54 protein-coding genes and 1 riboswitch (2 of these 55 running past the window's edge) are annotated in these 56,028 nt (G+C 67.3%); of the genes, 30 read left to right on the top strand and 24 right to left on the bottom strand.

The genetic code is table 11. From position 1 onward, the window contains the following. Positions 1 to 1,112 carry the 3' portion of a hypothetical protein gene (locus tag ACFQQD_RS05965; RefSeq protein WP_378087234.1) on the top strand. It extends 13 nt beyond the left edge of the window, so only the last 1,112 of its 1,125 coding nucleotides appear in the window; its start codon lies off the left edge, out of view; its stop codon occupies positions 1,110 to 1,112. A 37-nt stretch (positions 1,113 to 1,149) separates the two neighbouring features. Further along, positions 1,150 to 1,416, top strand: coding sequence for a hypothetical protein (locus ACFQQD_RS05970; protein WP_378087236.1), 267 nt, complete (start codon positions 1,150 to 1,152; stop codon positions 1,414 to 1,416). A 75-nt stretch (positions 1,417 to 1,491) separates the two neighbouring features. Here the strand turns inward: ACFQQD_RS05970 and ACFQQD_RS05975 are convergent, their stop codons facing one another. From ACFQQD_RS05975 to ACFQQD_RS05990, 4 genes are read right to left on the bottom strand one after another with little or no spacing between them, the layout of a single operon-like run. After that, positions 1,492 to 2,619 (bottom strand): ABC transporter substrate-binding protein, encoded by a 1,128-nt coding sequence (locus tag ACFQQD_RS05975; protein WP_378087238.1) that lies wholly within the window; start codon positions 2,617 to 2,619, stop codon positions 1,492 to 1,494. Positions 2,620 to 2,631: 12 nt separating this feature from the next. Beyond that, complete coding sequence (locus ACFQQD_RS05980; RefSeq protein WP_378087240.1) at positions 2,632 to 3,492, bottom strand: IclR family transcriptional regulator; 861 nt, start codon at positions 3,490 to 3,492, stop codon at positions 2,632 to 2,634. Then, positions 3,489 to 4,286, bottom strand: a complete 798-nt coding sequence (locus ACFQQD_RS05985) for an ABC transporter permease (RefSeq protein WP_378087242.1) — start codon at positions 4,284 to 4,286, stop codon at positions 3,489 to 3,491. Before ACFQQD_RS05985 ends, ACFQQD_RS05980 begins: the two co-directional genes overlap by 4 nt. Next, positions 4,283 to 5,170, bottom strand: a complete 888-nt coding sequence (locus ACFQQD_RS05990) for an ABC transporter ATP-binding protein (protein ID WP_378087244.1) — start codon at positions 5,168 to 5,170, stop codon at positions 4,283 to 4,285. Before ACFQQD_RS05990 ends, ACFQQD_RS05985 begins: the two co-directional genes overlap by 4 nt. Positions 5,171 to 5,358: 188 nt before the next feature. Between ACFQQD_RS05990 and ACFQQD_RS05995 the strand changes: the two genes are divergently transcribed. From ACFQQD_RS05995 to map, 5 genes are all read left to right on the top strand, one after another. Further along, entirely contained in the window at positions 5,359 to 5,886 is a 528-nt protein-coding gene (locus ACFQQD_RS05995; RefSeq protein WP_378087246.1) for a MaoC family dehydratase, read from the top strand. Next, the gene (locus ACFQQD_RS06000) at positions 5,883 to 6,815 is read left to right on the top strand and encodes an SDR family NAD(P)-dependent oxidoreductase (RefSeq protein ID WP_378087248.1); all 933 of its coding nucleotides are present in this window, start codon (positions 5,883 to 5,885) and stop codon (positions 6,813 to 6,815) included. Before ACFQQD_RS05995 ends, ACFQQD_RS06000 begins: the two co-directional genes overlap by 4 nt. Continuing rightward, positions 6,812 to 8,473: an AMP-binding protein gene (locus tag ACFQQD_RS06005; RefSeq protein ID WP_378087251.1), complete on the top strand. Its 1,662-nt coding sequence runs from the start codon at positions 6,812 to 6,814 to the stop codon at positions 8,471 to 8,473. The genes ACFQQD_RS06000 and ACFQQD_RS06005 overlap by 4 nt, the downstream gene beginning before the upstream one ends. Beyond that, on the top strand, positions 8,470 to 9,768 hold the full coding sequence (locus ACFQQD_RS06010) for an acyl-CoA dehydrogenase family protein (protein ID WP_378087253.1): 1,299 nt from the start codon (positions 8,470 to 8,472) through the stop codon (positions 9,766 to 9,768). The genes ACFQQD_RS06005 and ACFQQD_RS06010 overlap by 4 nt, the downstream gene beginning before the upstream one ends. Positions 9,769 to 9,859: 91 nt before the next feature. Then, complete coding sequence (gene map, locus ACFQQD_RS06015; protein ID WP_378087255.1) at positions 9,860 to 10,630, top strand: type I methionyl aminopeptidase; 771 nt, start codon at positions 9,860 to 9,862, stop codon at positions 10,628 to 10,630. Between the two features lie 8 nt (positions 10,631 to 10,638). Here map and ACFQQD_RS06020 read toward each other — a convergent pair whose 3' ends face one another. Together ACFQQD_RS06020 and ACFQQD_RS06025 are read right to left on the bottom strand one after the other, a co-directional pair. Further along, positions 10,639 to 11,412: an ABC transporter permease gene (locus ACFQQD_RS06020; RefSeq protein WP_378087257.1), complete on the bottom strand. Its 774-nt coding sequence runs from the start codon at positions 11,410 to 11,412 to the stop codon at positions 10,639 to 10,641. 5 nt (positions 11,413 to 11,417) lie between these two features. Then, entirely contained in the window at positions 11,418 to 12,263 is an 846-nt protein-coding gene (locus ACFQQD_RS06025) for an ABC transporter permease (RefSeq protein WP_378087259.1), read from the bottom strand. A 434-nt stretch (positions 12,264 to 12,697) separates the two neighbouring features. Between ACFQQD_RS06025 and ACFQQD_RS06030 the strand changes: the two genes are divergently transcribed. From ACFQQD_RS06030 to ACFQQD_RS06040, 3 genes are read left to right on the top strand one after another with little or no spacing between them, the layout of a single operon-like run. Continuing rightward, positions 12,698 to 14,071, top strand: coding sequence for an FAD-dependent oxidoreductase (locus ACFQQD_RS06030; RefSeq protein WP_378087261.1), 1,374 nt, complete (start codon positions 12,698 to 12,700; stop codon positions 14,069 to 14,071). A 58-nt stretch (positions 14,072 to 14,129) separates the two neighbouring features. Further along, positions 14,130 to 15,254 (top strand): NDMA-dependent alcohol dehydrogenase, encoded by a 1,125-nt coding sequence (locus ACFQQD_RS06035; RefSeq protein WP_378087263.1) that lies wholly within the window; start codon positions 14,130 to 14,132, stop codon positions 15,252 to 15,254. Further along, a complete protein-coding gene (locus ACFQQD_RS06040) occupies positions 15,254 to 16,708 on the top strand; it encodes an aldehyde dehydrogenase family protein (protein WP_378087265.1) in 1,455 nt (484 codons plus the stop codon). Before ACFQQD_RS06035 ends, ACFQQD_RS06040 begins: the two co-directional genes overlap by 1 nt. Before the next feature lie 8 nt (positions 16,709 to 16,716). On the opposite strand, the gene ACFQQD_RS06045 is transcribed toward ACFQQD_RS06040, so the two are convergent. Beyond that, a complete protein-coding gene (locus ACFQQD_RS06045) occupies positions 16,717 to 17,526 on the bottom strand; it encodes an IclR family transcriptional regulator C-terminal domain-containing protein (protein WP_378087267.1) in 810 nt (269 codons plus the stop codon). Positions 17,527 to 17,854: 328 nt separating this feature from the next. Between ACFQQD_RS06045 and ACFQQD_RS06050 the strand changes: the two genes are divergently transcribed. Next, the gene (locus ACFQQD_RS06050; protein ID WP_378087269.1) at positions 17,855 to 18,853 is read left to right on the top strand and encodes an ABC transporter substrate-binding protein; all 999 of its coding nucleotides are present in this window, start codon (positions 17,855 to 17,857) and stop codon (positions 18,851 to 18,853) included. After that, positions 18,850 to 20,691 (top strand): dihydroxy-acid dehydratase, encoded by a 1,842-nt coding sequence (locus ACFQQD_RS06055; RefSeq protein WP_378087272.1) that lies wholly within the window; start codon positions 18,850 to 18,852, stop codon positions 20,689 to 20,691. The genes ACFQQD_RS06050 and ACFQQD_RS06055 overlap by 4 nt, the downstream gene beginning before the upstream one ends. On the opposite strand, the gene ACFQQD_RS06060 is transcribed toward ACFQQD_RS06055, so the two are convergent. Then, positions 20,688 to 22,040, bottom strand: a complete 1,353-nt coding sequence (locus ACFQQD_RS06060; RefSeq protein ID WP_378087274.1) for an MFS transporter — start codon at positions 22,038 to 22,040, stop codon at positions 20,688 to 20,690. The genes ACFQQD_RS06055 and ACFQQD_RS06060 overlap by 4 nt on opposite strands. 125 nt (positions 22,041 to 22,165) lie before the next feature. On the opposite strand from ACFQQD_RS06060, the gene ACFQQD_RS06065 reads away from it, so the two are divergent. The 3 genes from ACFQQD_RS06065 to ACFQQD_RS06075 are packed head-to-tail and all read left to right on the top strand — an operon-like array spanning position 22,166 to position 24,488. Continuing rightward, on the top strand, positions 22,166 to 23,116 hold the full coding sequence (locus tag ACFQQD_RS06065; RefSeq protein WP_378087276.1) for a DUF6282 family protein: 951 nt from the start codon (positions 22,166 to 22,168) through the stop codon (positions 23,114 to 23,116). A gap of 29 nt (positions 23,117 to 23,145) precedes the next feature. Further along, positions 23,146 to 23,886 carry a PIG-L deacetylase family protein gene (locus tag ACFQQD_RS06070; protein ID WP_378087278.1) on the top strand — a complete coding sequence of 247 codons (741 nt, stop codon included), beginning with the start codon at positions 23,146 to 23,148 and terminating at the stop codon, positions 23,884 to 23,886. Further along, positions 23,883 to 24,488: an RraA family protein gene (locus ACFQQD_RS06075; RefSeq protein WP_378087280.1), complete on the top strand. Its 606-nt coding sequence runs from the start codon at positions 23,883 to 23,885 to the stop codon at positions 24,486 to 24,488. Before ACFQQD_RS06070 ends, ACFQQD_RS06075 begins: the two co-directional genes overlap by 4 nt. Before the next feature lie 103 nt (positions 24,489 to 24,591). Here the strand turns inward: ACFQQD_RS06075 and ACFQQD_RS06080 are convergent, their stop codons facing one another. Next, positions 24,592 to 25,656: a VOC family protein gene (locus tag ACFQQD_RS06080; protein WP_378087282.1), complete on the bottom strand. Its 1,065-nt coding sequence runs from the start codon at positions 25,654 to 25,656 to the stop codon at positions 24,592 to 24,594. A gap of 164 nt (positions 25,657 to 25,820) precedes the next feature. Between ACFQQD_RS06080 and ACFQQD_RS06085 the strand changes: the two genes are divergently transcribed. From ACFQQD_RS06085 to ACFQQD_RS06125, 9 genes are all read left to right on the top strand, one after another. Beyond that, entirely contained in the window at positions 25,821 to 26,822 is a 1,002-nt protein-coding gene (locus ACFQQD_RS06085) for an ABC transporter substrate-binding protein (RefSeq protein WP_378087284.1), read from the top strand. A 186-nt stretch (positions 26,823 to 27,008) separates the two neighbouring features. After that, positions 27,009 to 27,683, top strand: coding sequence for a queuosine precursor transporter (locus ACFQQD_RS06090; RefSeq protein ID WP_378087286.1), 675 nt, complete (start codon positions 27,009 to 27,011; stop codon positions 27,681 to 27,683). Between the two features lie 167 nt (positions 27,684 to 27,850). Then, a riboswitch (SAM riboswitch) is annotated at positions 27,851 to 27,965 on the top strand. A gap of 101 nt (positions 27,966 to 28,066) precedes the next feature. After that, positions 28,067 to 29,308 carry an acyl-CoA dehydrogenase family protein gene (locus ACFQQD_RS06095; RefSeq protein ID WP_378087288.1) on the top strand — a complete coding sequence of 414 codons (1,242 nt, stop codon included), beginning with the start codon at positions 28,067 to 28,069 and terminating at the stop codon, positions 29,306 to 29,308. 143 nt (positions 29,309 to 29,451) lie between these two features. Continuing rightward, positions 29,452 to 30,840: an LLM class flavin-dependent oxidoreductase gene (locus ACFQQD_RS06100; protein ID WP_378087290.1), complete on the top strand. Its 1,389-nt coding sequence runs from the start codon at positions 29,452 to 29,454 to the stop codon at positions 30,838 to 30,840. Positions 30,841 to 30,868: 28 nt separating this feature from the next. Further along, positions 30,869 to 32,611 carry an ABC transporter substrate-binding protein gene (locus tag ACFQQD_RS06105; RefSeq protein WP_378087292.1) on the top strand — a complete coding sequence of 581 codons (1,743 nt, stop codon included), beginning with the start codon at positions 30,869 to 30,871 and terminating at the stop codon, positions 32,609 to 32,611. Positions 32,612 to 32,614: 3 nt separating this feature from the next. Then, positions 32,615 to 33,574 carry an ABC transporter permease gene (locus ACFQQD_RS06110; protein ID WP_378087294.1) on the top strand — a complete coding sequence of 320 codons (960 nt, stop codon included), beginning with the start codon at positions 32,615 to 32,617 and terminating at the stop codon, positions 33,572 to 33,574. Next, positions 33,571 to 34,569, top strand: coding sequence for an ABC transporter permease (locus ACFQQD_RS06115; RefSeq protein WP_378087297.1), 999 nt, complete (start codon positions 33,571 to 33,573; stop codon positions 34,567 to 34,569). The genes ACFQQD_RS06110 and ACFQQD_RS06115 overlap by 4 nt, the downstream gene beginning before the upstream one ends. Beyond that, positions 34,566 to 36,320 (top strand): dipeptide ABC transporter ATP-binding protein, encoded by a 1,755-nt coding sequence (locus ACFQQD_RS06120; protein ID WP_378087299.1) that lies wholly within the window; start codon positions 34,566 to 34,568, stop codon positions 36,318 to 36,320. The genes ACFQQD_RS06115 and ACFQQD_RS06120 overlap by 4 nt, the downstream gene beginning before the upstream one ends. Positions 36,321 to 36,402: 82 nt before the next feature. Beyond that, a complete protein-coding gene (locus tag ACFQQD_RS06125; RefSeq protein ID WP_378087301.1) occupies positions 36,403 to 37,356 on the top strand; it encodes an SRPBCC domain-containing protein in 954 nt (317 codons plus the stop codon). On the opposite strand, the gene tgt is transcribed toward ACFQQD_RS06125, so the two are convergent. From tgt to ACFQQD_RS06140, 3 genes are read right to left on the bottom strand one after another with little or no spacing between them, the layout of a single operon-like run. Further along, on the bottom strand, positions 37,353 to 38,678 hold the full coding sequence (gene tgt, locus ACFQQD_RS06130; protein WP_378087303.1) for a tRNA guanosine(34) transglycosylase Tgt: 1,326 nt from the start codon (positions 38,676 to 38,678) through the stop codon (positions 37,353 to 37,355). The two genes, ACFQQD_RS06125 and tgt, sit on opposite strands and share 4 nt — an antisense overlap. Further along, positions 38,675 to 39,130, bottom strand: coding sequence for a type II toxin-antitoxin system VapC family toxin (locus ACFQQD_RS06135; RefSeq protein ID WP_378087305.1), 456 nt, complete (start codon positions 39,128 to 39,130; stop codon positions 38,675 to 38,677). Before ACFQQD_RS06135 ends, tgt begins: the two co-directional genes overlap by 4 nt. Further along, positions 39,111 to 39,341, bottom strand: a complete 231-nt coding sequence (locus tag ACFQQD_RS06140; protein ID WP_378087307.1) for a hypothetical protein — start codon at positions 39,339 to 39,341, stop codon at positions 39,111 to 39,113. The genes ACFQQD_RS06135 and ACFQQD_RS06140 overlap by 20 nt, the downstream gene beginning before the upstream one ends. A gap of 171 nt (positions 39,342 to 39,512) precedes the next feature. On the opposite strand from ACFQQD_RS06140, the gene ACFQQD_RS06145 reads away from it, so the two are divergent. Further along, positions 39,513 to 40,001, top strand: a complete 489-nt coding sequence (locus tag ACFQQD_RS06145; RefSeq protein WP_378087309.1) for a lipopolysaccharide assembly LapA domain-containing protein — start codon at positions 39,513 to 39,515, stop codon at positions 39,999 to 40,001. A 34-nt stretch (positions 40,002 to 40,035) separates the two neighbouring features. Here the strand turns inward: ACFQQD_RS06145 and ACFQQD_RS06150 are convergent, their stop codons facing one another. Both ACFQQD_RS06150 and ACFQQD_RS06155 read right to left on the bottom strand, forming a co-directional pair. After that, positions 40,036 to 40,935 carry a DUF6707 family protein gene (locus tag ACFQQD_RS06150; protein ID WP_378087540.1) on the bottom strand — a complete coding sequence of 300 codons (900 nt, stop codon included), beginning with the start codon at positions 40,933 to 40,935 and terminating at the stop codon, positions 40,036 to 40,038. A gap of 6 nt (positions 40,936 to 40,941) precedes the next feature. Continuing rightward, the gene (locus ACFQQD_RS06155) at positions 40,942 to 41,481 is read right to left on the bottom strand and encodes an NUDIX hydrolase family protein (protein ID WP_378087311.1); all 540 of its coding nucleotides are present in this window, start codon (positions 41,479 to 41,481) and stop codon (positions 40,942 to 40,944) included. A 209-nt stretch (positions 41,482 to 41,690) separates the two neighbouring features. Between ACFQQD_RS06155 and ACFQQD_RS06160 the strand changes: the two genes are divergently transcribed. Next, positions 41,691 to 42,104 carry a hypothetical protein gene (locus ACFQQD_RS06160; protein ID WP_378087313.1) on the top strand — a complete coding sequence of 138 codons (414 nt, stop codon included), beginning with the start codon at positions 41,691 to 41,693 and terminating at the stop codon, positions 42,102 to 42,104. Between the two features lie 40 nt (positions 42,105 to 42,144). On the opposite strand, the gene ACFQQD_RS06165 is transcribed toward ACFQQD_RS06160, so the two are convergent. Beyond that, positions 42,145 to 43,341, bottom strand: a complete 1,197-nt coding sequence (locus ACFQQD_RS06165) for an NADH:flavin oxidoreductase/NADH oxidase (protein ID WP_378087315.1) — start codon at positions 43,339 to 43,341, stop codon at positions 42,145 to 42,147. A 125-nt stretch (positions 43,342 to 43,466) separates the two neighbouring features. Between ACFQQD_RS06165 and ACFQQD_RS06170 the strand changes: the two genes are divergently transcribed. Further along, positions 43,467 to 43,775, top strand: a complete 309-nt coding sequence (locus ACFQQD_RS06170; protein ID WP_378087317.1) for a hypothetical protein — start codon at positions 43,467 to 43,469, stop codon at positions 43,773 to 43,775. After that, positions 43,775 to 44,482, top strand: a complete 708-nt coding sequence (locus ACFQQD_RS06175; RefSeq protein ID WP_378087319.1) for a Type 1 glutamine amidotransferase-like domain-containing protein — start codon at positions 43,775 to 43,777, stop codon at positions 44,480 to 44,482. The genes ACFQQD_RS06170 and ACFQQD_RS06175 overlap by 1 nt, the downstream gene beginning before the upstream one ends. A 16-nt stretch (positions 44,483 to 44,498) precedes the next feature. On the opposite strand, the gene ACFQQD_RS06180 is transcribed toward ACFQQD_RS06175, so the two are convergent. Then, a complete protein-coding gene (locus ACFQQD_RS06180; RefSeq protein WP_378087321.1) occupies positions 44,499 to 44,969 on the bottom strand; it encodes a DUF2000 domain-containing protein in 471 nt (156 codons plus the stop codon). Between the two features lie 109 nt (positions 44,970 to 45,078). Between ACFQQD_RS06180 and ACFQQD_RS06185 the strand changes: the two genes are divergently transcribed. Next, positions 45,079 to 45,555 carry an Lrp/AsnC family transcriptional regulator gene (locus ACFQQD_RS06185; RefSeq protein ID WP_378087323.1) on the top strand — a complete coding sequence of 159 codons (477 nt, stop codon included), beginning with the start codon at positions 45,079 to 45,081 and terminating at the stop codon, positions 45,553 to 45,555. A gap of 16 nt (positions 45,556 to 45,571) precedes the next feature. Here the strand turns inward: ACFQQD_RS06185 and ACFQQD_RS06190 are convergent, their stop codons facing one another. Beyond that, on the bottom strand, positions 45,572 to 46,552 hold the full coding sequence (locus ACFQQD_RS06190) for a helix-turn-helix transcriptional regulator (protein ID WP_378087325.1): 981 nt from the start codon (positions 46,550 to 46,552) through the stop codon (positions 45,572 to 45,574). Between the two features lie 93 nt (positions 46,553 to 46,645). Between ACFQQD_RS06190 and ACFQQD_RS06195 the strand changes: the two genes are divergently transcribed. Next, positions 46,646 to 47,011 (top strand): VOC family protein, encoded by a 366-nt coding sequence (locus ACFQQD_RS06195; protein WP_378087327.1) that lies wholly within the window; start codon positions 46,646 to 46,648, stop codon positions 47,009 to 47,011. Here ACFQQD_RS06195 and ACFQQD_RS06200 read toward each other — a convergent pair. From ACFQQD_RS06200 to ACFQQD_RS06230, 7 genes are all read right to left on the bottom strand, one after another. Then, positions 47,008 to 48,789: a hypothetical protein gene (locus ACFQQD_RS06200; protein ID WP_378087329.1), complete on the bottom strand. Its 1,782-nt coding sequence runs from the start codon at positions 48,787 to 48,789 to the stop codon at positions 47,008 to 47,010. The two genes, ACFQQD_RS06195 and ACFQQD_RS06200, sit on opposite strands and share 4 nt — an antisense overlap. 2 nt (positions 48,790 to 48,791) lie before the next feature. Further along, complete coding sequence (locus ACFQQD_RS06205; RefSeq protein ID WP_378087331.1) at positions 48,792 to 49,451, bottom strand: DedA family protein; 660 nt, start codon at positions 49,449 to 49,451, stop codon at positions 48,792 to 48,794. Continuing rightward, positions 49,448 to 50,458 carry a pseudouridine synthase gene (locus ACFQQD_RS06210; RefSeq protein WP_378087333.1) on the bottom strand — a complete coding sequence of 337 codons (1,011 nt, stop codon included), beginning with the start codon at positions 50,456 to 50,458 and terminating at the stop codon, positions 49,448 to 49,450. The genes ACFQQD_RS06205 and ACFQQD_RS06210 overlap by 4 nt, the downstream gene beginning before the upstream one ends. Before the next feature lie 74 nt (positions 50,459 to 50,532). Next, positions 50,533 to 51,723, bottom strand: coding sequence for a glucose-1-phosphate adenylyltransferase family protein (locus ACFQQD_RS06215; protein ID WP_378087335.1), 1,191 nt, complete (start codon positions 51,721 to 51,723; stop codon positions 50,533 to 50,535). Positions 51,724 to 51,777: 54 nt separating this feature from the next. Then, entirely contained in the window at positions 51,778 to 52,728 is a 951-nt protein-coding gene (locus tag ACFQQD_RS06220; RefSeq protein WP_378087337.1) for a DNA-formamidopyrimidine glycosylase family protein, read from the bottom strand. Further along, entirely contained in the window at positions 52,715 to 53,191 is a 477-nt protein-coding gene (locus tag ACFQQD_RS06225) for a VOC family protein (RefSeq protein ID WP_378087339.1), read from the bottom strand. Before ACFQQD_RS06225 ends, ACFQQD_RS06220 begins: the two co-directional genes overlap by 14 nt. Beyond that, positions 53,188 to 56,028 carry the 3' portion of a DEAD/DEAH box helicase gene (locus ACFQQD_RS06230; RefSeq protein ID WP_378087341.1) on the bottom strand. The gene runs 2,226 nt beyond the window's last position, so the window shows 2,841 of its 5,067 coding nt (coding positions 2,227–5,067); the start codon falls outside the window, past its right edge; its stop codon occupies positions 53,188 to 53,190. Before ACFQQD_RS06230 ends, ACFQQD_RS06225 begins: the two co-directional genes overlap by 4 nt.

Below are 56,028 nucleotides of genomic sequence, written 5' to 3' on the forward strand. Positions count from 1 at the left end.
CAGTGGAACACACCGTTTCAACACCGGGTCTGGAAGCCGATGCCCGGGCCATTCGCGACGTCCTGGAGCGCTACCAGGAGAACGGGTGGACCGACGGTCTGCCCGTGGTTCCCGTCAGCGAGTCCATCGTCGAGGAATTCCTGGCCACGACGCCCTTGGACCCGGAGACGATGCTGTTCGAGGTGCCTCACCTCAACCGCAGTCTGACCGTGCGCTTCGCGGCCATCAACGCCGCCCTGGCCGGATGCAAGCCGGAGTACTTCCCCGTGGTCGTGGCGGCGTGGAAGGGCATCGCTCAAGAGCCGAATCCGCGCAAGGGCATTTGGCAGTCGACCACGGGCACCGCGCCGTTCACGGTGGTCAACGGTCCGGTCCGGGAGCGACTGGAGATCAACTCCCGGGGCAACATCTTCGGCTCGGGTCACCGGGCCAATGCCACCATCGGCCGGGCCATTCGGCTGGCGCTGATCAACGTCTTCGGGCTGCGTCCGCATCAGTTGGACCAGGCGACGCAGGCCACGCCGGCCAAGTACACCGCGGTGATCGGCGAGAACCAGGAGCAGAGCCCCTGGCCTTCGCTGCACACCGAGTACGGCTTCGCCGAGACCGACGACGTGGTGACGTCCTTCGTGATTCGCTCGGTGATGCACATCGAGGCCCGTCACACCCAGGTGGCCGAGCAACTGGCCCTGGATTTCACGGACTCGATCAACCGCACCGGCGCGTTCATCCACGAATACACCAATGCGCTGCTGGTCCTCAGTCCCGAGCATGCCGAGGTGTTCGCCGGGGCCGGCTGGGACAAGGACCAATTGCGGCAGTTCATCTTCGCCCATGCGGTCCGCACGCGTGCCGAGTTGGCCGAGGTGGGCAAGGACGCCATTTCGCATCACGCTCGGTGGCGCCTGTCCTCGGATCACCCCGATGCGATTGCGGACACAGCGCAGGGTTCGGACACCCCAGACCGGGTCCCGGCACTGGCGTCGCCGGAGTCGATCCAGGTGGTGGTGGCCGGCGCCAACAACGCCGGTGTCTCCGCCATTGCCGAGGTGTTCGGCCTGAACCCCCGGCTGCGTCCCTCGTCCTACAGCCCCGTGGAATACCGCGGCTGACCCGTCAGCAACAGAAGACCAGAGAAAGAAGCACACCATGTCCGCCCACACGAAATCTGCGGAACCGGATGCCGCCGTCGTCGATGCCGCCTTGGCCGACTTCACCGGGATGATGGCCCAGGACGGTTACCAGGCGAGCTGGAAGCCGGAGTCCGCTGACCAGATCGCGGTCTCCATCGAAGCTGGCCCGGAGGCGTGCGCCGACTGCCTGTCCCCGACGCCCATCATGGAGGCCATCCTCCAGAAGGCCCTGTCGGAGACTCCCTATTCGGTCGGAAAGGTCAGCCTCCCCAGCGGCCACTGAGGCCACCTCAGCGATCCACGACAACGGGGCCCTGTCCAGATGGACAGGGCCCCGTTGTCGTGGATCAGCGTCGTTCTAGGACGGAATCAGCTCGTTGTTCATCCAGGACTCCGGGGAATCGACGGCGTCGATCCGGCCGTACTCGACGAGTTCTTCGATGCCGGCCACCCAGATCTCCTCGTCCGTGACCAGGGGCTCCGTTTCCTCGTCGTTGACGAATTTCTCCACCTGGACGTCCATGGCCGAGCGGGCCACCGAGTCATTGTCCAGGCTGGCGAACGAGTTGGACTCGCGCAGGGCCTCGATGGTCTTGGAGCGGTCCTCGTCCTCCACGATGAAGTTGATGGCGTCCTTCAGCGCCCCCAGGAAGGCCGTGAGCTGCTCCGAGGAGTTCTCGATGTGCTCTTCGGTGGTCACGAAGTATTGGCGGTCCGAGATCACGGGGGACAGGTCGCCCATCACTACGGCCTCGGCCTCGTCTTCCATGTCCAGGAGCAGGAAGCTCTGGTCCGGGCTGGAGATGTAGCCGTCGATCTGGCCGCGCTTGATCATCTCCCAGGAGGCGGGGTTGTCGGTGACCACCTGAAGGTTGACCTGCTCGGGATCCACCCCGGCGGTCTCCAGGGTCAGCAGCAGGTTGTTCTCCGTGCTGCCGCCCTCGGAAGGGATGCCGATGGTCATGCCGACCATGTCCTCGGGCGTGTTGATGGGCCTGTCCGGGGAGTAGTTGATCCGCTGGGACGGTCCACGGGCGATGGTGCCGATGTTGACCAGATTCTGGCCCTGGGCCCGGGCGGCCGCGAGGTCAACGGTGTTGCACCGGGCCACCAGTCCCGAGCCGGCGATCATCGCCTGCAGGGAGGGGGAGGTGCCTCGAGCGACCTCGACGCCGAGATTGATCCCGTTCTCCTCGTCATGCCCGGCGTCCATGGCCAGCATCTCCGCGGAGAAGGAGAGGGTCTCGAAGGGCAGGAAGCTGATGTAGGTGACGTCGCCGAGGGAACCGTCCGAGCTTCCGCCACCGGCACCGGCGTCGGTCCCGCACGAGGCCAGTGCCCCGCTGCCGGCCACGGCCACGACGCCGGCGCCGAAGCCACGGAAGAGGGACCGCCTGCTGAGGTGGAGTCCGGCCAGTCGGGAGCCGGGCTGCTGTGCGCCCGGAAGGCCGGGCGGTGTGCTGAGTCGGTTGGGGGACCGGTTCATGGTGATGCTCCTTCAGTGAGGTGGGTGCAGGGACACGTGCTGTTCCATGGCCGTGCGTTGAATGGACCGGGCCGTGCTGCGCACCAGCAGTCCATACGGGGTGTTCGAGGTTCCTTCGGGCACGACGATCGAGATCGCGGCCAATGGCTGACCGAAGCGGTCCAGAATCGGAGCGCCGATGCCGACCCGGGGATAGGTCCGGTTGTTGTTGACGGAGTATCCGTTGGTGCGCGTCTGGGCCAGGGCGTTCCGGACGGCATGAGCGGCGTCGGCACCGGTGGCGTGGCGCGCTTCCAGGTGGGCCAGGTACCGCTCCTGAAAACCCGGGTTGAGGAAAGCCAGGACGGCCATGCCGAGCGCGACGACGTGATACGGGTCCCGCTGGCCGATGCGGGGCCGCTCGTTGCCGGGTCCGCGCGGCCGCAGGCTCTCGACGGTGGTGATGCGGTGGCCGTCGGGGATGCCCAGATGAATGGGGAAGCCCGTGGTGGAGTAGAGGTCCTGCATGAACGGCAGGGCGATGCGCTGCAGACCATGGGTCTTCGGCGCCAGCAGCCCGAAGTTCCAGAGGTCCACACCGATGCACAGCCGGTCTTCGTCGTCGCGGTCCAGCATGCCCAGATCCAACAGCTCGCTGACCATGCGATGGGTGGTGGTCAACGGCAGGCCCGTCCGGCGACTGAGCTCTGACAGCGTCAGGTGGTCGTGGTCGTGGTCGAAGGCGGACAGCAACCGATGCAGGCGGCCGAGGACCGACCGGCGCGGTCCGCTGCGGGCCGTGCTGATATCTCTCGGTCGACCCAGTCGGTCCTGTCGACCCTGATCGCGTCCGGAGTCGTCGGCCGCCGTCTCGTCCATCCTGACCGCTGTCACGCCACGGTCCCCTGCTGCGAGTAGACGGATTCGTGCCACGGGATGAGGAAGCGTTTAAGCGCGAAGACCGCTCCATAGAGCAGCAGGCCCAGGACCGCCAGCAGCACCACCACCCCGAACAGCCCGGGAGCGTCGAGTTGGTTCAGCGTCCGCACCACCATGTAGCCGAGACCCTCGTTGCCGCCCAGGTACTCACCGACGATGGCGCCGATCACGGCGAAGACGATGCCGGTCTCCATGCCGGCGAGCAAATAGGGCATGACGCTGCGGAAGTCCAGGTTGGTGAACCGCTGCCGGTTTCCGGCGTTCAGGGCGGTCATCACATCGCGGTGACCGGGGTCGATCGACTTCACGCCCAGCAGCACGTTGAGCATGATCGGGAAGAAGGCGAGCATGGCCGCGATGATGACCTTCGAGCTCATGCCGAAGCCGAACCAGATGACGAACAGCGGAACGAACGCCACCTTCGGGACGACTTGCAACAGCACGATGATCGGCCGGACCGTCATCTCCAGCCAGGCGATCTTGCCCAGCAGCACGCCGACGATCACCCCGAAGAGGACCGCCAGCAGGAAGCCGAAGATGATCTCCGTGGCCGTGATGCCGGCGTGACTCCACACCTCGGGGTCCTGGATGAGTTCTCCCAGGCGTTCCGCGATCATCGACGGCGGGGGCAAGATCAGCGTCGACACCTCGAGGGCCCGGACGGAGATCTCCCAGACGACGCACAGGAGGATGACGAGCAGGGGCGCTCCGACCCAGGGCAGCAGCTTGCCCCAACGTGATGAACTCATGATTCCTCGCTTTCCAGTGCGTGGCGAAGGGTCCGCACGGTTGTGCCGAAGGCTTCGGTGGCTTGAACGTCGAGGGGCCGTGGGCGCTCCAGGCCGACGTCCACCGTGGATTGGATGCGGCCAGGCCGGGGGGTGAGCTGGATGACGCGGTCACCGATGAAGACGGCTTCGGAGATGTCGTGGGTGACGAAGACGACGGTGGCCTGGGTGGCCATGGTGATCCGCTGCAGTTCCATATTCATCTTTTCGCGGGTCATCGCGTCCAGTGCGCCGAACGGCTCGTCCATCAGCAGCAGCTCCGGATCCCGGCTGAGGGCGCGGGCGATGGCCACGCGCTGGCGCATGCCACCGGAGAGTTCGCGGGGATAGGACTTCAAGAAGTCGCCCAGCCCCACCAGATCGGCCAGTTCTGTGGCACGACGGCGGCGCTCGGCCTTGCCCATGCCGCGCAGCTTCAACGGCAGGGCGATGTTGTCCGCGATGTCGAACCAGGGAAAGAGGTGCGGTTCCTGGAAGACGACTCCCAGCTGTTCCAGCACGCCGCTCTCGACCTGGTTGCCCTTCCACAGCGGCTTGCCGGACACGAAGACGTTGCCGTCCGACGGTGGGAGCAGCCCGGCCATGATCCTCAGCAGGGTGGACTTGCCGCAACCGGAACGTCCGATCAGCGACACCGTCTCGCCCTCAGTGATGTCCAGGTCGATATCCTTCAGCGCTTCGGTGCGCTTGGACTTCGTCGCGAAGATCTTGGAAACGGACTGGATGGAGATCTTGGCGGTCTGCCGCGCGGGCGGCGGGTTCTCCGGCGTGGAGACGTCGGTCTGGACGCCGGCCTGGCTGGTCTGCACCACGGGTGATCCTCCTGACGAGGTGATGTACGTCACGGTGACGCTATCGGGGGGTTCCGAGGGGGAGAACGGCCTCTTCCGCTAAACGGAAGGGGGCGGACACGGGTCGGATGGGGGCACTATGTTTCAGGAAGCCTGATATCTCGTCGGTCTCCGGGGGCTCCCAGGACGGCGTCGAGTACAGAGTTCTCGGAATCTGCCTGCCACCTCTGAAGGAGCCGGATATGACCACCCCTTCGCCCTCGTCCACGCCCTCTTCGCCCTCGCCCACCCCGTCAGCCTCGTCAGACTCAACTGCCGGACCCCTGACCGTGACGGTGGACGAACTGCCACAACTGCAGGGCACCACCATGGGCCCCTCGGAATGGCGGACGATCACCCAGGAAGACATCGACGTCTTCGCAGACCTCACGGGGGATCACAACCCCATCCACGTGGACGAGGAGGTCGCCGCCGCCTCTGTCTACGGCACCCGCATCGCCCACGGGCTGCTCTCCCTGAGCATCGTGGTGCCGCACCTGTCCCAGTTGTGGAAGGTGACCGGCGTCGGGATGGGCATCAACTACGGGCTGAACCGCGTACGGTTTCCCGCGCCTACCCCGGCCGGGGGTCGGGTGCGCGCCAGTGCCGAGGTCCTCGAGGTCACGGAGCTCGACGGCGGCTGGCAAGTGGTCCTGAAGGTCACCTACGAGGTGGAGGGCGGCACCAAACCGGTCTGTGTGGCCGAGTTCGTCCTGAGGTACTACCGGTGAGCGCCGCGCGGGGAACGGACTCGGTCCGTCTGGACGGCAAGGTCGCCATCGTCACCGGCGCGGGCCGCGGTCTGGGTCGGGCGTACGCCATCGCCATGGCCGAGGCCGGAGCCGCCGTCGTGGTCAACGATCTCGACGGCGAGACGGCCGAGTCCACGGCCGAAGAGATCCGTACGGCTGGGGGTCGGGCCGCCACCGTGGTGGCCGCCGTCGGCACCTCGAAGACGGCGCAGGAACTCGTGGACACCGCGGTGAACGAGTTCGGGCGCCTCGACGTTCTGGTCGCCAACGCCGGGGCTCTCCGCGACCGCGTGCTCTGGAAGATGAGCGACGAGGACTTCGACCTGGTGATCTCCTCCCATCTGCGCGGCGCCTTCACCTGTGGACGCGCGGCCGCCGTCACCATGCGCGAGCAGAAGGAGGGTGGCCGCATCATCCTCATCGGCTCCCCGGCCGGGCAGTTCGGCAGCTTCGGCCAGACCAACTACTCCGCCGCCAAGGCCGGGTTGGTGGCCATGAGCCGGACCTGGTCCCTGGAGTTGGCTCGGGCCGAAATCGCCGTGAACACAGTGATTCCCACGGCCCTGTCTCCCATGACGGCCACCATTCCCGCCTACGCGAAGGTCTATGAGGACTATCTGCGCGGCGAGCCGATCCCCGTCGAGTATCGGCGCGACCACGCCCTCGGTACTCCCGAAGACGTGGCCCCACTGGTCGTCTGGCTGGCCTCTGACGCCGCAGCCGACGTCACCGGACAGGCCCTGGGCCTGGGCGGAGACCGGCTGACCGTGTACTCGCACCCGGATGTGTTGCACACCCAGAATCACGACGGCGGCTGGTCGCCGGCCCTCATCGACGAGGCGTGGCACTCAGGGCTGGACGCCCATGCCCAGCGGTCGGGTCCCCGGGGTTCGGAGCAGGACTCGTGAGCGGCCAGCACAGCCTGGTGTGGAAGGGGCTCGCCGAGTCGATCCCGGATCGCACCGCGCTGCGTGCCGCCGATGGCCGGACCTGGACGTTCGGCCAGTTCGCGCGCGAGGCGGCCGGACTGGCGGAGAGCCTCGGGCAGCAGGGCGTCCGGCCGGGGGACCGGGTGGCGATCCTGTTGCACAATCGCCCCGAGTTCCTCATCACCTTCTACGCGTGCCTGGCCACGGGGATGATCCCCGTCCCGCTCAACTATCGACTCCGCGGTCCGGAAGTGGCCGAGTTGCTCGACGATGCCCAGGCGGCGGCCCTGGTGGCGCCGACCTCACTCGCAGCAGTGGTGGAGGCAGCGCTCGCCGCCTCCACCGAACAGCCCGGGGTGATCTGGGTGCCCGACGGTGCCGAGGCAGAGCCGGAGGCAGAATCGGCAGGAGGGCCGGAGGCGGAGGCGGAGTCAGATTCTCTTGCCGGGCAGGCTTGGAGCGATGCCATCGCTCCGGAAGGGCAGTTGCCGCAGGCCCCGCCCGCCGACGCGGAGATGTGGATCTACACCGGCGGCACCACCGGTCGGCCTCGGGCGGCTCGATGGGTGGCCTCGGAGATGTTCGAGGTCCAGTTGTTCAGCACCTACACCCTCCTCGGACTGACACCGCCGAAGGACGTGTCCGAGGCCGTATCGATCGCCACGGACCCTGGGACGCCGCGCGTGATGACCCTGCCGCTGGCCCCGTTCATGCACGGCACGGCCCTGACCGTGTCCCTGAGCACGTTGGTGCTGGGCGGAACCGTGCTGACCACCGATTCCCCGCGACTGGATCCGGAGGCCTCCGTGCGGATGGCCGTGGAGTTCGGCGCCACCAGGATCGTGGTCGCCGGTGACGCCGTCTCTCTGCCCGTGCTCGATGCCGCCGACCGGCTCGGCGTGCGGCTCGATCAGGTGGACTCGGTCTTCAGTTCCGGAATGCGGTTCAGTCCGGAGACCAAGCGCCGCTTTCACGGCCACGGCCGGATGACCATTGTGGACCTGTTGGCGACCACCGAAGGTGGCGGCTTCGCCGTCACTCAGACCACCGGAGCCGAGGATCTGCCGGGCCGACCGCGGCTGATGCCGACCGCCGTCGTGCTGGATGAGAACCAGGAGGAGATCCAGGACGAGGTTGGGGCCATGGGCATCCTGGCCTCACACGGCGCGCTGCCCCGTGGCTATCACGGTGACGAGCGGAAGACCGCCGAGACGTTCCCTATCATCCGTGGAAAACGCCACGTGGTGCCCGGGGACTGGGTGCGTGTGCTCGAGGACCGCCATATCGAGTTCCTCGGTCGGGGCAGCTCCGTGGTCAACACCGGTGGGGAGAAGGTCTACCCCCAGGAGGTCGAAGAGGCCCTGATGAGCCACCCCTCGGTCCAGGACGCCGTGGTCGTGGGCATCCCGGATCCGCGTTTCGGCGAGACCGTCGCGGCGGTGGTCGCCACCTCGGATGCGACGACGACCGGAGAGCTGCTGGACCACGTCAGTTCCCTGCTGGCCGGGTACAAGAAGCCGCGGCACTTGATGGTCCGCTCCGCCCTGGAACGCAGTCCGCAGGGCAAGCTGAACCTGAAGCAGCTGCGGGAGGAGCTCATCCAGGATCGTCGCGAGCAGGAGGGTGTGAGCCGATGAGCACCGAGGCGCCTGCCGGCGGTCGGGACGACAGGCAGGACGACAGTCAGGACGGTCCTCGGGACGGCGCGCAGCGGGAGAACCGCCGAACGACGCTGTCCTATCCGGGGGATCTGCTCGGCTTCGTCGATGATCTGACCGAGCTGGAACGGGCCAAGCTGCTCACCCTGAGGGCGCACCTGGACGAGCACGTGCGTCCGCTGCTGCCTGACTACTGGGAGCGAGCCGAGCACCTGGCCCACATTCGCGAGCCGTTGGCGTCCCTGCGGCTCGAGGACGACCCCGCGCTGCTGCAGGACGACGGCAGGATCGGCGCCCTGTATCGCGGTTTCCGCACCATCGAGATGTGCCGGGCCGATCTGTCGGTGTCCATGACCTACGGCGGTCAGGTCGGCATGTTCCGCACGCTGGTGCTTGAAGGCGCCAGCGCGGAGCAGATCGCGCGGTGGGACCGGGACATCCTCGAGTTCCGGATGACCGGCTGCTTCGCCCTCACGGAACCGGACCACGGTTCCGACATCGCCGGCGGCCTGTCCACCACGGCCCGTCGGCAGGGCGATGGCTGGGTGCTCAACGGCGCCAAGCGCTGGATCGGCAATGCCACCATTTCCGATCACCTGGTGGTGGTGGCCCGTGAGGAGAACGACGGCGGCCCGTCCGGAAGCGGCCGGGACGGTCGGCGCGGTCGGGTGCTGGCCTTCGTGGTTCCCGCGTCGGCGGACGGCGTTCAACGTTCGGTGATCGAACACAAGGCGGCCCTGCGCAGCGTCCACAACGCCGACATCCTCCTGGAGAATGTGGTCGTCCCGGAGGAACTGCGTTTGCCTCGCATCGAATCGTTCGCGGACATCAATCGCGCGTTTCGCACCCTGCGCCCGGAGATCGCCTGGAGCTCTGCCGGAATGCAGCTGGCCACCTACGAGTCCGCGCTGGACTACGCCCAGCAGCGTGAACAGTTCGGCCGGCCGATTGCCTCGTTCCAACTGGTGCAGGACAAACTGGTGCGCATCGTCGAGAACATCGCTCAGACCCTGGCCTTGGCCGTGCGGACGACCACGCACCCGGTCGGCGACGACGTCAACCCCAGCCTGATCAAGCTCATCGCCGGCAACCGACTGCGCGAATCGGCGGCCTTGGCCCGCGAGATCGTCGGCGGCAACGGTCTGCTCCTGGAACATGAGGTGATCCGGTACTTCGTGGACGCCGAGGCCATGTACACCTTCGAGGGAACTCGAGAGATGAACACCCTGATTCTCGGCAGGGCCCTGACTGGACACAGTGCCTTCGTCCGCTAGGAACGTGCTGTACTGACGGGAGTTGTACTGCTGCGGTGGGGGACACGGCCCCGCCACAGCCCCGTGACCATTTCCGTTGAGAAGGCAGCCCATGATCGAGATCCTCACTCCCGCCGAAGTGGACCGCGCCCGGGAATCCGGCGCCCTGGTCGCGGACATTCTGCAGACCATGAGGAGCAGAGCCACCGTGGGGACGAACCTGCTGGAGATCAACGACTGGACCCGGGAGATGATCGCTGAGGCCGGGGCGACATCGTGCTACGTGGATTATGAACCGTCCTTCGGGCGAGGGCCGTTCGGCCACTACATCTGCACGGCGGTCAATGACGCCGTTCTGCACGGCAAGCCACGCGACTACGCGCTCGCAGATGGCGACCTGCTGACACTCGACTTGGCGGTGTCCCTGCGCGGCATCGCTGCCGATGCCGCGATCAGTTTCATCGTCGGGGAATCCCGGCCCGAAGAGAGCGAGTCGATGATCGAGGCCACCGAGCGGGCGTTGGCGGCCGGGATCGAAGCGGCCCGTCCCGGTGTTCGCATCGGAGATCTCTCGCACGCCATCGGCTCTGTCCTGGCTGACGCGGGATACCAGGTCAACACCGAGTTCGGCGGCCATGGCATCGGTTCCACCATGCATCAGGATCCGCACGTTCCGAACGTCGGCAGGCCCGGGCGGGGCTATGTGCTGCGCCCTGGATTGCTGTTGGCCCTGGAACCGTGGGTCATGGCAGATACCGACCGCCTGAGAATGGACGCCGACGGATGGACTCTCCGCAGTGCCACCGGCTCCCGAACGGCTCACTCCGAACACACCATCGCCATCACCGAGGACGGCGCGGAGATCCTGACCCTGCCCCGCTAGCGGTCAGCTCACGCTGCGGATTCCAACTGCCGCTGTGCGTAGTACCAGGACAGCAGGCGGCGCTCGAGCCAGCGGAACAGCAGGGCCATGATGATGCCGACCAGCCCCAGGACGACCACCCCGGCCCACATGGGTCCGTTCTGGAAGGTCCGCTGGAAGTAGATGATGGAGAACCCGAGACCGTTGGTGGCGGCATACATCTCGGACGCGACCATGAGGATCAACGCGATCGGCAAGGACAAGCGGATGCCGGTCACCATGCGCGGCAGTGCCGCCGGCAGCACAAAGTACCGCAGTCGGGTCAGGCCGGCGATGTTGTAGGACGACGTGGTGTCCCGCAAGACCGGATCCGCAGAGCGGACGCCGTCCACGGTGTTGAGCAGGACCGGCCACAGGCAGCCCAGGGCAATGAGAAACACCTTGGTCTCATCGCCGATGCCGATCACCATCATCAGCACGGGCAGAAGGACCGGCGGCGGAATAGACCGGACGAATTCGAGGATCGGTCCGGTGAGCTTGCGGACGGTGAGGTTCGAGCCGATGAGCACGCCCAGCACGATCCCGGCGATGACCGCGATGAGCAGGCCGCTGAGCAACCGCGTGATCGAGGGGAGGACGTCACTGAAGAAGCGCGGTCCGACCCAGGTCTCCCACAGATCGGTCATCAGCGTTTCGGGCTTCGGGATGAAGGGGTTGGTGTTGCCGAGGGTGACGACCCACCAGAGGACCACCAGGACGATGGGCAGGGCCACCATGGCCGGGATCGAGCGAACTCTTCTCATGCCTCTCATGCCGACTGCTCCGATCGCACGGACGGGTGCCAATGCAGAAGCCGGTTCTCGATGAACTTCAAGCCGTAGTTGATCGTCAGGCCCAGCACGCCGGTCAATAAGGCCAGGGCATAGACCGACGTGACGTTCCCCGCGCTCTGGTTCGTGGCGATCAGGTCGCCGACCCCGGGCGTTCCGACCACGAGTTCAATGGTGATCCCGACGACGAGGGCGATGGTCCCGCATAGGCGCAGCCCGGTCATCAGGAACGGCAGCGCCGTCGGGAAGGTGACGTACCGCGCCCTCCAGGCCCACCCGAGGCCATAGCTGCGGGCGGTCGACTCTGCGACCGGGTCGACGTCGTCGATTCCGCTCATGACGTGGACCAGGATCACCCAGAAGCACGCCCACACGATGACGAAGACGGTGGCGGTGGAATTGATCCCGAAGAGCACGATGGCGATGGGAATCAGCGCGACCGAGGGAATGGGGCGCAGAAACTCGACCGTGGACGTGGTGTAGCGAATCAGCACGCTGCTGGAACCGATGATCAGCCCGATGACCGCCCCGGCGGACAGGGACAGCGCCACGCCGATCAACCAGGACCGCATCGTGGCACCCAGGGACTCCCAGAAGACCGGATCGACCAGCAGGGACACCAGTTCGACCATGACCACACTGAAGGGCGGCAGATAGTCGGCGTTGACCAGAGCCAGGCGAGAGGTCAGTTCCCAGATCCCCATGAACGCCACCACGCCCACGGCCCCAAGCAGTGGAGTGGACCAGGGTCGGTCGTGGAATTCCGGCCGCTGCGACTCCGGCAACACAGGCGCGGAGGCCGGTCTGTCGATGGTGGTCGCCACGATTCTCCTTGGTCAGACGTAGTGGTCGCCCAGCCCGTACTCATGGTGCGCCGGAGTGCCGTGAGGCCGAGCCGAGCCTTGGCCACTGTGAGCTGGGTCTCCATCGGGCGGGTTGGAGAGATGCTGACACATGCCGGAGGCAACTGTCTACCGTATTCGTACGATGACTGGCTTGAGTGTACGCAACGCGTCCGTCGGATCGTGCGTTCCATCGACCGTCGGGAGCCCTGTGGGTCTCCGGGGCCTTCTTCCAGCGTTCGGAAGAATGCTCGACCGCCTCTGGAGGCTGCTGTACGCTTCAGGCACGAGCGACCTACTATGCGTACACGCGCACTGCCAAGGGCCCGCCGTGGGAACACCGTCAGCGTCATCTCGAACGGTCGTCCGCGGTCCTGCCGGCCCGAGGTGGTCCGCCGGACGAAGGGACACCCCTGGTGCAGCAATCCATTCACGAGGACGCACGGGAGACACCCGTCATCGGAGAGTATGACGTGGTGGTCGTCGGAGGTGGCCCGGCTGGGCTGATGGCCGCCGCCGCGGCGTCCCGAGAAGGTCGATCCACCGTGCTGATCGAGCGCTACGGATTCCTGGGCGGTGCGGGGACCATGGGCGGACTGAGCACCTTCTGCGGATTGCACGCCCGGGTCCATGGTGAGCACCGCCGGGTGATCCGCGGCTACGCGGACGAATTGCTGGAGCGGCTGGAACACATGGACGCGCTCAGTGAGCCGCATCTGAGCGTGCAGAACCGGATCCAGGCGCAGGCGTTCGACATTTCCGCCTACAAGATCGCCGCCGACGAGTTCTTGGTGGCCGGCGGAGCGACCCTGCTGTTCCACACCAGCGTGGTCGGAGTGGTGATGGATGCCCCCGAGCGCGTCGATGCGGTTCTGGTCGAATCGAAATCCGGGCGCGGAGCGATTCGGGGACGGGTCTTCATCGACGGCTCCGGCGACGCGGATCTCGTGCGGCATGCCGGAGCCCCCACGGAGAAGTCGGCAGACCTGCTCTATCCGTCTCTGATGTTCCGCATCAACGGTGTGGATCACCAGAAAGCCGGTCGCGCCTGGGAAACCGTCGCCAGAATCATGGACGAGGCAGAAGAGCGTGGGGAGCGGACCTTCCCCCGCAAAAAGCCGATCGTCCGGCCTCAGCGCAATCCGCTCGAATGGCGGGCCAACCTCACACAGCTCTCCAATGAGGACGGCAGCGCCATCGACGGCACGGACGCCTGGCAACTGAGCCGAGGGGAGTTGCAGGGACGTCAGCAGGTCAAGGACGTGTTCGGGTTCATCCGTGACACCACACCCGGTTTCGAGGACGCCTATGTGGTGGACATCGCTCCGCAAATCGGCATCCGGGAGACCTACCGGGCCGTGGGGCAGTATCAGCTCAGCGAGGCCGACATTCTGGACTGCGTGGATTTCCCGGACACGATCGGCGTCCAGGGCTGGCCCGTGGAGGCCCATGTGGAGGGCACCGTCGAATTCCGCTTTCCGGCGGCCGGCGTCGAGTCCCGCGGCTTCAATCAACTGCCGTACCGCATGCTGGTTCCGCAACAGGTGGACAACCTGCTGACCGTGGGGCGCTCGGCCTCGATGACACAGTGGGGCCAGTCCTCGGCCCGAGTGACGGGCCCCTGCTTCGTCATGGGACAGGCGGCCGGACTGGCCTCCCATCTGAGCCTGTCCGAGAACACGCCAGTCGGCGACATCGAGGTGCCCCGCCTGCAGCAGCGACTCGAGGACACCGGCGCCTACCTGGGCACCGAACTCGCTCCCGATGTCACCCCAGTCACTTCACGCTGATCACCGCAGACCATCGATGTTCAGCGCCGTTCACCACTGATCACCGCAAGGAGTCGATATGTCCATTCCCACCACAGCCGCCATCGTGCGCGAGCAGCCCGGCAGGTTCGACGTCACCGACGTGCTACTCGAGGAACCGCGCGAAGGAGAGATCCTCGTCAAGATGGTGGCCAGCGGCCTGTGCCACTCGGATTACCACCTGCTCAGCGGGGACAGCCAACCCGGCCTGCTTCCCATGGTGGGCGGGCACGAGGGCACCGGAATCGTCGAGGGCGTCGGGCCGGACACCCATGGCTGGGAGGTCGGCGACAAGCTCGTGTTCTCCTTCATCGGCAGCTGCGGCAAATGCCGATGGTGCAGCGAGGGCATGACCAACCTGTGCGACCTCGGGGCGTTCCTGATGAAGGGAAGCCGCTTCCGTGACCCTGACAGCTTCCGCTTCTCCCTGCCGGACGGTACTCCGATCAGCCAGATGTGCGGGCTGGGCACCTTCGCCGAGCGCACCGTGGTGGACGTCAACTCTGCGGTCAAGTTGCCGCCGGACGCCCCGCTGGAGACGCTGTGGCTCTTGGGCTGCGGCGTCGGGACCGGATGGGGGTCGGCGGTGTACCTGGCCGGTATCCACCCGGGTGATGTCACGATCGTCATGGGCATCGGTGGTGTCGGCATCAACGCGGTCCAGGGTGCGGTGCACGCCGGGTCCATGTCCGTGATCGCTGTGGATCCGCTGGAGTTCAAACGCGAGAAGGCGAGAGAGATGGGAGCGACGCACGCCTTCGCCGACATCCAGGAGGCCACGGAGTTCGCCCGGTCGATCACCAACGGCCAAGGCGCGGACCAGGCCATCCTGACGCCGGGTGTTCTCGCGGGCGAACACATCGCTCAGGGGTTCGCTGCCATCCGCAAGGCCGGCACCGTCGTGGTCACCGGCATCGCTCCCGCCTCGGAAGAAGTGATCCCCATCCAACCGCTGGAACTCACCCGCTATCAGAAGCGCATCCAGGGCTCCGTCTACGGCGGCAGCAATCCGCAGGCGGACATTCCTCGCCAGTACCGCATGTACTCCGCCGGGCAATTGAAGCTCGACGAGCTCATCTCCCGCACCTACTCGCTGGAGAACATCAACGACGGATATGACGATTTGCTCAACGGCCTCAACATCCGCGGGGGAGTGATCTACTGATGACTGACACCACCGTGACAGCGGGCCACCTGGTCCGCTCAGAGATTTTCTCGGGCGGCGAATGGGTCGACCAGCACGGCACTGACCAGATCGTGGTGACCAGTCCGGTGGACGGCCGCGAGGTGGGGCGCGCCCCGCGGGGCAACCAGGCCGACGTCGACCATGCGGTCTCCGCCGCGCGTCGGGCCTTCGATGCCGGGCCGTGGCCGGAACTGTCACCGGCCGAACGTGGGCAGTGGCTGGACCGGCTGGCGGACGAACTGGAACGGCGTGGGGATGACATCGCCGCGATGATCACCGCGGAGATCGGCCAACCGATCCGCGTCTCCACGCCGTGGGGTGGCAAGAGGCCGATGGCCCATCTGCGCTTCTATGCCCAGGTGGCCCGGGACCTGCAGACCGAGGTGGAACGGCCCAACTCCGCCCGGGAGGGCACCTCCACCATCCGCCGTGAACCTCGCGGCGTCGCCGCCGTGATCGTGCCATGGAACCATCCCTTCGCCTCGACCACGCTCAAGCTCGGACCGGCTCTGGCGGCGGGCTGCACGGTGGTGATCAAACCCGCGGAGGAAACGCCCCTGGACATCTATGTCCTGGCGGAGGCCTGCCGCGAGATCGGGCTGCCCGCCGGCGTGGTGAACATCGTGCCCGGTGGGCGGGAGACAGGGCAGATGCTCGTGGCGCACCCCGGCATCGACAAGGTGGGGTTCACGGGCTCGACGGCGGCCGGGCGGGCCATCGCCGGCGCCTTGGGCGAACGGTTGCTTCCGGTGACCCTGGAGCTCGGTGGGAAATCGCCGGCGGTCATCCTGGAGTCCGCCGACCTCGACGACGTCATGGCGAGCCTGCGGGGCGCCAGCTTCGAGAACAGCGGACAGATCTGTGCCAGCCTGACGCGGATTCTGGTGCCACAGTCCCGGTACGACGAGGTGCGCGATCGGCTCCTGGCCCAGATGCGCAGTCTGGCCGTGGGCGATCCCTGGGATACGGCCACCGATCTCGGCCCGCTGGTCTCGGCCCGCATTCGGGACCGGGTGCTCAGTCTCGTGCGGAATGCCGAGGCGTCCGGCGCCTCGGTGACGCGGACTCATGAGGAGTTGCCCGGGGAAGGCTGCTTCGTCTCTCCCATGCTGGTGGAGAACGCCTCGATGGACAGTGAGATCGCCCAGACCGAGGTCTTCGGTCCCGTGGTCAGCCTTCACGCCTACGCGTCACCGGATGAGGCGATCGAGCTCGCCAACAACTCCAGCTACGGTCTCGCCGCGGCGGTCTATGGAGATCCCGATGAGGCGGAGGCCATGGCGCGCCGGATTCAGGCGGGCACCGTGGGGATCAACGGGTATCGCCCCGACCTCAACCATCCCTACGGGGGCTACAAGCAGTCCGGCATGGGGAGGGAGTTCGCTCCGGAAGCGGTGCAGGCGTACCAGAACACGAAGACCATCTGGCGCTGAGCCGGCCCTCAGCGATGCTGCCGCTGAGACAGATGGGGATTGGCGTAGCGGTACTGCGCGGAGATCCGGGCCGCGGCCTCCTGGAGAACCGGCACGATGGTCTGACGCAGGACCTCCTCGCTGGCGCGGACGGTGGTGGAGGAGACGGAAATGCCGCCGATGGCTACGCCGTCGTGAAGGATCGCCACCGCTGCGGCGACCATGCCCGGATGCAGTTCCTCCTCGGAGATATCGAACCCCTGCTCCCGAATGGTGGCCAGGCGGTCCCGCATGGCCGCGGCCGTGGTGATGGTGTGTGGAGTGTGGACCTCGAACGGGCTGGTGGCCAGAAACTCCTCCAGCGCTTCGGATGACAGGTGTGCCAAGAGGACCTTCCCGGTGGCCGTGGCGTGGGCGGGAAGCCGCGTGCCCACCCGTACTGAATGCGGCATGGGACGGCGGTCTTCCAACCGGGCGACATGCAGGACCTCGTGGCGGTCCAGGGTGCCGACGCTGCAGGTCTCCCCCGTGCGCTCCACGACTTCAGACATGAAGGGATAGGACACCTCGGGCAGCGAGGAGGCGCCGAAATAGCCGACCGAGAGTTCCAGAATCCGGGGAGTGAGGTTCCACAGTCCGTGTGCCTGCTCCGCGTAGCCCAAGTGGGCGAAGGTCAGGAGGATTCTCCGGACCACGGGCCGGGAGAATCCCACCTTGGTGGCGATGTCCGCCACGCTCAGTGCGGAGTTGCGGCCGTCAAAGGCTCGGAGCACCTCAATGCCGCGTTCGATGCTCTGGATGCGGTCCCGGGAACGGGCCTCGTCCGGTTCGTCTTCCATGGTCCTGCTCCCTTCTCGGCTCCTGACCTCAAGTGTACGCAGAGTGGTCACTTGTTTTGTCTGAGCGCTGCCTGGAGCTCCGCCGTGGGATTGGCCGTGACGATGGCCGGGTCGCCGGGTAGACCGTCATGATCGCCCTCACTGCGGGACGGCTGGTCGGTATCCGCGGGACAAGCTGTGGACGCTCTGCGTGCAGGTGATTCGCGGAATGTACAGAAAATCATAGACAAGGCTCTATGACGTGTGTCACGATTTTCAGCATCCACCCAGGTGTGGAGGCGTCAGAGATGATCGTTCGAGCAGAACTCATGAGGCAGGGAGACTGACCATGAACCGCAGGAACAAGCGCCGGGGAGTCTGGGGTTCCGCGACCCTGCTGGCAGCGTCACTCGTGCTGGCCGGCTGTGGTGGTGGGACCGCCGCCGAGGGTGGCGGTGGGACGTCGGAGGGCGGCGTCCCCAGCGTCACGGCCGCCACGATTCCGGTCACGGACGCCGGTCCGATCTTCCTCTCCGAGGACCAGGGCATCTGGGAGGACCACAACCTGGACCTGACCATCGAGACCGCCAATTCCTCGCCGAACATCATCTCCGCCATCATGTCCGGCGACTACCAGATCGGCTACGGCGGCGTGACCTCAGTGTTCCAGGCCGTGGAGAACGGCATCGACCTGCAGATCATCGCCCCCGCCAGTGCCACAGCCGACGACCCGGAGAACGGCATCAACGACATCCTGGTGCTGCCGGACAGCGACTTCCAGACGGCGGCGGATCTCGAGGGCAGGAAGGTCGCGGTCAATGCGCTCGGCGGCTACGCCCAGCTGCTGGCCATGATCGCCATCAAGGAGGAGGGCGGCAACCCGGACAACGTGGAGTGGATTGAACTGCCGGTACCGGACCAGCCGGCGGCGCTGGAGAACGGCAACATCGACGCCTTCGTTGCCGGAGAGCCCTTCGGCACGCTGGGACGCCAGAACGGACTGAAGACGCTGGCCAACCCCCATGCCCTCCTCAGCGACGGCGCCGTGGTGGGCGGGGTCTGGTATGCCAACCGGGCCGAGGTGGAGGCCAACCCGGAGTACTACGAGGACATCGTGGACGCCATCAATGAGACCAATACCTATGCGGGCGAGAACGATGAGGAACTTCGCATGGCCATCGCCGACCTCACCGGCATCGACCAGGACCTGGCCGCCGAGATCCGGCTGGGCTCCTACGGCAAATATGACCTGAGCAAGGAGAACATCCAGCCCCTGGCCGATGCTGCCGTGGAGTTCGGCCTCGTGCAGAATCCGCCGGACCTCGACTCGATGATCTGGAAACCATGACCACTCCGCCACAGGACTCGACGTCACAGGACTCGACGTCACAGGACTCGACGTCACAGGACTCGACGGGCTGGCCGGAACTGCGGAGCAATTTCCCCCTGGACTCCATGCGCTCGCTGGCTCGGCGCGCCGAATGGAAACCCTTGGGTGTGACACCGGATCAGCTGAATCGACCCAAGATCGCCATCGTCAACACCTCCAATGATCTGGCCGCGTGCTTCGCTCACCTGGACGAGATCGTGGTCGCCCTCAAGGACGAGCTGCGGGACCGCGGGATGCTTCCGCTGGAGATCCGCACGACGGCGCCCTCGGATTTCATCACCAGCGTGGGCAAGGCCGGCCGCTATGTGCTTCCGGCCCGGGATCTCATCACCAACGACATTGAGGTCATGGTGGAAGGCGCGCAGTTGGACGGCATGATCTGTCTGAGCTCGTGTGACAAGACCACCCCCGCCCACCTGATGGCGGCCGGGCGACTCAATGTGCCCACGGTGGTGATTCCGTGCGGCTATCAGCATTCGGGGCTGTCCGAGGACGGCAGTGCTGACATCGAGGAGGTCTTCCTGAAGGCCTCGTATCACTCGATTCGTGGCGGAGACCAGGCCGAGATGGAGGCGATGGCGGACACGGCCATCCGCGGTCCGGGCGTCTGTGCCGGTCTGGCCACCGCCAATTCGATGCACATGATCGCCGAGGTGTTGGGGATGGCCGTCGCCGGGGCGGCCCCGGTCCGGGCCGGCCGTGAGCGGATGTGGGACTCCGTCCACCGGTCCGCGGACGCCATGGCCCATGCCGTCCGGCACAACGTCCGTCCCCGGGACATCATCACCAACAACGCCGTCCGAGACGCGGTCATCGTGATGCTCTCCGTCGGGGCCTCGGTGAACACCATCAAGCATCTGCAGGCCGTCGCGGTCGAAGCCGGGCTGGACATCGACGTGTGGGAGACCTTCCGCGCCCTCGGTCGGCAGGTGCCACTGCTGGCGTCGATTCGGCCCAATGGCGCGCATCTGGTCGAAGACCTCGAAGACGCCGGAGGTGCGGCCACCCTTCTCCGGGAGTTGTCCCCGATGCTCTCCGGCGACCGGCCGACGGTGAGCGGGGAGGCCCTGTCCGAACGCATCACGGCCGCCAAGCCCGCCGACGGAACGGTGATCCGGGGTACCGACGATCCATACTCGACGAGGCCCTCGATCGTCGTGTTGCGCGGCAGCCTGGCCGAGACGGGGTCGGTGTCCAAGCGCCCCATTCCCGACCCCGGCCCCTATGCCTTCACGGGGCCGGCGAAGATCTTCCACTCCCGCGAGGAGGGGATCCAGGCGGTCGCCGAGGGCCGAGTCCAGCCCGGTGACGTGGTGGTGCTCCGGGGGCTCGGCTTGGAGGGTGGCCCGGGCATGGGGTTCGTCTCGGGACTGATCTTCGCCCTGGAAGGGGCGGGACTGGCCGGAAAGGTCGGATTCGTCACGGACGGTCAGTACTCCGGACTGGCGAACTCCGGCGTGATGGTGGGTGAGGTCTCTCCGGAGGCGGCCACCGGCGGCGCCATCGGGCTCATCCGGGACGGGGACATCATCGCCATCGACCTGGAGGCCGGAACCCTGGACGCGCTCGTCAACCCGGACGAACTGGCCGCCCGGCCTCCTTTCGAGCAGCCGGATACCCCTGCCGCGGCCGACGACGCCGGCGGGTACCTCGAGCTCTATCGCTCGGCGGTACAGCCGCTGGCCTGCGGCGCCGTGCTGTGCCCCCGGCCGGGAGGGCCGGCGGCCGACTGCGCCGCGGACCAGCCCGCGAGTGCCGGCTGGTCCGCGGCGGAAGGGTCAGGACATACCGGCTAGCGGGAGCTCTCCCACGACGCGTCGAACCGTCCCGTCCTCAACGGCAGGATCGTGACCAGGGCGAGCACGCCCAGGGCCAGTACGTAGAGGGAGATCGGCCACGAGGCCCCGAAGGCCGCATACAGGCTCGTCGCGATCAATGGTGCGAAGCCGCCGCCCACGATGGAACCGATCTGATAGGCCGTCGACGCACCCGAGTACCGCAGGTTCGCCGGGAACAATTCGGCGACCAGGGCGGCCTGAGGGCCGGCCATGAGTGACTGCGCGAGCAGGACGATGGCGAACCCCAGCAGGATGAGCACGGGTTGTGCTGTGTCGACGAGCCAGAAGAGCGGAAAAGCTCCGACGACGACCAGCGCCGCACCGATCACGAACACCGGCTTCTGCTGGAAACGGTCGGCCAAGAGGGCGCCGAGGATGACAGTGACGAGATGGATGACGGCACCACCGACGATCAGCCAGAGCATGGTCGGTTGCGGCAGTCCGAGGGCCTCCGTGCCGTAAGCGAGCATGTACACCGAGTAGAGGTAGCCGATGGCCGGGGAGGCCGCCGAGGCCAGGCCGGCCAAGAGCGTGCTGCCACCGTGGTGCCGCAAGAGCTCTCCGAGCGGGAACCGCTGGACCTCCTCCTGTTCCTGGGTCCGCTGGAACACCGGGGAATCCTCGACCCTGAACCGCAGATACAGCGCCATGATGATCAGCAGGGCCGAGAGCAGGAACGGCACTCGCCAGCCCCAGTCCTGGAAGGCCTCGGGCGCGAGGGTGGCGGTGACCGTGATGAAGACCAGATTGGAGACGATGATGCCGACCGGCAGGCCCATCTGCGGGAAGGCCCCGAACAGGGCCCGGCGATTCCGCGGAGCGTACTCCACGGCCATCAGCACGGCGCCACCCCATTCGCCGCCCACACCCAGTCCCTGGATGAAGCGGAGGGTCACCAACAGGATCGGCGCCCAGATCCCGATGGTGGCGAAGTTGGGCAGCAGACCGATGCCGACGGTGGCCCCGCCCATGACGAGCATGGTGATCAGCAGCATCTTCTTGCGGCCGATCTGATCGCCGAAATGGCCGGCCAGGAGGCCACCGATGGGGCGGGCGATGAACCCGACGGCGAAAGTGGCGAAGGCCGAGAGCGTGCCCGTGATGGGATCCTCGCTCGGAAAGAATTGGGGCCCGAAGATCAGAGCGGCCGCCGAGCCGTAGATGAAGAAGTCGTACCACTCGATGGCGGTTCCCGCGAAGCTGGCGCCGAGAACTCGGCGCTGGTCAGCGGGCGTGGGGGCCGGCGCGCCGGCATGCTGCGACGGGCGACTGGCGTCGTCGGTGGTGAGCGTGGAATTCGAGGACAAGGAACGTGGCCTTTCTGGAGAGGGTCACGGTGCGAGCAATGGGACGTGGATCACTCTCCCCATCGTGATTCGGATTGTCAACAATTTTGGTGGCAATCGCGTGGCGGATTGTCTACGCTGAGGTCATGAGTGAGCACCCAGTCCCTTCGGCGCGCGCCCGGGAACTCGTCCGGGGCGCCTACGATCTGCACATTCACGTGGCACCGGACGTCATGAAACGTCGCATCAACGACCTGGACCTGGCGGCGCGCTTCCGTGAGCTCGGTCTGGCCGGTTTCGTCATCAAGTCCCACTACGTGCCCACCGCCGAGCGGGCCGAGCAGGTGCGCACGATGTATCCGGACGTCGATGCCATCGGGGCGATCACCCTCAACGCCTCCGTGGGTGGGATGAATCCCGTGGCCGTGGAGATCGCCGGTCGCGGCGGGGCGAAAGTCGTCTGGTTCCCCACCGTGGACTCGGACAATCAACGCTCCTGCCTGGCCGAGGAGCCCGAGGGGGCCATGCCGCCGATGTGGGCCCGTCTGCAGCAGGACCTCGAGGACGCCGGCATGAAGGCCGATGCGGTGGAGGTGCTCAACCCGGACGGCACCCCGACCACCCAGACCGCTCAGGTGCTGCAGGTCATGGCCCAGCACTCCATGGTGCTGGCCACCGGGCACCTGCACACCGACGAGTCCTCGGCCCTGGTACCGGCAGCACAGGCCGCCGGTGTGGAGAAGATCATCGTCACCCACCCGGAGTTCACATCCCAGCGGATGGGGCTGGACTCTCAACGCCGGCTCGCTGAGCAGGGGGTGTTCCTCGAACGCTGCCTGACCACCCCGCTCACGGGAAAGGTGTCCTGGGAGACGTGGCACGCCAACATCCGCGGCGCCGGGGTGGAGCACTCGGTCGTCTCCACCGACCTGGGTCAGCCCTTCAACCCACCCGTCGAGGACGGGCTGGCCATCGTGGCCGACATCATGCTCGATGAGGGGTATTCCGAGTCCGAGATCAAGCTGATGATCGTCCACAACTCCCGGTATCTGGCCGGGGCCTCACCGTTGCCGGACGCCCCGGCACACCTGCGCTGAGCAGAGCCATCATCCCGAAAGGACCTGACATGACTGAAGTTCCCACCGCTGACCGATCCGCCGGCCGCCTGCTGGTCGTGGGCGCGCACTCCGCTGATTTCGTCTGGCGCGCCGCCGGTGCCGTCGCCTCCTTCGTCAAGGCCGGCGGTGAAGCCAAGGTGGTGGCCCTGACCTACGGTGAGCGCGGCGAGTCCGGCGTGCTCTGGCAGGAGGAGGGGCAGACCGAGGAGAACGTCAAGAAGATCCGCCATGGCGAGGCGGAGCGCGCCTCGCAGCACCTGGGGGCGTCCTTCGAAGCGTTTGATCTGGGCGATTACCCGTTGGTCAACGACCAGTCGGACATCGAGCGGCTGGCCGAGCTGATGCGGGACTTCGCCCCGACCGTGGTGCTGACCCACCCGGACAAGGACCCGTTCAACCCCGACCACCCGGTGGCCTACGAGATGGTACAGAAGGCCCGGCTGATGACCTCGGGCGCCGGCGTGGAATCCGGCTTCAAGACCGCCCCACCGAGCGAGTTCCTCGTGTTCGAGCCGCACCAGCCCGAGCTGTGCGGGTTCGTGCCCTCGGTCTTCGTGGACATCACCGAGGTGTTCGAGCAGAAGAAGGCCGCGATGGCCGAGATGAAGGCGCAGGTCTACCTGCAGTCCTACTACGCCGAGCGCGCCGAACACCGCGGAAACCACGCGCGCAAGGTCACCGGCAACAAGGAGATCCGCCAGGCCGAGGCCTTCATGCGTCTGGTCCCGAACGTGGTGTCCAGCCTGTGAGTGGGGACGCGAAGGACCTCTCCGAGGCCGAACTGATCGAGCGCTTCGCCGCCCTGCCGGTGGCCAACGTCGGCGACGCCATGGAACGCCTCCAGGTGCTCGACGGCGCCATCCAGTCCGTCTGGCCGTCCGCGGGCGCCCGGATGGCCGGCCGGGCGGTACCGGTGACGGTGGCCGGGGGAGACAACAAGGGGATCCATGAGGTCATCCCGACCCTGCAGCCCGGCGACGTTCTCGTGGTCAACGGTCAGGCCGCCACCCACCGTGCGCTGATCGGTGAGCTGATCGCGGGGCGGGCCATGGCCCAGGGCTGCGTCGGTTTCGTGCTGGACGCCATGGTCCGCGACGCCGTGGACCTGGAGCAGATGCGCTTTCCGGTCTTCGCCCGGGGCACGACGCCGGCCGGCCCCTACCGTAACGGTCCGTTCCGGACCGGGGCCGCGGCCGCCGTCGGGAATGTGGTGGTCCAGCCGGGAGATCTGGTGGTGGGAGATGACGACGGCGTCGCCATCGTCCCGCGGGATCAGGCCGCCGAGGTGCTGGTCAAGGCCGAGGCCAAGCACGCCAGCGAGACCCAGCAGCGGGCCGAGATTGGCTTCTGAGCCCCTGATCTGACCGCCTGCTTGAACGAAGTAGCACGATGTGTCGAATCTGGGCTACAGAATCGACACATCGTGCTACTTCGATTTCGGGGTCAGGGGTTGTTCAGGAGTCCAGGCCGGTGTCCACGGGCTTGTTCTCCTGAGCCTGGGCCGCGTTCTGGCGCTCCTTGGACTCGGCCTCGTGCGGGTTGGCCACCTTGTCGCCGTCCTCGACCACCGGAGTGCCGTGGGTGTGGAACGTGGAGATGGTCTTCATGCCCCAGGCCTGGCCCTTGGCGCGCTCGGCCTGCGTCCAGCCGATCGGCTTCCAGTCCGGAGCCAGGATCAGGCGCGAACCCTGGTTGGCCAGCTCGATGCGGTTGCCGCCCGGCTCCCAGACGTACAGGAAGAAGCCCTGCTGAATGGCGTGCTTGTACGGCCCGTACTCGATGTAGATGCCGTTCTCCAGGAAGATGTCCGCGGCCTTGAGGATGTCCTCGCGGGTGTCCGCAGCGAAGGCGATGTGGTGCAGGCGCCCCGGGGTGCCGGTCCAGTCGTCCGAGTAGACCAGATCGTAGGACTTCTGGCCGAAGGTGAACCAGTGGCCGCCGACCTCGCCGTCGTCGAGCTGGATGTACTCGGTGGTGTAGCCGCCCAAGACCTTCTCGGTGAAGTCGCAGACCCCGGCCATGTCCGCCGTCAGGTAGTTGACGTGGTCCAGTCGGCGGGCGTTGGCGCCGAATCCGGGGAACTTGGAGGCCTGGTTCTTCAGCGCGGGGCGATCCTCGTCAGTGGCCTCGTACCACTCCGTGTCGTAGAAGACCTCCATGAGGTGCTGATCCGGGTCGGTGAAGCGGAAGGTCCGTCCGCGGCCCTGTTCGCCGTCCACCCAGCCCTCGCCCTGACCGGCGGCCTGCACGCGCTCGACGACGCGGTCGAGAGCCTCGGGGCTGTGCGCACGCCAGCCCACCCGGCCGACGCCGGCGTGCTCCTTGGCGGTGAGCTTGATGGAGTACGGCTCGTAGTCGTCCCACGTGTGCAGGTAGACGGACTCGTTGCCGTTCTCCGTGGTGCGGCCCACCTCACGCATGGCCAGCAGATCCCGGAAGAACCACAGGGATTCCTCGAACTTCGGGGTGTACAGCTCCACGGTGGACAGGTGGGCGATGTCGCGGATGCGTTCGGTCATGCTGGCCCTCTCAAATACGGAGTTCTCGGAACTTGGAACAATATTGTCAACAAAATCATAGACAGTCTGGGGCGGGTTGGCTACGGTCATAGGCATTCGACCGTGGCGTGATCCACGCCACTGAATGGTCACTCAGTCGCCAGAGAGTCTTCGAGGGAAACACGATGAAACGTCAGCTGCTGCAGCTGCTGTCCACAGCCGCCGTCTCCAGCCTGGCCCTGTCCGCCTGTGGCTCCGGGTCACCGTCCGGCACCCAGGACTCTGCCGAGGCCGGGGGAGCGGGAGGCGAGTCTGGTGGCGAACTGACCGAGGTCACCGTCGGCCTGGTACCGCTGGCGGCGTCCATCGCTGTGGAGTACGGCATCGAGGAGGGCATCTTCGAGAAGCACGGACTCGATGTCGAGATCGCGCTCGCCAACGCGGGGGCTGCCATGCTGCCCGCGGTGTCCAACGGCCAGATGGACGTCGGGGTCGGCAATCCACTGTCCGTTCTCACGGCGGCGGATCAGGGCCTGGATATGCGGATCGTCGCGGGATACTGCAACTCGGCGGACGACGGCGAGGACACCTCCGGAGTGGTGACCCGCAAGGACAGCGGGATCGAGGACTACGGTGACCTGGCCGGAAAGACGACCTCCATCAACGCACTGCGCACTCTCGGAGATCTCACGCTCATGGATCTGGCTGAACAGGGCGGTGCTGACCCGGCGGCGGTCAAGTTCGCCGAAATGCCGTTCCAGGACATGCCGGCTCAGCTCGACCAGGGGAACACGGACGCCATCTGGATCCCGGAACCGTTCCTGACCACGGCCCTGGACAATCCGGACAATGAGCTCCTCGGCTACTCGTTCCGCGACTCCATTGAGGGCATGCCCACCATGGTCACTTTCACCTCCGGCACCTTCGCCGAGGAGAACCCCGAAACCGTGGAGAAGTTCCAGGCGGCCATCACGGAGGCGCTCGCCGCCACGGAAGAGAACACCGATGACGCCAAGAAGCTGCTTCCGGAGTTCCTGAGCCTGCCCGAAGAGGTCGCCACGAGCCTCAAGCTGGACGACCTCGGCGGCGAGATCCGCGAGGAACAGCTCCAGGCGATGGGTGAACTCGCCGTGAAGTACGACTTCATCGACCGGGAGCCCGATTTGGAGGCCATGATCGTCGACTAGTCTTCGGGTCCGTCGACGGCGGATATGGAAGAATCAGGGTCTGTTCGAGACGCCACCTGGGGCAGCAGGTGCGTGCGGGGTCGCAGAGACCGCCAGCCGCCGCGTCCGGACAGCAGTGAGTGCTAATACAGCCGGCGCCGTCTCCTCGGGAAGGCGTGCGGCGAACCACCACCCCAAGGACCCCACGTGACCCAGACTGACCCTGCCCCCGCCCGCTTCGCCCCCACCGGCACCGGCCTATACGCCGTCTTCACGGCGATCATGGCCGTGGTGCTCATCCTGTCCAATCTCGGTGCCACCAAGGGCGTGACCTTCGGCCCGATCGTGACCGACGGCGGATTCTTCCTCTTCCCGCTCGCGTACATCGTCGGTGACGTGGTGTCCGAAGTCTACGGATTCCGCGCGTCCCGGCGGGCGATCGTGACCACCTTCGCCCTCTCCGTCTTCGCCGCGTTGTGCTACTGGATCGTCATCGCGCTGCCCGGCGCCGAGTGGTACGCGGGGCAGGACGCGCTGGTCCGCACCCTGGCGCCGGTGCCGCTGATCGTCCTCGGGTCCCTGCTCGGCTTCCTCATCGGCCAGCTGGCGAACTCCTGGCTCATGGTCCGGCTCAAGCGCCGCTCCGGGGAGCGCCTGCTCTTCGGCCGGCTCGCGGTCTCCACTCTGCTCGGCGAGTTCCTCGACACCCTGGTGTTCTGTTCCATCGCCGCCGGCGTCATCGGCATCACGGACGTCCCCACCTTCCTCAACTACGTGGTGGTCGGCTTCGTGTTCAAGTCCGTGGTCGAAATCGTGCTGTCTCCGGTGACCATGTGGGTCATCGGCCGGGTCAAGAAGGCCGAACCCGCGTACGCCGGCTGACCTGCGCGTGGCCGAGTCTCGGATTCGGCAACAGCGTCGTCATGGCGGGTCACATTCTGGCGCCGGGCGACGCCATCCGCGCTCGAGGTCCATTCGAGCGCGCGAAACGGCGAAAGATGACGACCGTGCTGGACGGTGCCCAGAGCCGTCCCTAACGTTCTGTGAAGAATCACGAGCTCCGGTGTGAAGCCCTGGCTGACCGGACGGCAACCCTCTCGCTGTAGTGGGGTGCTCCAGGTGATGATTCGGCCCCCGGCGACCGCCGAGGGGCAAGTACGGCACCACCGAGGACGCGTGTACTGGGCCGGTCGGCTCTGAACAGCTGTGCACACCGTCGTTCTCCGGCGCAGTCTTGCGGTGGGCCATGACGGAAAGGCCTCGCCATGACCGCCCTCGCCACCGGATTCCTGACCGCCGACCGGTTCGCCAACCTCCGCGAAGGGCTCGCCCCGATCTTCGCCTCCATCGCCGACAGCGCCGCCACGCGAGAGGCTGAGCGGAGCATTGATCGCGACGTCGTCCGGCGCCTCGCCGAGGCCGGTTTCACTTCGCTGCGGGTCCCGGTCGACTACGGCGGATCCGGACTCGACTTCGCCCAATCCGCCGAGCTGATCATCGAGCTGGCAGCCTCCGATTCGAACCTGACCCAGGCGCTGCGGGCCCACCTGGTCAACCAGGAGAACATTCTCGGGCATCCAGACCCGGCGTTCCGCGAGCGGTGGCTGCGCCGCATCGGCGGCGGGGCCGTCGTCGGGAATGCCATCACAGAGGTGAACAATGCCATCGGTGAGGGGACCACCCGCCTCGTCCAGGACGTCGAGGGAACCTGGCGACTCAACGGCCGGAAGCACTACTCCACCGGGACGCTGTACGCCGACTGGATCATCGTGGCCGCCGTGGATGCCCACGGCGAGGAGATCGCCGCCGTGGTGCCCGCGGACGCGCCGGGAGTCACGGCGCTGGACGACTGGGACGGTTTCGGTCAGCAGCTGACCGCGTCCGGGACCACGATCTTCGAGAACACCCCCGTGGCCGCCGAGGAGGTCTACGTCGGCGGCCTCGACGACGGAACGCGAGTGGCCACGGGGCAGGCCACCTGGCAATTCATTCACTTGGCGACGCTAGCCGGCATCGCGCAGGCCGCCGTGCGAGATGTGAGTGAGTACGTCCAGGGGCGACGGCGTTCCTTCAGTCATGGGGCGGCCGAACTGCCCCGGGATGACGCCCAAGTCCTGCAGATCGTCGGGGAGATCTCCTCCGCCGCGTTCGCCGCTCGGGCCGCCGTCGACTCCGTCGTCACCGCCCTGGGCGGTCTGTTGGAACGCGAGGCGGCCGGCGAACAGCTGCCGGAGGACGACGTCAACGCGGTGTACGTCCGCGTCTACCAGGCCCAACAGGTGGTGGCGGAGAACGTGCTGGCCGCGACCACCCGGCTATTCGAGGTCGGCGGCGCCTCCGCGGTGAGCCGCTCCCGAGCGCTGGACCGTCATTGGCGCAATGCCCGCGTTCTGGCCAGCCACAATCCCTTGATCTACCGAGCCCGGATTATCGGCGATTGGGAGGTCAACGGGATTCCGCCCGCCCGGTCCTACCGCATCGGCTCCGCCCCCTCTGGCGCAAAGTGACCGTGCCCCCACCAGAGTGACGTGGTCTTGTCACTCTGCGCCTCGAACCACCCGAACCACCCGGACCACCCGAACCACCTGGACCACCCGGACCAACCGAGCATCCCTTCACCCGAGACCTACCCACTCCTCAGGAGAATCCCATGAGCACCCAGCACGCCCGCCGGACCCCGCTGCACTTCAATGCCTTCGTCATGAACACCACCAGCCACATCCACCACGGCCAATGGCGCCGACCGGACGCTGGACAGACGGAGTTCACTGACCTCAACACCTGGGTCGACCTGGCCAGAACGCTGGAGGCGGCCAAGTTCGATGCGATGTTCTTCGCCGACGTGGTGGGCCTTTACGGCGATGCCGACGCCGACTACTCCGTGTATGTGAACGAGGGGCTGCAGATTCCCTCCAACGACCCCACCGTGCTGCTCGGGGCGCTGTCCGTGGTGACGGAGCACCTGGGTCTGGCCACCACCTCGAATGTGTTCCAGTCCCATCCGTTTCAGTTCGCCCGCCAGATCTCGACCTTGGACCACCTCTCTCACGGGCGAATCGCGTGGAACATTGTGACCGGGACGCAGGACAACGGCTCCCGGAACTTCGGCCTGCCCCGGCTGACCGACCACACGGAGCGCTATGCCTGGGCGGACGAGTACGTGGACGTGGCCTACAAGCTGTGGGAGGGATCCTGGGATGAGGGAGCGGTGCTCAAGGATCGCGCCGGCTCGCGTTATTCCGATCCCGCCCGGGTGCACAAGATCCGTCACGAGGGTCCGCGCTACTCCGTGGAAGGACCCCACCTGCCGCCGCCGTCCCCTCAGCGCACGCCGGTGTTGTTCCAGGCCGGGTCCTCGGCCTCCGGACGCGACTTCGCCGCCCGCAACGCGGAGGCGGTCTTCCTCACCGCCGCAGACCCGGGCATCGCCCGTCAGCAGATCGACGACACCCGACGCCGTGCTGTCGAGGCCGGTAGGGCCCCAGAGGACATCAAGTTCTTCCAAGGGCTGAGCTTCATCATCGGCGACACCGAGCAGGAGGCCCAACGGAAGCTGGCGGAAGCCGAAGAGTACGCCTCGATCGAGGGGTACCTGGCGCACTCGGCTCTGGTGGATCCGGACGGCCGGGTCTACCCGCCGCAGACACCGCTGAAAAATCTGAAGACCAATACGCAGCGTGGTGCGGCGGAATGGGCGGCACGGGCGATCACCGACCGCGAGCCCGTGGTCGCGGACATCGGCTGGCGCGGTCACCGCAACAACCGCGTCGTCGGCACGCCCGAACAGATCGCCGATCGGCTGGAGGAATGGCAGGCCGCAGGCGTGGACGGCGTCAATGTCATCAACTGGGTCATCCCCGGCTCCTTCGAGGAGTTCGCGCAGAAGGTCCTGCCCGTGCTGCGGGAGCGGGGGCTGGCTCAGCGGGAATACGCTCCCGGGACCCTGCGCCAGAAACTGTTCGGTCGCGACCGCTTGCCGGAAACCCACCCGGGCGCCCAGTACCGGGGTGCCTTCGCACCCGCGCCGGCCGTTGTCTGATCATCCCCGGACGGAGCGAAAGGACCTCATGAGCACTCCCCGTCTCTCGAACGTTGTGCGGGCAGAACGAACCGGTTCGTTCTGCCCGCAAAGTGAGCCACACCGCCGAGGGTGGGTGGTCACCTCTCTGATCTTGGCCTCCCTCTTTCTGACCTCGTGCACGTCCAGTGCACAGCCCGACGGCGGCCCGGACCCTGCTGCCTTGGCCGGGACCGAGGGCCCACGCCAGGGCGGAATCATCGAGTACGGCCACCTGCAGGAACCCAACTGCATCTTCGGCGGCTGGATCCAGGAGAACTTCACCGCCCGGCAGGTCTTGGACAACCTCGTCTCGCACACCGAGGACGGCGGGGTGGTGCCGTGGATCGCCACCGACTGGTCGGTGTCCGATGACGGGCTGGTGTGGACGCTCGAACTGCGCGATGACGTGCACTTCACCGACGGCACCCGGCTGGATGCGGCAGCGGTGGCCTACAACTTCGACTACTGGCTCGACGGCGGCAACAGCACCGCCGCCGCGCACCTCGGTGGCTTCTACGACCATTCCGAGGTGGTGGACGAGGACACGGTGGAGGTCCACCTCTCGGCGCCGTTCTCCCCGTTCCTTTCCACGATCTCGCAGTCCTACTTCGGATTGCAGTCGCCCACCGCCCTGGAGAACCGCAGCGACGAGGAGAACTGCCGCCAACCCATCGGCTCGGGCCCGTTCACCGTCAAGGAGTGGAAGCGCGGCGAGTACATCGAGTTCGCCCGCAATGACGACTACCACTGGGCCCCGAAGAACGCCCGCCATCAGGGGCCGGCCTATGTGGACGGCATCCGGTGGAACATCATCCCGGACAACACCTCCCGGTACGGTTCCCTGGTCTCCGGAGAGACGGACGTCATCGGCGAGGTGCCGGCGGTGAACATCGATGACGCCCGGCAGCAGTTCGACTTCACGCAATACATCACTCCCGGACGGCCCGTCGTGATCAACCTCAACACCGAGCAGGGGATCTTCACCGACCAGACGGTCCGTCAGGCCCTCAGCTTCGCGACGGATCGGAAGGCCAACGTCGAGTCGGCCTTCCTCGGCACGGTCCCGTTCGAGCCCAGTGGTTATCTCTCCCAGTCCACGCCCGACTACGACTCCGAAGCGGCAAACCAGTACCCCTTCGACCTGGACCGGGCGCGGCACCTTCTCGATGAGGCGGGCTGGACCGGCCGGGATGCCGACGGCACCCGCACCAAGAACGGTCAGCGACTGCAGGTGACGTTCGTCTATGGCCTGAACAGCATCATCACGCCGGACGGCAACACGGTGATCCAGAACTTCCAGGAACAGGCACGGGCGGCCGGCTTCGACATCGTGCTGCGACCGGCCACCCAGTCCGAGTTCTTCTCCGGGGCCTTCTCCACTCCGGACAGCTATGACGCCCAGGTCGGCTACTGGACGAGCCCGCATGCCGGCATCCTCAACATCAACTACCGGCCCTCCACCGAGGAGTCACCCAACGGTGCCAACACCACCTTCCTGAACAACCCGGAGGTGTTCCACACCATCCAGGCGGCGTTGAGGGCGCCGACGCCGGGCGAGGTCACCGAGCACTTCTCCACGGCCCAACAGCAGCTCAGCGATCTGGCCCCCGCCATCGGTCTCTACACGCAGACCAACACGTTGGCCGTTGACGACACTGTGACCGGGGTGTGGCTCGAGCCCGCCCAGGGTGGACCGGTCTTCCATGACGCCTACTTCACCTCGGCTGCGGCCGTGAGAACGGAGGACTGACCCATGACGGTGACGATGGGCCGAGTGCTCGCCCGGATCGGCCGGAAGGTGGCCGGCGCCGTGTTCGTCGTCTGGGCCGCCGCGACGATCACCTTCCTCATCCAGGTCGTGTTGCCCGGCGATCGGGCCACGCTGCTGCTGAATCAGCAGACCGGCCAGGTCCAGGAACGCACCGCGGAAGAACTCGCGCCGATCAACGAGATGTTCGGCTTCGACGATCCGGTGTTCCTGCAATACCTCAACTTCATCGGCGGGCTCCTCCGCGGCGACCTGGGCATCTCCTACACCCTGTACCAGCCGGTCGCCACGGTCATCGGGGACCAGATCCTCCCCACCGTGGTCCTGACCTTCACGGCGCTGGCCATCGCCTGGGCCCTGGCCCTGATGCTGCTGGTGTGCACGGCGCGACGCGCGGCCTGGGTCTCCAAGCTCTTCTCCGGACTCGAGGCGGCCGCCGCGGCCCTGCCCCAGTATTGGCTGGGCATCATTCTGCTCGTGGTGTTCTCCCTGTGGCTGGGCCTCTTTCCCGTCGTCAGCGGTAGCGGCACGGCCGGTCTCGTGCTGCCGGCCTTGACCCTCGGCATCCCCCTGGCGGGGTTCCTCGCTCAGGTCATGCGCACCGAGTTCGAACGGACCCTGGACGAGCCCTTCGTGCTGACGGCCCGAGCCCGGGGAATGTCCGACGGCGGCGTCCGAGTGCGCCACGTGCTGCGGCATTCGCTGTTGCCGGGTCTCAGCCTGACCGGCTGGGCGGTCGGGGCCCAGTTCTCCGCGGCGGTGATCGCCGAGAACGTCTTCTCCCGGCCCGGACTCGGTCGCGTTCTCGTGACCGCCGTCAACGGGCGTGACCTGCCGGTGGTCTGCGGAGTGGTCATGCTCGTCGCGCTGATCTACGTCATCACCAACCTCGTCATCGACGCCGCATACACCCTGGTCGACCCCCGACTGAAGGAGCACTCATGACTGCCCAGCCCGTCACCACCCAGACCACCCAACCACCCCAGACAGCTCACCCCACTGGTGAATCCGCGGTTCCGTTCGAACACCTCCCCGGGTCCCCGGGCGACTCCTCGCCGAATCCGACGCGCAGCCCGGTCACGGCCTTTGAACTCCGTCCCCGTTTCCGTCCCCGTCTCCGTCCTCGCGCCTGGCGACGGACGCCGACGACGGTGTGGGTCGCCGCCGCCATCGCAGCGCTGCTAGTGGTGGCCGCCGTCGCTCCGGCTCTGGTGGCCACCGCCGATCCGCGGGCCATCGATCTGGCGTCACCACTGGCCCCACCGAGTTGGGAGCACTGGTTCGGCACCGACCAATCCGGCCGGGACCTGTACTCGCGCATCGTGCATGGAACCGCCTCGTCGTTGCTGATCGGGCTCGGAGCCACCGGAGTCGGAGTGGGCCTGGCGGTGGTCTTCGGGTGCTGGGCCGCTCTCGGCGGACGGTGGGCCGACGCGGTGATCGGTCGGGCGATCGAGGTGCTCTTCGCCTTCCCCATCCTGCTGTTGGCGATGGTCTTCATCGCCGTGTACGGCCCCTCCGTGCAGACGCTGATCTTCGCCGTCGGGCTGGGCATCGCCCCCGGCTACGCCCGCATGGTGCGGGCGCAGGTGATGCAGGTGCGCGGCTCCGGCTACGTTCAGGCCGCCCGCGCGCTGGGACATCATCCGGCCCGGATTCTCACCCAGCACGTGCTGCCCAATGCCCTGCGCCCGTTGATCGTCGTCCTGACGCTCGGCATCGGACAGTCCATCGTGTGGGCCTCGGGCCTGGCCTTCCTCGGCTTCGGTGTGGCGCCGCCGTCGCCGGAATGGGGAGCGCTGCTCGAGGCCGGCCGCCCCTACATCACCGAAGCCTGGTGGCTGGAGATCATTCCGGGCCTGGCGGTCCTGGCCACCGCGCTGACCGCCACCGTTCTCGGCCGCCATCTGGAGACCACCCTCGAAGGAGACCGCCGATGAATCCGCTGGCCAAGCTGAAGGGACTCAACGTCTGGTTCGCCGACCAGCACGGTCACCAGCGTCACGTGGTCCATGACGTCTCGGTGGAGATCTCGGCGGGGGAGTGTGTGGCCATCATCGGCGAGTCCGGGTCCGGGAAATCGGTCACGGCGCGGACTTTGATCGGGATGGCCGGATCGAACGCCAGCGTCGAGGCGGAGACTGCCGAGGTCTTCGGCCGGGATCTGCGGGCCCTGAGCGATGCCGACTGGAAGAGCATCCGCGGCCGTGAGATCGGCTTCATCCTTCAGGACGCCTTGGTCTCCCTGGACCCGTTGCGCACGGTCGGCGCCGAGATCGGCGAATCGCTGCGCCTGCACGGCGTCCGCGACCGTGGCGAGCGCCAGGCCCGGATCGAACAGCTGCTGACCGAGGTCGGCGTCCCCGAGCCCGTGCTGCGCGCCGGTCAGCGTCCGGACCAACTCTCCGGCGGCCTGCGGCAGCGGGCCCTGATCGCCTCGGCCATGGCCAACCGACCCGCGCTCGTGGTGGCCGACGAACCGACGACCGCCTTGGACGTCACGGTGCAGGCCCAGGTGCTCGACCTGCTGGCCGAGCGCAAGGCCGCCGGCACCGCCGTGCTGCTGATCAGCCATGACTTCTCCGTGGTGGGACGGCTCGCGGACCGTGTCCTGGTGATGCAGGGAGGAGCGATCGTGGAGACCGGGACGGCGTCCGCGGTTCTGGAGAACCCTCAGCACTCCTATACCCGTCAGCTGCTGGATGCGGTCCCGTCAGGGCACACCAAAGGCGAGTACCTGACCGACGAGGGGCGGCAGCGTGCCAGTCTCCGGGTCCGGGCGCCGGAGGCGGCACCACATGATGCGCCGGTTGATGTGCTGAGTGATGGACCGAGTGAGGTGCCGCGTGAGTTTCCGAGTGAGCCCGCCCGGCCGGCGGTCTTGACGGCCAGCGGCCTGACGAAGTCGTATCGAGGTCCCGATGGACGCGACCGCACCGTGGTGCGGGACGTCTCCTTCGACGTCACGGCCGGCCGAACCCTGGGCATCGTGGGCGAGTCCGGCTCGGGCAAATCCACGACGGCCTCCATGGCGCTGGGGTTCATTGAGCCCGACGCCGGCTCGGTCCTGCTCAACGGCCGGTCCTGGAGCGATCTCGACGTGGCCGGGCGGCGATCCCGGCGCCGTGAGGTCACGTCGGTGTACCAGGATCCACTGAGCTCCTTCGACCCGCGCTGGACTGGCGAGCGAGTGCTCGTGGACGCCCTCGACGCCGGCGCCCAGCCAGGACTGTTCGCCTCGGCGCGGCAGCGCCGCACCCACCGCGAAGAGCTGCGGAAGCGGGCGGCCTGGTGGGCCGCCGTCGTCGGGCTGGATCCCCGCCATTTGGCGAAGCACCCGCTGCGGCTCTCCGGCGGGCAACGGCAACGCCTGTCCATCGCCCGGGCGCTGGCCCCGGAACCGGACGTCGTGGTCCTCGATGAGGCGGTCTCCGCCCTCGACGTCTCCGTGCAGGCCCAAGTCCTGGACCTCTTGACGGAGCTGCAGGAGACCCTCGGGACCACGTATCTGTTCATCTCCCACGACCTCGGCGTCATTCACCACATGAGCGACGACATTCTGGTGATGAAGCACGGTGAAGCGGTGGAGTACGGTCCGGCGTCCACGGTCTTCGACGATCCTCAGCACGACTACACCAAGAGGTTGCTCGGTTCCCTGGAGGTGCTCTCCACCCACGCCCTGGCGCGGTGAGCAGGGGTGAGCAGCGGTGCGCAGCGGTGAGCATGGCCGCTCGACTCTTGCCGACGCCTGAGGTGGCTGCCACCATGACCACATGGTCGAGTCCACACCCTCTGCTTCCGCCGCCGAGCCCGAGCAGCCGGCGGCCGTTCCCACCGCCACGGTGGACCGCTCGAACGATGGCTGTCGGGTGGTCGTCGAGGTGGACGTGCCCGCCGGAGTGGACGACGTCTGGGAGTCCGTGGCCACCGGAGAGGGTTATCTGCGATGGTTCGTCACCGCGGAGCTGGAGCCACGCGAGGGCGGACGACTGATCACCCACCACGGTGACTTCGGCGATTCCGAGGGCATCATCACGCAGTGGGAACCCGGTCGGCACCACTACGCCTACGTGGAGGCGGACTGGATGGGCGACGGCACTCCCGTGCCCGACTGGCACACGGAGATCACCCTGGCTCCGGCGTCGGTTCCGGTGCCGGTGTCCGTGCCGGACGCCGCTGAACCGCGCACCCGGGTCCGTTTGTCCAGCGGCATCGATACCGAGGGTGAGCAGTGGGCCGAGGACATCGTCGGAACCGTGGACGGCTGGACATCGGCGTTGCGGACGTTGGCCGAATATCATGCCCACTTCGCGGGGAGGCAGACGGCACAGGCCCTGGTGATGCTCTCCGTCCCCGCGCGGCACCGGCTGCCGGGCCTGCTGGGACTGGACGGTGCCGCCGTCGGGAGCCGGAGCTCCGTGCACGCCACCGCCGGTGGGCAGCCGCAGCGCGTCACCGGCACCGTGATCGAGATCAGAGAAGGGCCCGACGGCGGCCGGCAGAGCCCCGAGTCGGTGGTGCTACGGGTGCCGGACGGCGAGGAGGCGGCGCCGGGTATCTGGGAGTTCGGCACGGTGCAGTACGGAGACACCCGGATGTCCGTGGTGCGCGCCTACCTCCATCTGCCGAAGGACGCGGAGCCGGACGTCACCGAGGTCGCCCGCCGCACCGAACAGGCCTGGACCGCAGTCCTGGAAGACCTGGAAGCGTCGTCAGAGAGCCGCTAGGACTTCGGGGCGTAGTAACGCCCCAGAACCTCGTCCTTGAGCTCGTAGAACGTTCCGTCGTCGATCGAGGCTCGGATCCGGTCCACCAGATGCACCGTGAACCACTCGTTGTGAATGGACATCAATGTGTGCGCGATGAGTTCCTTTGCCTTGATGAGGTGGTGGATGTACGCCCGCGTGTAGTGCGCGCAGGTGTAGCACCCGCATCCCTCTTCGAGGGGGCCGAAGTCCCGTTTGTACCGGGCTCCGGGCAGGTTGAATCGCCCCTCGGCGGTGTAGAAGGCGCCGGTGCGGGCCACCCGGGTCGGGGAGACGCAATCGAAGGTGTCCGCTCCGCTCTCGACCGCGATGAACAGGTCGTCGGGCTCGGAGATTCCCAGCAGGTGCCGAGGCTTGTCCTCGGGAAGTTCTTCGGTGCACCAGCCGACGATGGTTCCCAGGTTGGCCTTCTCCAGTGCCCCGCCGATGCCGTAGCCGTCGAAACCATGCTCCGGCGTCTCTGCTTCTGCTTCGGACTCGGAGAGGGCGAACCTGGTGCGCATCCCGGCCAGATCCCGGCACGCCTTGCGGCGCAGGTCCTCGTACTGGGCGCCCTGGATCACGCCGAACAGGGCCTGGTAGGGCTTGCCGGCACGCTCGGCGGTCAGCCGGGCATGCTCGTCCAGGCACCGCTGGGCCCAGCGTCGAGTGCGCTCGAGGGCGTCCTCCTGGTAGCCGCGCGAGTTGTGCAAGGTGGTCAGCTCGTCGAAGGCGAACATGATGTCCGCCCCGAGCTGGTGCTGGATGCCGACCGAGACCTCCGGCGTGAATCGGTGCCGGTCGCCATTGAGATGGGACTTGAACCAGACCCCGTCCTCGTCCACATCGGCCAGACGCTCCTTGCCCGGCGCGACGGTGTCATCGGCTCCCTGACCCGACGGCGCCTTCGGCCCGGCCATGTCGATGACCTTCTTGAACCCCGAGCCCAGGCTCATCACCTGGAAGCCGCCGGAGTCGGTGAACGTGGGGCCGGACCAGTTCATGAAAGCGCCCAGCCCACCGGCCTCGTCCAGCAGGTCCGGTCCCGGCTGCAGGTACAGGTGGTAGGCGTTGGCCAGCAGCGCCTGAGCTCCCAGCTCGCCCATCGCCTCCGGCAGCACGGCCTTGACGGCCGCCTGCGTGGCCACCGGGATGAACGCGGGGGTGTGGATCTGACCGTGCGGAGTGGTGATGGTCCCGGTGCGGCCGGCGCGCGGCTGCCCGTCCGGTCCGGTCAGTCGGGTCCCGACGGCGAAGGTGAAGTCCCGCGGCGAGGCTGCGGTGGGCGCCGGATCGGCGCTCACGGGCGCAGACCCATGACGCCGACGTGGCCGGCGAATCGAGCAAAATCGTCCACGTTGCGAGTCACGATGGTGTCGATTCCGTGAACGAGCATGGTGGCAACGACCTGAGCATCATGAATCTGCTGGCCCGTGCAATCGACGTCGTCCAGGAGGTGAAGGAGGCGGTCGGTGACCTTGGCGTCCTCGGCCAAGAGCTTCAGCCGCGTGCGCAGCGCTCTGAGGTTCGCCAGTGCGTCCGGACGGGACAGGCCCAGTCCGTTGCGCTCGGCGGGGCGCGTGGCCACCACCAGGTATTCACGGATGATCTGCCCGCTCGTATACAGGGCCATTCCGAATGACGGCCACTCGTTGAGAGCCGCCAGCGCCTCCAGGTGCTCCGGTCTGGATTCGTCAGTGGCTGCGAGGAGGACGTTCGTGTCCAGGACGGCTCGCTCAGCGTCCGGCATCGCCATAGATCTCCTCGCGGTTCCAGGTGGGGTCACCCGATGTGCGGACGGTGGTCAGGTGGAGCGGCGGGAGGGCCTCACGGGGAGGCGCCTCCGAAGCGGCGGCCTCCAAGATCTGCCGGACCTCCTGCTGCATCGAGTGACCGTGCCGGGCGGCCCGCTCGCGCAGCGCAGTTACCACGCTCTCGGATAGGTTCCGAACATGGATGGCGGTCATGGTGCCATGATACCGATTCCGCTAGTGCTACCACTACCGCTCGGCCTGTCCTGCGATGGTGGCCTCCTCCAGCCACGGCGCCCCCAGTTGACGGGGGCGGCGCGGGTTGAGTGAGCGGCCCAATGGCAGTAGCTTGACCAGTACCAATCGGTAACGAGAGTGGGACCTGACATGGAACGCAGAAGCGACAACCCACACGGCGGGCGGCCTCCCGGGACCGGATCCGGTGCCGTGGAACCGGCGCACCCGGGAGAAACCGAGCTGGAGTACGAGGTCGAAACCGATCCTGTTGGATCACCGCGGGCGGACAGTGAGCTGGACACCGTCCCCGAAGGCACCACCCGGCCCAAAGTGCAGATGGACCCTTCCCTGGACCAGCCGGCCCGCAGAGGCCTCAGCGGCGGGACCTGGATCGCGCTGATCCTCGGTGCCGTGGTGCTCGTGCTGCTGTTGATCTTCATCCTGCAGAACAACGTGGAGGCGCAGTTCGCCTACTTCGGCTGGAACTTCAGCCTGCCGCTGGGCATCGCCATGCTCTTCGCGGCCATCGCCGGCGTCCTCGTGATGGGACTCTTCGGCTCCGTGCGGCTCATCAAGCTCGGCCACCGGGTACGCAGGCTGGAGAAGGAGCGCAAGGCCATCAAGGCCCAGCTCCGGTAGGAGTCCGGACCCTCCGTCCCCTCAGGGGTACTCCTCAGTCCTCGCCGGCCTCTGCGATCCGAGCGGCGAGAGCGCGCAGGGCCTCGATCTCCCGGCGCACCCGGCGGTCGAGCTCTTCAGCGGTGAAGGTCTCCGAACCGCCGCGGGCGCGCAGGTACATCAGCGTTGCCAGGCGGGCCTCACGCCACTCCCGTTCCGTCACCGGGTCGTCAGCGGCTTCGGCGCGCAGGACCTCCCGGTCGTAGAGATTCGGTTCATTGAGCTGGCGCTGCCGGATCTCAGCGGTGCGCTGAGCGCGGATGGGATCGTCCTCGGCGTCGTCCGGCTCGGTCAGGCGGGCCCCGGCCGCGCGTCCCTCGGTCTCCTCGCCGCGCAGGAAGTGGATGGTGGCCGCCAGGGCGAGGGATGACTCGATGGACTTCCACCGGCCCATGGCCCCGTCGTACGGCAGATCCGTCAGCAGGGTGGTCAGGCGCAGTGCGCCATCCGGATCATCGAGGTCGATGAACAGGTGCCGCGCCAGAGCGTCGATGTCCTGCAGTTGTGACCCCGAGCGTAGGTTGATGCCCCGGGAGAGCTTCGCGGCGACGGTCAGCACGTGCTGATTGTCCGGATGCAGTTGGGCCACCTGGACCACGGTGGCCTCGGGGGTTCCCTCGGCCACCGGAGCCAGGTCCGCCCGGGCATCCAGTGCCGGGGCCGGGCGGTGCGTGCGCACCCGGATCGTGGAGTTGTACGCGATCCGCACCTCTCGACCGTCGGCCAGCGTCGCGATCACCAGAGCCGGAGTCCCGAAGTCGTCGCGGCTCGTCCGCGTCTGAGTCACCGGGGCCGCAGGTTCGCCGCGTCGGGTCAGGAACCGGTCTCCGGGCTTAACGTGCTGGGCCTTGACCGAGCGCAGATAGTCGGTCCGGCCGTCGTCGTGCTGGTCCATCACCGCTCAGCGCCCCCAGCCCACGTGGGCCAGGGCCTGACGCACCAGGTTGCCGCGGCCGCCGATGAACTCGGCCTGGATCGCGTCACTGATGGACTCCTCGGGGGTCAGCCAGGACAGCTCCAGGGCATCTCCGCGCGGCTGACATTCCCCGGTCACCGGGACCAGATACGCCAGGGCGACGGCGTGCTGACGGTCGTCCGTCAGCCCGGTCTCCGAAGGGCTCGGGAAATACTCGGCCACGGTGAACGGCGTGATCGACGGCGGCAGCTGGGGCAGAGCGAGCGGGCCCAGGTCCTTCTCGAGGTGGCGCATGAGGGCTGCCCGCACGGTCTCGCGGTACATCACCCGACCGGAGACGAGGGTGCGGCGCAAGTGGCCGTCACCGTCGGCGAGATACAGCAGGCCGATCTCCGAGACGTACCCCAGCGGGTCCAGGCGGACCGGGAGGGCCTCCACGTAAACCATGGGCAGCCGGCGTCGGGCTTCCTGGAGTTCCTCTTCCGACAGCCACCCGGGATTCGGGTCGGGGGTGCGTACGTTCATAGCCTCTGTTCTACCCGAGTCCGGTCTGCCGGTCACGCCGCCGGACCGGGGACCGGCCAGTTGGGCGGGTCGCGGTGTCGCGAAGCTCAGGCGCGTTCTGGCGCGGAGCCGGAGCCCATAGCGACCGGTAGCGTGACCATGTGGTGTGAGTGGTACACGAGGCGACTCCGCAGATGCAGAGCCAACCACCGAGTGCTGGAGGAGCAAGCATGTCAGAACAGCTGACCGGTGTGGTCGTGGGAGCCGTGCTGGGCGTGATCGGTGCGGGATTCCTGTTCACGGCGTGGTTGTCCTACAGCGGCCGGTTCCGCAGTTGGATGTTGGCGCGGCCTCCGCTGACCTTCTTGGGGCGGTACTGGGGCCTCCTGCCGATGGCTCTGACCGGGGCCGGCATCCTGTTCGTCGCCGTCTGCGCAGGAGTGATCATCGGTGCCGGTGGCACCGGTTCCGTTCCCGCGGTCTGGGTGTTCGTTCTGGTGGTTGGCTTGGTCGTCAGCCTGGTGGCGGCCGTGTGGACCAGCCACCGGCTGCCCCGGTCCCTGAGGCCCGCGTGGTATCAGGACTGGGAGGACCGGGGCATCACCGAGCAGGAGGTCACCGCCTGGCTCCGTGACCGGCGGTGACCCCTCCTCTGGCTCTGTCAGCCTCCGCTCACGGCTAGGATCAGCTGGCGACGCCGGCGGGCTCTGCCTGACGCACCGGGGTGGACACCCGGCCCCACGCTGCGCGGTGGTACGGCGGTGCGACGAACTCGCGGAAGCGATCGTCGCCGAGGGACTTGGCTGCCTCGATGGGCCAGTTGGGCTGGACCAGGGCGGCGCGGCCCAGGCTCACGCCGTCGGCCCGCCCCTCCGTGACCACGGACTCGGCCAGCTCGGGATCGGTGATGGCACCCACGGCCGAGACGAAGACTCGACGGTCGTCCTCGTTCCCGTCGAAGGCGGCCCCGTATCCGGCGGGCACGGGGACGTCGAGGGTGCCACGGCGCACGGCCCCGGCCAGCGGCACCTGGTAGGCCGGTCCCGTCGGACCCTGGAAGGTGTCGCCGATGCCACCGGAGGACACGTCGACCCAGTCCAGGCCTTCGGCGGCCAGCTCGCGGCTCAGCCGGACGGTGTCGTCCTCGCTCCAGCCGCCGTCGAGCCAATCGGAGCCGGACAGGCGAATGCCCAGGATCTTCTCGGCCGGCCAGACGGAGCGAACAGCAGCCACAATGCGGCGCGCAAGCCGGGTGCGGTTCTCGAAGGACCCGCCCCACTCATCCGTACGCTGGTTGGTGATCGGGGAGAGGAACTGGTGGATCAGATATCCGTGGGCGCCGTGGATCTGGATGGCGTCGAAACCGGCCTCGTCAGCTCGCCGTGCGGCGGCGGCGAAGGCCTCGATGACCTCTTCGATCTCGTCGGTGGACAGCTCGCGGGTGGGTCCGACGTTGGTCACGGCCGGCACTCCGGACGGTGAGACCGTTTCCCAACCGCCCTCGTCCAGCGGAATCCCGCCGTCGGGGTATCCCGGATGCGCGGGCCAGGTCGAGGCCTTCGATCCGGCGTGCGCGAGCTGAATGCCCGGAACGGCGCCCTGTGAGCGGATGAACTCGGTGATCGGCGCCCAGGCGTCCCGCTGCTCGTCGTTCCACAGTCCGGTGTCCTGGTCAGAGATGCGGCCTTCGGGCACCACCGCAGTGGCCTCGCTGACGACCATGCCGAAGCCGCCCACGGCGCGGGCACCCAGATGCGTCTGATGCCAGGGGCCGGGCACTCCGTCCTTGGCGGTCACGTTGTATTGGCACATCGGCGACAGGATCAGGCGATTGCGCAGAGTTTGGCCGGACACGGTCACGGAGTCGAAGAGAATGCTCATGGCTGGCACAACTGCTGGTCAGGCCGGGGTTATTCCGACGACGGCGAGTGCTCCGGCTCACACGTAGCACCGGCCGCGCGCGCTCGGTACCCGGAACCGGGTCTCGGATTCCTACACTGGTGGCTATGCCCTCCTTCCGCGCCCGCCTGCAGATCGGCGATCTGCTGCCGAACCGCGGGCCGGAGGAGGTCATGGATCGGGCCGTGGCCGCGCTCGCGGCCACCTACACGGTGGAGGCCAAGGACGTCGAGGTGGTGGCCCGGATCCCGAGGATTGTGGTGAGGTTCACCGTGCCCGAGTCCACGTGGGATGGCGAGAACGTCGAGGCCGCTACCGCCGCCCACAGCATGCACGACGCCGTCCGGCAGGTGGCCACGACAGGTCGCCTCGAGGTGCTGCGCCGGGAGCGCGGTAGATGGGTGCCGGTCGGCTGATGAAGGGCACCATGGTGGCACTCGGTGGGGGCGGTTTCTCGATGTCCGAAGACGGAGCGTCTGCTCTCGATGACTACATCCTTGCGATGACCAAAAGGCCGCGGCCACGGATCTGCTTCATCCCGACGGCAAGCGGAGACGCCGACACCTACAGTGAGCGTTTCGAAGCCGCCTTCAGGGACCGTGCGGACACGTCAGTACTTTCTCTGTTCTGTCATGAGCCCTGGGGGTACTCGGACCCGGCGATGTTGTTGGAACAGGACGTCATTTACGTGGGCGGCGGCTCGACCGCAAATCTACTGGCGATCTGGCGCCTTCACGGCTTGCCCGAGATGCTGGAGAAAGCCCTGGACAGCGGAACCGTGCTCGCAGGTATCAGCGCGGGGATGAATTGCTGGTTTGAGTCATCGTCAACTGATTCGTATGGTCCGCTCGCACCACTCGACGACGGACTTGGTTTGATCCCTGGGAGCGCTTGCCCGCACTATCTCAGCGAACCTCGTCGTCGCGAGTCCTATCAGCATTGGGTGGCCACGGGGGCACTGGCGGACGGTTTTGCTGTGGACGACTACGCCGCTGTGGTCTGGCGAGACGGGGCGTTCGTGGAGGCGGTGGCCGAGCAGCGTGATCGACCGGTGTTCTGGGTAGAGCGGACTGCTGATGGTGTCGTCGAGCGCGAGATACCGGTTCGATTGCTGGGTCAGTAGGCCGCATGAACGACGGTCACGGCAGAAGGCGGAGCCTGCCGACGATCTTGTCCACCTGTTTGCGTGGTCCGACCAAGCTCACGGCCGCGTAGTCAATCCCTTCGGCGGGGAGGCCGGCGAGACGGTTGAGGTAGTCGTCATAGACCCGCGCCTCTTGCGCGGCGGTCGGCATATCGGCGACGAAGATCGCCTCCTGAGTTGCGGCCTTGTCCCGTATGACCCGTAGCTTTTCGGCGTCGGCGGCCAGGATGGAGCATCCTGCCCAAGGCAAGCCAGCGTGCAAGGTGCCGTCACTGTCTGGGCCACCAGGCCCGAGAAGCCCAGAAACGGACGAGGTGGTGGCAGCGGACACGCAGGCAGCCGCGTTGACGGACCGTCCTGCGGGAAGATCGCGATCGACCACAATGACCCACTTCAAGGGGGTCGAACGCGTCGATGCACCGGTTCGAATCTCGTCGGGATTGAACCCCACTGGCTGGTCACTCATACCAGAATCGGCCTCTCGTGATGAATTGAATACGGTAACGAAGAGGAAGTCTAACCATAGATTCAGTGCAGTTATCGCTGTTCGTATATAATTCGGATACCCTGGTCGTATGGCTGATCTGGACGAACTTGATACGGCGATCGTGCGCGAACTCCTCCACGATGCTCGGCGCACCAATCGCGATGTGGCTGCCGCGGTCGGCATCGCACCGACCACAGCCTTGGACCGGACTCGGTCGCTGCGTGAACGGGGAGTCATCACCGGAGCTCGGCTGGACGTCGATCTGGCCAAGATCGGCCGACCGGTTCAAGCACTCGTCGCGGTCCGGGTGCGACCCCCAACGCGTTCGAATATCGAAGGGTTCCGGGAGTGGGCCGCCGAACTGCCTGAAGTCTTGGGGCTGTTCGTGACCAGCGGCAGCGAGGACTTTCTGATCCACGTCGCCGTTCCGGACAACAACCATCTCTACGCCTTCGTGATCGATCGAATGACGGAACAACCCGAGGTCGCCGACGTGCGCACCTCGATCGTCTACGAGCACATCCGCAGCTCCACGGTCCTGCCCGCGGCCGAAGGTGGCGATTGAGCGGCCCTCAAAGCCACTATTGATCGCTGACTTTGCCCCAAGGAGCGTGCCTCCGGGCGACGTCGGCGGCAAGGTCGTGCATCCGCTGGCGGGCGGAGGCCGGGGCGATGACCTCGAGGTGGTCGCCGAATTGCAGGAGCTGGCGCACGGACTCCACGTCCGAATACTGGATCGTCACCTCGCACCATTCGTCGTCAATGGGGCGAACGCTGTGAAGTCTCGTCCCGAGGATGCGCTGGGCCAGATCGACCCGACGACGGCGCAGCCGCGCCTCCACGGTGACATCCCCGGGCGCCTCGATACGCTTCTTCAGCTCGGCCCACACAGACGACAGCGTCTCGCCGGGCCGGGTCATGCTCGGTTCGTCCAAGGACTCGTACCATTCCAGACGCTCGAGCGAATACAGGCGGGGTTTGTCCTGTCGATCGGCCACCAAGTACCACCGAGTCGACTTCGTGGCCAGACCGTAGGGATCCACCAGCTCGTCCTGAGGCTGATCGTGGGAGCTGTGCCGGTATCTGATCCGCATTCGCCGGCGGTTCCGCAGTTCCAAGGCCAGCTCACTGAGATCCACCATGAGTTCAGATCGGCTCATCCACGCGGAAGACTCAGCCACGACCACGTCGCGAAGCGGCACTGCCGGAGAATCGGCAACGGCATGCGGAGTATGCCGGGCGTGGACCTTGTCGGCCGCCCGCTGTGCTGCCGCTGCCAGTCCGAGACGGTCTTGTTGGTCTCGGTCCAGTCCCGTCATGGAGAGCGCCTCGAGCTCGGCGGGCTCCAAGTGAGAGACATTGAGCCGTGCACCGGGAAGCACGGCGATGCCGCCGTACCGGCCGCGCTCGGCATAGACCGGCACTCCGGCCGCAGACAAGGCGTCGACGTCACGCAAGACGGTTCGGCGGGACACCTCGAGTCGCTCGGCCAACTCTGCCGTGCTCAGTCGCTGGCGGGTTTGCAGCAGCAGCAACAGCGTCAGCAATCGGGAGGCCTTCATGAGATCAGTCTGTCAATACATGACAGCTTTTGTCCTGTATTGACGTTGTCATGGTGGATGGACCATCCGTTCGCCACCGAGAGGAGACTCATCATGACCGCCCCGAATCTGTTCCTGTTCTACGTCCAGGACGTCGAGGCCTCCACCGCCTTCTACAGCGACCTCTTTGAGATCAGCCCAAACTTCACCAGCCCTCGCTACGTGGCGTTCGAAGTGGCGCCGGGCGTGCTCTTCGCCCTCTGGAGCGGCAACAACGATCACGCCGTTCCGGCCACTCCCCGGACCAGTGAGATCGGCCTGATGGAGGCTGGCGGCAGTGAGGCCGTCGACGCCGTCTACACCCGGTGGATCGGCAAGGGCGTGACGGTGGTGGAGGAGCCGCACGACGACGTCTTCGGCCGGACCTTCGTGATCACGGATCCTGACGGAAACCTCATTCGTGTCTCGCCGACCGACTAGAAGTCGTCGACCTCGTGCCCCAGGGCGGCGCGGTGCTCGGCATGGTTGATCCGGTACCGGCGGTTCTCGGTGGCCAGGAGCACCACGAACAGGCCCATGGCGGCCACGATCGCCACCCAGACTGAGGTCATCGAGCCGACGAGTCGGGGGACGAGGATCGCCGTCAAACCCCACGCCAAGCCCAACGCGATGGTGATCCGGCCACGCTCGGTCATGGCCATCATGGCCGCGCCCCACACCACGATGATCAGAGTCAGCACCGCCCAGACCGGCCCCGGAATCCACAGCAGGTTGATGCCGAGGGACTGCAGCCAAATGGAGGCGTTGGTGGCGGCGAAAATGACCGCCCAACCGGTGAACAACCCGATCATGCCGTCCGTGATGGCCCTCTCGACCCGGGTGCGAGCCGTGTAGAGGTTCAGCTGGTGGATGCTGTCCACCAACAGGTATCCCACGGCCAGCCAGACGGCCAGTTCGAAGCCGAGGAGAACTCCGGTGCGGGCGATCACGAACCACAGAGTGGCCGCGACCATGGCCGCGGACAGTCGCCACCCCGTGGCTCGCTGGCGGGCAGCGGAGGCCTGTGAGGGCAGCCACTGGTGCACGGTGTACAGCCCCATCGCGAGCCAGAGCACCGGCCAGACGAGTTGATGCCACGAGGACATGGAGAGCATGGAGAAGCCGCCGGCGAACCTGCCCCCGTGCAATTCGTGCAGCCACGGCCCGGCGCCGTCGTTGCCGAGGAAGCCGATCCCGAAGATCCCGCCGCCGACGAAGACCAGGAAGGCGACCGTGACGGTGAACCGACGGAGCACGTCGAGACTGGTCGGGGCCGGATCGGGCTCGAGGGAGGGCAGGTTGTACGGCGGAATGTAGTTCGAGACCGGAGGGGCCGGCTCAGGGGCCGCCGCGGACGGCATCGGACGTGACCGGCGCAGCGTCGCGGTCTCAATGGCCTGGGCTTTTTCCACGATCCGGTCGCGGTGGCGCATATCCGGCAAGGACGCACGAGCCCGTTCCAGCAATTGGGCGTCCGTGAGGTTCTCTCCGCGTTCCTCGAGCATGGCTCGGCGGTCGGCCGGGGGAATCCAGTCCGTGCCGTCGGCCTCGCGAGCGGCCACCTGCAGCGCCCAGGTCTCTCGCTCACGTTGGCGCGCCAGCCACTCCTCGTGTTCCTGGCGCTCCATCTCCTGGCGCAGGGCCTCTTCTTCGGCGCGCTGGATCTCCAACAGGCGTTCCTGTTCGCGCCGGGCTTCCTCTTCGGCTTGCCGCCGGGCCTCGCGTTCGGCTTCCTCGGCGGCGCGTCGTTCCGCCTCTTGGCGCTCCCGCTCGGCCTGCTCAGCAGCGCGCTGGCGTTCAAGCTCGGCCTGGCGTTCGGCCTCGGCCTTTTCGGCGGCCTCCCGTTCCTCGGCCAACCGCTTCTCCTCAGCCCGCCGTTTGCGCTCGGCCTCCCAATGGGCCCTCTGCCGCTCGTAGGCAGCTCTCAAGGTGGCGGGGGAGTCGTAGATGGACTGGGAGACCTTGTCCCAGTCCGGTTCGCCCAGGCTGTCGAGCCATTCATTGAACGACTCGAACGGCCCTTGGGGTTCGCGCGTGTTGGCGTGCCGCAGTCGCGCTGGCTTGTGGGTGCCGTTGTCGTCGCCCGTGGCCTCACCGGACGGCGCCGACGTCGGCTCTTCCGGCGCGTCAGACCGCGTTGGGCCGGACGACTTCTCCGCCGCGGCTTTCAGACGTTCCAGCGCGGCGGAAGATGATGACGAGGAAGACTCAGCGTCCACCTTCACCCCTCCCTGGACCGTCGCCGGATGGCAACGACCCCCGCAATGACCAACCCTGCAAGGGTACCCAATCCCATCCCCACCAGCGCGCTGGCCCAGAAGGGCAGGCCTGTCGCGTTGCCAGTGAACCATCCCAGACCGACCATGTATCCGGACCACACGAGGGAACCCACTCCTGACAGGGCGAGAAACGGCTTCCACGGGATGCCGGCGATTCCGGCCGCGGCCATCGACGCCGTCCGGCCGCCCGACACGAAGCGCAACACGAAGAGCGATGCGAAGCTCGGTGCCGGCCCGGCCTTGTCCAACAGGCGCAGAATGCCGCGGTGGATCCGCTGGCCCCAGGAGGCGCGGTCGAGTAGACCCGTGAGCCGGTACCGGAACAGCGCGTAGAGCCCGACGTCCCCGGCCCAGCACCCCAACCACGCCGCCAGAACGGACGAGACCAGGCTGACGGTGCCGACATTGGCCATGGCTCCGGACCCGATGACGAACAGCTCGCTGGGCACCGGAGGAATCGGAGCATCCAGGGCGACGAGCAGTGCGGTCAGGGGATGGAACCACCAGCCCAGGGACTCGATCCAGTCGGTGTCGAGCCCGGAGCCCGCCGACACCCCCGACCCGGTGGCTGCCAGCGCCTCCAGCCAGACCGGCCACCTCATCGAGGTGCCTCCGGGCGTTCGCGCAGCCGCAGCCGGGAACTGAATTGCCGTGGCTGGCCGGTCAGCGGGTCGGTGAAGCCGATGGTGTGGGCCAGCAATTGCAGGGGACGGTCATAGTCGTCCGGGGCGGCGTCGAGGAGTTCGGGGTAGAACGGGTCGTTCAGAATGCCCAGTCCGAGCGCGGCCAGATGGACGCGCAACTGGTGGGTGCGCCCTGTGCGGGGCAGAAGACGAACATGCGCGACGGCGTCCCCCGCCCAGGTGCCCGCGGACACCCCCGTGCCAATCAGCTCGATCCGGGTCTCCGCGTTGGCGCCCACCGTGGGCCGGTTGGTTTTGCGCCCGGGCCGTGCCGGGTCGCCGGGCGAGCGGCCTGAGACCTTGACGGGGTAGTCCACCGTCCGGGCGGTCAGCACGCCCTTCACCTTGTCCATCCGATTGCGGTAGGTCAGGGGAAAACGGTCGGCCGCGGTCAGGGCCGTCACCGCCTCATAGACCTTCCACACCTGCCGGCGTTCGAAGAGCACCTGGTACGCGCCGCGGGTCTCGGGGTTGGTCGAGAACATCACCACGCCCGCAGTGGCCCGGTCGAGGCGGTGCATGGGCACCAGGTGATCCAGGCCGAGTAAGTTGCGCAGCCGCACCAGAGCCGACTCCTGCACGAACCGGCCGCCCGGAGTGGTGGGCAGGAAGTGCGGTTTGTCGGCGACGAGGAGATGCTCGTCCTGGTGCAGGACCGTGACCGGGAAGGGGATCGGGTCCTCGTGCGGAACGCTGCGGTAGTACCAGACGAAGTCGTGGGCGGTCAGCGGGGTGTCCGGCGTGACGACTTGGCCGTCAGCGGCGCGCACCTCGCCGTCGCGGAAGCGCTGAACAATGCCGTCCGGGTCCACGTGACCCCAACGGTGCAGCACGTAGTCGAGGATGGTCGCCCAACCGGTGTCCGGCACGGTGAGTCGGGTCGCGTTGACGCCGTCACGAACGGGCAGCGGTGGTGGTTGGGACACAGGGTCCAGTGTTCCAGATCGGCGGCCCGGTTCCTGTCGCACGTGCCCATCACTCCGCCCGCGGGACGGCGGCGTCAGTGCCCGGTGGTCTCATCCGAACTGTTGGGGCCGCGGTCGGCCGGCACCAGGACGGTGATGTCGCCCTGCCCGCGCCGGGGACCGCCGGAACGTCCAGGAGGAATGGCCGCGCCGACGTCGGCGATGACCGATTCCAGCACGGCCCCCGCTGGTATGACGCAGTCACCGAGCAGGACGGAGTGGGACACCCGGGCGCCAGGCTCCACCACCACGCCCGGGCCAATCACACTGTGCTCGACTTCGCCCAGGATGCGACCGCCAGAGGTGACGAGCGATGCCGACACCGTGGCCTGTGTATCGATCCAGGCCGGCGGCGCGTGCTTCGGGTTGGTCACCAGTGGCCAGCCGGGTCGGTCCAGGTCCAAGCCGGTGCCGTCGAGCAACTCCATGTGGGCCGTGTAGTAGGCCTCAATGGTGCCGACGTCTCGCCAGTACCCTTCCATCCGGTATGCGTGGGTCCTCCGGTGCTCCACGAAGTGCGGCAGGATCGAATCGCCGTAGTCGCCCAAGGAGTCACCGTCCGGATCCCCGCGCTCGGCCGTGAGATGGCGGGTCACCTCCGCGAGAGCGGCGACGTCATAGATGAAGATCTCCGAGGCCACGAGCCGGCCCTGGGGCGCGTCGGGCTTGTGGTCGTAGCGGGTGACCACGTCGTGGCCGTCCACCTGTACCACGCCGAACCGGGACGGGTCGTCGTTCGTTTCGGTGGTCACCATGGTCAGCTCCGAGCCGCGGGAGTGGTGCCGCTCCAGCGCCGGGCGCAGGTCGAACTGGTACAGCTGGTCGGCGCTGAGCACCACGACCGTGTCGGCCCCGAAGGACTCCAGGAGAGGAATCTGTTGGTGCAGGGCGTGACCATTGCCGGCGGCGAATCCCTCCTCCGTGCGACCCTCCGCCGGAGGCAACAGACGCATTCCATGGCGGGTGCCATCGAGATCCCACGGTCGTCCGCCGGCCAAGTGCTGGTTGAGGGTGAAGGGCCGGTACTGTTCCACGATCCACACGTCGCGCAACGCAGAGTTCGCCAGGTTGGACAGCACTACGTCGATGAGGCGGTATTGGCCGGCGATCGGTACGGCTGGCTTGGACCGGGCATCGGTCAGCGGCGACAGGCGGCCACCTCGTCCACCCGCCAACACCAGGGCGACGGTGGAGTGGGCGCGGTCCTGCGGAAAAGGATCAGCCATGTCAGCCTCCTCGGGAGGGGTGCTTCCGGCGAGACGCGAATGCCACCGGAACGGTCATCGCTGGCACTGCCTACACCAATACAGGGTACGACTCTCGGCCGGGCTGTTCGCCTGCTCGTCTCCGAAGGGCTCGACGGCGACTGGCCCGCCACAGCGCAGGCACCCCTCGCGCTGGCGGCCGTACACCCAATGGCTGGGCCACGTCCGCTGCCCTGGTGGTGTCGACCGGCCGGGTCGATGCTGCACGGTCGCGCGGGCAGGGGTGACGCGCACGCCGTAGGGAGCGCCGTCGTCGGGCGTCACCTGGGTGGTGGTGCGCCGCGGTGGCCGGCTGCCGGGGCGGGCTGGCTCGATGTTGGCACGCATGAGGTCCCGGGCGAGGCCGAGCAGTCCGGGCAGATCAGGGACCGAGCCGACGGATCGGTGCGGATCCAACCGAGCCAACAACAGGACTTCGCAGCGGTAGATGTTGCCGATGCCGGACACCAGGCTCTGATCCAGCAGGGCCAGGCCGACGGGCCGGTCCGGGTCCGAGCTCAGTCGGCGGACCGCCTCGTTCATCAACGCATCCGCCCGAGGTAGCTCGTCCCAGTCCGGATCGAGCAGATCCGGGCCCAAGAACGCCAACCGGTCCGCCACGGACGCGGTCGGCACCACCTCGAGCAGGCCCAATTGGAATCCGACCACCTGGTGCCGTTCCGTTTGCAGAACGCAGCGTGCTTGCCACCCCGGGTGGCGCCAGCGCGGGGTGACCGGTGTGCCGGCGTCGTTGGTGAGTGGGTAGGCCTCCCAGCGGCCCTCCATCTTCAGATGGGACAAGATCGTGAGGTCACCGGCTCTGAAGAGCAAGTATTTCGCCCATGGCCGCACGGCGTCAACGAGTCGCCCGGAGAGGTCGAGGGTGGCCAGCTGTGGCGTCCGGAAGTCGGTGCGCACCAGGGTCTTGCTCTCGAGGACCGGGCGCAACTGATCGGCGAGCCGGACGAGGGAATCACCCTCGGGCATAGTTCAGCTGCCAGGTCACTCCCCATCGGTCTTGGACCCACGCGAAGAGTTCGGAGAAGCCGTAGTCGTCCGGTGGCATGAGCTCGAAGCCGTCCTCTCCCAGCGCGGAGGCCAGCGTCCGGACGTCATCGGCCGAGGTGACGTCGATGAAGAAGGAGATGGACGGGGTGAAGGTGAACTCGTGATGGGCAGGTGAGTCGAAGGCCCGGATCCGTTGTCCGGCGATCGTGAACTCGCACCCGGCGACCAGACCTTCGGTGCCGGCGTCGTCCGGGCCGTATAAGGCCAGTGAGTCCACGGCGGTGTCGGGCAGAGAGGCACCGAAGGTCGCCACGTAGAACTCCACGGCTTCGCGGCAGTTCCCCTCGAACATGAGGAAGGGCGTCACTGTGGGTGCGGCATCGGAGGTGGCTGAGGCGGAGGGGGCAGCAGCAGTGTCGGGATGGCCAGAAGATTCGCTCATGCCCTGAACCTAATGCCCGCGGGCGAGGTATAGAACCCCGCCTCGACCAAGGCATGGGCCAGAGCGGTGCCGGGGATCGGCAGGCCGTTGACCTTTTCCAGGGACATCTTCTGCACCCGCGCGGTGCGTAGGGCCCACGCCAGCGCCGTGGCCGTCGGTGGCAGCACCTCTGGATCCTCCGTGAACAGCAGTACGGTCCGTCCGCCGCGTTCGAGGTACAGCACCAGTTCCCCGGCCACCAGCACGACGACGGCGCCGGCCTTCCGTCCCGGGCGCTGGCCGGTCGGTCGGCTGCTGTCAGGTTCGACCGGGATCTCCGGCCAGGGCAGGGCCGCGCCGTAGGGATTGGCCGGGTCCGTGGCGGCCAGCGCCACGGCCGCAGGCGCGGCCTCGGCCCGAACATCCTGCTGGGAGAATCCGCGCAGCCGATCCACCGTGGCTCCCGTGGAGAACTGGGCGGCTCCGAGGTGCTCGATGAAGTAGCCGCGGCGGACCTGGCCGGCTTCCTCCATCCGCGTCAGCAGTTTGTACTGGGTGCCGAAGCCGCCGGGGACGTTCTCAGCCATGACCGAACCGCGCGTGATCACGCCATAGCGGTCCAACAGGTACTCGGCCGTGGCATGAGCGCGAAGGGTGGGATCCGTGGACGGGGACGGCAACAGCGACCACCGTCCGGCCGAGCGGGCGGCGTCCACCGGGGACATATCAGCAGGCATGGCTCCGGTGGTCCGGGTTCCGAGTTCGCGTCCTGAGGTTTCCTCGAGTCTGCGCAAGCGGGACAAGCGTGCTCCTCGTCCGGGCCGGGCTGCCCGTGCGCGGGGCGGACGGGAGGTGGACTTGTGCGCCGTGCGTCCCTGGCCCAGCAGACCTCGGACCGGCGCGAAGGTGTCATTGCCGACCAGCCCGGCCCACACGAGGTCCCACAGGGCCGTGAGCAGCGCCGAGGACGAGAGGTGACCCTCCAGTCCGGACCGGGCACGCTCGGCGAGCGGGCCGAAGAACCAGGCTCCGCCGCCGTCGAGCACGTCCAGCAGGGCACGATGGACCGGCTCCGGTTCGAAGTCCTCGGCCCGCGCCAGAGACAGGTCCGATGACTCGGCGCTGTGGAAGGCGACCCAGCCGTCATGGCCGCTGGCCGCCGCCGTGCCCGACCACAGGAACTCACCACTGGCCAACAACTCGTCCAGCAGGGCCGGGGCGTAGTCGCGGACGCGGGACGGAAGGATGTGGGTCTCCCAGGCGCTCGCCGGAATGGGAATGCCCGAGAGCTGGTCCAGTACCGAGGCCACGCCGTCGACCCCGGACAGGGTGGCCGGTGACCCGCCGCCGGGAGCAGGGGCCAGGTGGTGCCAATCCGCCAGAAACCGGGCATAGCCGGACTGATCCACCGGTTCCACCTCGGCGCGCAGGGCGGCCAGTGACCGACGCCGGATCCGCCGCAACACCTCGACGTCGCACCACTCACTGTCCAAGGGCCCCGACGGCCGGGTTTCGGTGTCAGAAGCTGGCTCGGGTGTGGGGCGGAACTGTCCCTCGGTGACCCGGTTCTCGGCGGCGAGCCGCTGCAGAACCTGATGCACGACGGCGGCCCCCAGTCCCAGCGCAGCACCGGCTTCGGCGGCGGTGAAGGGCCCGTGGGTGCGGGCGAAGCGAGAGACCAGGTCGCCGAGGGGATCGGCCACCGGTTCGATGAAGGCCAGCGGGATGCCCATGGGCAGGGCCACACCGAGCGCATCGCGCAGCCGGGCCGCGTCCTCGACGGCGGCATATCTCACCTCGCCACCGATCCGGACGCTCAGGGCGCGGTTCGCGGTGACCAGCCCGTCCAACAGGGCTGCGGCTTCGTCCCGACTGGCGGGTTCGGGGTGCTCTGGCTCGGGGTGCTCTGGGTCGAGGTGCTCTGGCGCGGGGCTGGCTGACTCGTCCCCGCGCAGTCGTGCCGCTGCTTCCTCTGCTGTTAACGGCCCCAGCAGCCTCAGCAGGTCCGCGAGGCCCTCCGTCCCCTTGACACGGCGGGAGGGGGAGAGTCGTTGCAGGTCAGTCTCGACGGCGATGATGACGCTGGGGTCGAGCAGGTCCCGCAGTTCCGCCCTGCCGAGGAGTTCGTTGAGCAGTCCCGGGTCGAGTGACAAGGCTGCGGCCCGGCGTTCGGCCAGCGGAGAATCGCCCTCGTAGATGAACTGGGCCACGTAGCCGAACAACAACGACTGCGCGAACGGCGAGGGTGACTGGGTGGTCGTCTCCACCAGTCGCAGGGAGCGGGCCTCGATCTTCGTGGCGAGCTCTTTGAGCGCGGGAAGATCATAGACGTCCTGCAGGCACTCACGGACGGTCTCCAGGATGATGGGGAACTGCGGGTACTTCCGGGCCACCTCCAGCAGCTGCGCCGAGCGTTGGCGCTGCTGCCACAGCGGGGTGCGCTTGCCCGGGTCCCGGCGCGGCAGCAACAGGGCGCGGGCTGCGTTCTCCCGGAACCGGGCCGCGAACAGGGCCGAACCGCCGACCTCCGCGGTGACCAGCTCCTCGAGCTCCTCAGCAGTGAAGAGGAACAGGTCTGCCCCGGGAGGTTCGTCCTCCATCATCGGCACGCGCAGCACGATGCCGTCGTCGGCGGCCATGGCCGAACCATCCATGCCATAGCGGGCGTGCAACCGCGCTCCCACGGCCAGCGCCCAGGGAGCGTGCACCGGCATGCCGTACGGGGAGTGCAGCACCACGCGCCAGTCGCCGAGCTCGTCGTGGAACCGCTCGACCACGAGGGTCTTCTCTGTCGGAAGTCGCCCGGTGGCTTCGGCCTGTTCGGACAGGTAGGCGGTGAGGTTGTCCTGGGCCCATTC

The organism is Citricoccus sp. GCM10030269 (genome assembly GCF_042665635.1).
GTDB lineage: Bacteria > Actinomycetota > Actinomycetes > Actinomycetales > Micrococcaceae > Citricoccus.

Coding starts and splice junctions, on each gene's coding strand:
- ACFQQD_RS06095 (WP_378087288.1), top strand. CDS start 28,067: ATGACCGCCCTCGCCACCGGATTCCTGACCGCCGACCGGTTCGCCAAC.
- ACFQQD_RS06220 (WP_378087337.1), bottom strand. CDS start 52,728: ATGCCCGAGGGTGATTCCCTCGTCCGGCTCGCCGATCAGTTGCGCCCG.
- ACFQQD_RS06085 (WP_378087284.1), top strand. CDS start 25,821: ATGAAACGTCAGCTGCTGCAGCTGCTGTCCACAGCCGCCGTCTCCAGC.
- ACFQQD_RS05995 (WP_378087246.1), top strand. CDS start 5,359: ATGACCACCCCTTCGCCCTCGTCCACGCCCTCTTCGCCCTCGCCCACC.
- ACFQQD_RS06050 (WP_378087269.1), top strand. CDS start 17,855: ATGAACCGCAGGAACAAGCGCCGGGGAGTCTGGGGTTCCGCGACCCTG.
- ACFQQD_RS05970 (WP_378087236.1), top strand. CDS start 1,150: ATGTCCGCCCACACGAAATCTGCGGAACCGGATGCCGCCGTCGTCGAT.
- ACFQQD_RS06215 (WP_378087335.1), bottom strand. CDS start 51,723: ATGGCTGATCCTTTTCCGCAGGACCGCGCCCACTCCACCGTCGCCCTG.
- ACFQQD_RS06080 (WP_378087282.1), bottom strand. CDS start 25,656: ATGACCGAACGCATCCGCGACATCGCCCACCTGTCCACCGTGGAGCTG.
- ACFQQD_RS06205 (WP_378087331.1), bottom strand. CDS start 49,451: ATGAGGTGGCCGGTCTGGCTGGAGGCGCTGGCAGCCACCGGGTCGGGG.
- ACFQQD_RS06175 (WP_378087319.1), top strand. CDS start 43,775: ATGAAGGGCACCATGGTGGCACTCGGTGGGGGCGGTTTCTCGATGTCC.
- ACFQQD_RS06055 (WP_378087272.1), top strand. CDS start 18,850: ATGACCACTCCGCCACAGGACTCGACGTCACAGGACTCGACGTCACAG.
- ACFQQD_RS06145 (WP_378087309.1), top strand. CDS start 39,513: ATGGAACGCAGAAGCGACAACCCACACGGCGGGCGGCCTCCCGGGACC.
- ACFQQD_RS06120 (WP_378087299.1), top strand. CDS start 34,566: ATGAATCCGCTGGCCAAGCTGAAGGGACTCAACGTCTGGTTCGCCGAC.
- ACFQQD_RS06105 (WP_378087292.1), top strand. CDS start 30,869: ATGAGCACTCCCCGTCTCTCGAACGTTGTGCGGGCAGAACGAACCGGT.
- ACFQQD_RS06010 (WP_378087253.1), top strand. CDS start 8,470: ATGAGCACCGAGGCGCCTGCCGGCGGTCGGGACGACAGGCAGGACGAC.
- ACFQQD_RS06160 (WP_378087313.1), top strand. CDS start 41,691: ATGTCAGAACAGCTGACCGGTGTGGTCGTGGGAGCCGTGCTGGGCGTG.
- ACFQQD_RS06195 (WP_378087327.1), top strand. CDS start 46,646: ATGACCGCCCCGAATCTGTTCCTGTTCTACGTCCAGGACGTCGAGGCC.
- ACFQQD_RS06180 (WP_378087321.1), bottom strand. CDS start 44,969: ATGAGTGACCAGCCAGTGGGGTTCAATCCCGACGAGATTCGAACCGGT.
- ACFQQD_RS06140 (WP_378087307.1), bottom strand. CDS start 39,341: ATGACCGCCATCCATGTTCGGAACCTATCCGAGAGCGTGGTAACTGCG.
- map (WP_378087255.1), top strand. CDS start 9,860: ATGATCGAGATCCTCACTCCCGCCGAAGTGGACCGCGCCCGGGAATCC.
- ACFQQD_RS06020 (WP_378087257.1), bottom strand. CDS start 11,412: ATGAGAAGAGTTCGCTCGATCCCGGCCATGGTGGCCCTGCCCATCGTC.
- ACFQQD_RS06035 (WP_378087263.1), top strand. CDS start 14,130: ATGTCCATTCCCACCACAGCCGCCATCGTGCGCGAGCAGCCCGGCAGG.
- ACFQQD_RS06125 (WP_378087301.1), top strand. CDS start 36,403: ATGGTCGAGTCCACACCCTCTGCTTCCGCCGCCGAGCCCGAGCAGCCG.
- ACFQQD_RS06155 (WP_378087311.1), bottom strand. CDS start 41,481: ATGAACGTACGCACCCCCGACCCGAATCCCGGGTGGCTGTCGGAAGAG.
- ACFQQD_RS05985 (WP_378087242.1), bottom strand. CDS start 4,286: ATGAGTTCATCACGTTGGGGCAAGCTGCTGCCCTGGGTCGGAGCGCCC.
- ACFQQD_RS06190 (WP_378087325.1), bottom strand. CDS start 46,552: ATGAAGGCCTCCCGATTGCTGACGCTGTTGCTGCTGCTGCAAACCCGC.
- ACFQQD_RS06150 (WP_378087540.1), bottom strand. CDS start 40,935: ATGGACCAGCACGACGACGGCCGGACCGACTATCTGCGCTCGGTCAAG.
- ACFQQD_RS06110 (WP_378087294.1), top strand. CDS start 32,615: ATGACGGTGACGATGGGCCGAGTGCTCGCCCGGATCGGCCGGAAGGTG.
- ACFQQD_RS06115 (WP_378087297.1), top strand. CDS start 33,571: ATGACTGCCCAGCCCGTCACCACCCAGACCACCCAACCACCCCAGACA.
- ACFQQD_RS06225 (WP_378087339.1), bottom strand. CDS start 53,191: ATGAGCGAATCTTCTGGCCATCCCGACACTGCTGCTGCCCCCTCCGCC.
- ACFQQD_RS06045 (WP_378087267.1), bottom strand. CDS start 17,526: ATGGAAGACGAACCGGACGAGGCCCGTTCCCGGGACCGCATCCAGAGC.
- ACFQQD_RS06165 (WP_378087315.1), bottom strand. CDS start 43,341: ATGAGCATTCTCTTCGACTCCGTGACCGTGTCCGGCCAAACTCTGCGC.
- ACFQQD_RS06065 (WP_378087276.1), top strand. CDS start 22,166: ATGAGTGAGCACCCAGTCCCTTCGGCGCGCGCCCGGGAACTCGTCCGG.
- ACFQQD_RS06100 (WP_378087290.1), top strand. CDS start 29,452: ATGAGCACCCAGCACGCCCGCCGGACCCCGCTGCACTTCAATGCCTTC.
- ACFQQD_RS06040 (WP_378087265.1), top strand. CDS start 15,254: ATGACTGACACCACCGTGACAGCGGGCCACCTGGTCCGCTCAGAGATT.
- ACFQQD_RS06070 (WP_378087278.1), top strand. CDS start 23,146: ATGACTGAAGTTCCCACCGCTGACCGATCCGCCGGCCGCCTGCTGGTC.
- ACFQQD_RS06135 (WP_378087305.1), bottom strand. CDS start 39,130: ATGGCGATGCCGGACGCTGAGCGAGCCGTCCTGGACACGAACGTCCTC.
- ACFQQD_RS06185 (WP_378087323.1), top strand. CDS start 45,079: ATGGCTGATCTGGACGAACTTGATACGGCGATCGTGCGCGAACTCCTC.
- ACFQQD_RS06170 (WP_378087317.1), top strand. CDS start 43,467: ATGCCCTCCTTCCGCGCCCGCCTGCAGATCGGCGATCTGCTGCCGAAC.
- ACFQQD_RS05975 (WP_378087238.1), bottom strand. CDS start 2,619: ATGAACCGGTCCCCCAACCGACTCAGCACACCGCCCGGCCTTCCGGGC.